At 66.5% G+C, this 56,278-nt stretch carries 54 protein-coding genes and 1 pseudogene (1 of these 55 cut by a window edge); 25 read left to right on the top strand and 30 right to left on the bottom strand.

All coding sequences use genetic code 11. The features are described from left to right. From QM685_RS32175 to QM685_RS32160, 4 genes are all read right to left on the bottom strand, one after another. On the bottom strand, positions 1-905 hold the 5' portion of the coding sequence (locus QM685_RS32175) for an NAD(P)/FAD-dependent oxidoreductase (RefSeq protein WP_415123115.1). 370 nt of this gene lie to the left of the window's left edge; the window shows 905 of its 1,275 coding nt (coding positions 1-905); it begins with the start codon at positions 903-905; its stop codon lies off the left edge, out of view. Between the two features lie 86 nt (positions 906-991). Beyond that, a complete protein-coding gene (locus QM685_RS32170) occupies positions 992-1,561 on the bottom strand; it encodes a GAF domain-containing protein (RefSeq protein ID WP_415123113.1) in 570 nt (189 codons plus the stop codon). A gap of 10 nt (positions 1,562-1,571) precedes the next feature. Next, positions 1,572-2,981, bottom strand: a complete 1,410-nt coding sequence (locus tag QM685_RS32165; RefSeq protein ID WP_415123111.1) for an MFS transporter — start codon at positions 2,979-2,981, stop codon at positions 1,572-1,574. A 155-nt stretch (positions 2,982-3,136) separates the two neighbouring features. After that, positions 3,137-3,454: a hypothetical protein gene (locus QM685_RS32160; RefSeq protein ID WP_415123109.1), complete on the bottom strand. Its 318-nt coding sequence runs from the start codon at positions 3,452-3,454 to the stop codon at positions 3,137-3,139. 281 nt (positions 3,455-3,735) lie between these two features. Here QM685_RS32160 and QM685_RS32155 point away from each other — a divergent pair, with 281 nt between their 5' ends. Continuing rightward, positions 3,736-4,071 (top strand): hypothetical protein, encoded by a 336-nt coding sequence (locus QM685_RS32155; RefSeq protein ID WP_415123107.1) that lies wholly within the window; start codon positions 3,736-3,738, stop codon positions 4,069-4,071. 96 nt (positions 4,072-4,167) lie between these two features. Here QM685_RS32155 and QM685_RS32150 read toward each other — a convergent pair whose 3' ends face one another. Next, positions 4,168-4,857, bottom strand: coding sequence for a CBS domain-containing protein (locus tag QM685_RS32150; protein ID WP_415123105.1), 690 nt, complete (start codon positions 4,855-4,857; stop codon positions 4,168-4,170). Positions 4,858-4,972: 115 nt separating this feature from the next. Next, entirely contained in the window at positions 4,973-5,623 is a 651-nt protein-coding gene (locus tag QM685_RS32145; protein ID WP_415123103.1) for a BON domain-containing protein, read from the bottom strand. A 142-nt stretch (positions 5,624-5,765) separates the two neighbouring features. Between QM685_RS32145 and QM685_RS32140 the strand changes: the two genes are divergently transcribed. Beyond that, the gene (locus QM685_RS32140) at positions 5,766-7,130 is read left to right on the top strand and encodes an MBL fold metallo-hydrolase RNA specificity domain-containing protein (protein WP_415123101.1); all 1,365 of its coding nucleotides are present in this window, start codon (positions 5,766-5,768) and stop codon (positions 7,128-7,130) included. A gap of 63 nt (positions 7,131-7,193) precedes the next feature. Here QM685_RS32140 and QM685_RS32135 read toward each other — a convergent pair whose 3' ends face one another. The 3 genes from QM685_RS32135 to QM685_RS32125 all read right to left on the bottom strand — a co-directional run bounded on the left by QM685_RS32135 (position 7,194) and on the right by QM685_RS32125 (position 8,612). Next, the gene (locus tag QM685_RS32135; RefSeq protein ID WP_415123099.1) at positions 7,194-7,433 is read right to left on the bottom strand and encodes a hypothetical protein; all 240 of its coding nucleotides are present in this window, start codon (positions 7,431-7,433) and stop codon (positions 7,194-7,196) included. 41 nt (positions 7,434-7,474) lie between these two features. Next, a complete protein-coding gene (locus tag QM685_RS32130) occupies positions 7,475-8,125 on the bottom strand; it encodes a BON domain-containing protein (RefSeq protein ID WP_415123097.1) in 651 nt (216 codons plus the stop codon). Between the two features lie 172 nt (positions 8,126-8,297). Continuing rightward, on the bottom strand, positions 8,298-8,612 hold the full coding sequence (locus tag QM685_RS32125) for a hypothetical protein (protein WP_415123171.1): 315 nt from the start codon (positions 8,610-8,612) through the stop codon (positions 8,298-8,300). A gap of 304 nt (positions 8,613-8,916) precedes the next feature. On the opposite strand from QM685_RS32125, the gene acs reads away from it, so the two are divergent. Next, positions 8,917-10,893, top strand: coding sequence for an acetate--CoA ligase (gene acs, locus QM685_RS32120; protein ID WP_415123095.1), 1,977 nt, complete (start codon positions 8,917-8,919; stop codon positions 10,891-10,893). 162 nt (positions 10,894-11,055) lie between these two features. Next, positions 11,056-11,667 (top strand): acetate uptake transporter, encoded by a 612-nt coding sequence (locus QM685_RS32115; protein WP_415123093.1) that lies wholly within the window; start codon positions 11,056-11,058, stop codon positions 11,665-11,667. Positions 11,668-11,727: 60 nt separating this feature from the next. Here QM685_RS32115 and QM685_RS32110 read toward each other — a convergent pair whose 3' ends face one another. From QM685_RS32110 to phbB, 4 genes are all read right to left on the bottom strand, one after another. Further along, entirely contained in the window at positions 11,728-12,180 is a 453-nt protein-coding gene (locus QM685_RS32110) for a hypothetical protein (RefSeq protein WP_415123091.1), read from the bottom strand. 132 nt (positions 12,181-12,312) lie between these two features. Next, complete coding sequence (locus QM685_RS32105; protein ID WP_415123089.1) at positions 12,313-12,840, bottom strand: flavodoxin family protein; 528 nt, start codon at positions 12,838-12,840, stop codon at positions 12,313-12,315. Positions 12,841-12,946: 106 nt separating this feature from the next. After that, positions 12,947-13,987 carry a zinc-dependent alcohol dehydrogenase family protein gene (locus QM685_RS32100; RefSeq protein WP_415123087.1) on the bottom strand — a complete coding sequence of 347 codons (1,041 nt, stop codon included), beginning with the start codon at positions 13,985-13,987 and terminating at the stop codon, positions 12,947-12,949. 53 nt (positions 13,988-14,040) lie between these two features. Beyond that, positions 14,041-14,790: an acetoacetyl-CoA reductase gene (phbB, locus tag QM685_RS32095; RefSeq protein ID WP_415123085.1), complete on the bottom strand. Its 750-nt coding sequence runs from the start codon at positions 14,788-14,790 to the stop codon at positions 14,041-14,043. Between the two features lie 360 nt (positions 14,791-15,150). Between phbB and QM685_RS32090 the strand changes: the two genes are divergently transcribed. Genes QM685_RS32090 through QM685_RS32080 form a run of 3 tightly spaced genes read left to right on the top strand, consistent with a single transcriptional unit; the run spans position 15,151 to position 17,370 of the window. Continuing rightward, positions 15,151-15,990 carry a universal stress protein gene (locus QM685_RS32090; RefSeq protein WP_415123083.1) on the top strand — a complete coding sequence of 280 codons (840 nt, stop codon included), beginning with the start codon at positions 15,151-15,153 and terminating at the stop codon, positions 15,988-15,990. 52 nt (positions 15,991-16,042) lie between these two features. Further along, entirely contained in the window at positions 16,043-16,546 is a 504-nt protein-coding gene (locus tag QM685_RS32085) for a universal stress protein (RefSeq protein WP_415123081.1), read from the top strand. Further along, positions 16,543-17,370 carry a universal stress protein gene (locus QM685_RS32080; RefSeq protein WP_415123079.1) on the top strand — a complete coding sequence of 276 codons (828 nt, stop codon included), beginning with the start codon at positions 16,543-16,545 and terminating at the stop codon, positions 17,368-17,370. Before QM685_RS32085 ends, QM685_RS32080 begins: the two co-directional genes overlap by 4 nt. 163 nt (positions 17,371-17,533) lie before the next feature. On the opposite strand, the gene QM685_RS32075 is transcribed toward QM685_RS32080, so the two are convergent. Beyond that, positions 17,534-18,001 carry a universal stress protein gene (locus QM685_RS32075; RefSeq protein ID WP_415123077.1) on the bottom strand — a complete coding sequence of 156 codons (468 nt, stop codon included), beginning with the start codon at positions 17,999-18,001 and terminating at the stop codon, positions 17,534-17,536. Positions 18,002-18,371: 370 nt separating this feature from the next. Between QM685_RS32075 and QM685_RS32070 the strand changes: the two are divergent. The 5 genes and pseudogenes from QM685_RS32070 to QM685_RS32050 all read left to right on the top strand — a co-directional run. Beyond that, a pseudogene (locus tag QM685_RS32070) lies at positions 18,372-19,619 on the top strand (PAS domain S-box protein); the annotation flags it as partial. Continuing rightward, complete coding sequence (locus QM685_RS32065; protein WP_415123075.1) at positions 19,616-20,263, top strand: response regulator; 648 nt, start codon at positions 19,616-19,618, stop codon at positions 20,261-20,263. The pseudogene QM685_RS32070 and the gene QM685_RS32065, both read left to right, overlap by 4 nt. A 139-nt stretch (positions 20,264-20,402) precedes the next feature. Beyond that, the gene (locus QM685_RS32060; RefSeq protein ID WP_415123073.1) at positions 20,403-20,810 is read left to right on the top strand and encodes a response regulator; all 408 of its coding nucleotides are present in this window, start codon (positions 20,403-20,405) and stop codon (positions 20,808-20,810) included. Positions 20,811-20,828: 18 nt separating this feature from the next. After that, positions 20,829-21,611 carry a fumarate/nitrate reduction transcriptional regulator Fnr gene (fnr, locus tag QM685_RS32055; RefSeq protein WP_415123071.1) on the top strand — a complete coding sequence of 261 codons (783 nt, stop codon included), beginning with the start codon at positions 20,829-20,831 and terminating at the stop codon, positions 21,609-21,611. A 166-nt stretch (positions 21,612-21,777) separates the two neighbouring features. Continuing rightward, complete coding sequence (locus QM685_RS32050) at positions 21,778-22,878, top strand: PAS domain S-box protein (protein ID WP_415123069.1); 1,101 nt, start codon at positions 21,778-21,780, stop codon at positions 22,876-22,878. 7 nt (positions 22,879-22,885) lie between these two features. Here the strand turns inward: QM685_RS32050 and QM685_RS32045 are convergent, their stop codons facing one another. The 3 genes from QM685_RS32045 to QM685_RS32035 all read right to left on the bottom strand — a co-directional run bounded on the left by QM685_RS32045 (position 22,886) and on the right by QM685_RS32035 (position 25,554). Beyond that, the gene (locus tag QM685_RS32045; RefSeq protein WP_415123169.1) at positions 22,886-23,356 is read right to left on the bottom strand and encodes a universal stress protein; all 471 of its coding nucleotides are present in this window, start codon (positions 23,354-23,356) and stop codon (positions 22,886-22,888) included. Positions 23,357-23,425: 69 nt separating this feature from the next. Beyond that, entirely contained in the window at positions 23,426-24,418 is a 993-nt protein-coding gene (locus QM685_RS32040; protein ID WP_415123067.1) for a universal stress protein, read from the bottom strand. Positions 24,419-24,567: 149 nt separating this feature from the next. Continuing rightward, the gene (locus QM685_RS32035; protein ID WP_415123065.1) at positions 24,568-25,554 is read right to left on the bottom strand and encodes a zinc-dependent alcohol dehydrogenase family protein; all 987 of its coding nucleotides are present in this window, start codon (positions 25,552-25,554) and stop codon (positions 24,568-24,570) included. A gap of 171 nt (positions 25,555-25,725) precedes the next feature. Here QM685_RS32035 and QM685_RS32030 point away from each other — a divergent pair, with 171 nt between their 5' ends. From QM685_RS32030 to QM685_RS32020, 3 genes are all read left to right on the top strand, one after another. After that, entirely contained in the window at positions 25,726-26,061 is a 336-nt protein-coding gene (locus QM685_RS32030; RefSeq protein WP_415123063.1) for a c-type cytochrome, read from the top strand. A gap of 123 nt (positions 26,062-26,184) precedes the next feature. Continuing rightward, positions 26,185-26,559 (top strand): DUF3564 domain-containing protein, encoded by a 375-nt coding sequence (locus QM685_RS32025; protein WP_415123061.1) that lies wholly within the window; start codon positions 26,185-26,187, stop codon positions 26,557-26,559. A gap of 51 nt (positions 26,560-26,610) precedes the next feature. Continuing rightward, the gene (locus QM685_RS32020) at positions 26,611-27,090 is read left to right on the top strand and encodes a hypothetical protein (protein WP_415123059.1); all 480 of its coding nucleotides are present in this window, start codon (positions 26,611-26,613) and stop codon (positions 27,088-27,090) included. 27 nt (positions 27,091-27,117) lie between these two features. Here the strand turns inward: QM685_RS32020 and QM685_RS32015 are convergent, their stop codons facing one another. The 3 genes from QM685_RS32015 to QM685_RS32005 form a co-directional block, all read right to left on the bottom strand. Continuing rightward, positions 27,118-29,352, bottom strand: a complete 2,235-nt coding sequence (locus QM685_RS32015) for a TonB-dependent siderophore receptor (RefSeq protein WP_415123057.1) — start codon at positions 29,350-29,352, stop codon at positions 27,118-27,120. Between the two features lie 254 nt (positions 29,353-29,606). Next, a complete protein-coding gene (gene katG / locus QM685_RS32010; RefSeq protein ID WP_415123055.1) occupies positions 29,607-31,871 on the bottom strand; it encodes a catalase/peroxidase HPI in 2,265 nt (754 codons plus the stop codon). A 126-nt stretch (positions 31,872-31,997) separates the two neighbouring features. After that, positions 31,998-32,297, bottom strand: a complete 300-nt coding sequence (locus QM685_RS32005) for a hypothetical protein (RefSeq protein ID WP_415123053.1) — start codon at positions 32,295-32,297, stop codon at positions 31,998-32,000. A 17-nt stretch (positions 32,298-32,314) separates the two neighbouring features. Between QM685_RS32005 and QM685_RS32000 the strand changes: the two genes are divergently transcribed. The 4 genes from QM685_RS32000 to QM685_RS31985 all read left to right on the top strand — a co-directional run bounded on the left by QM685_RS32000 (position 32,315) and on the right by QM685_RS31985 (position 39,231). Then, complete coding sequence (locus QM685_RS32000) at positions 32,315-33,559, top strand: tyrosine-type recombinase/integrase (RefSeq protein WP_415123051.1); 1,245 nt, start codon at positions 32,315-32,317, stop codon at positions 33,557-33,559. A gap of 349 nt (positions 33,560-33,908) precedes the next feature. Then, the gene (locus tag QM685_RS31995; protein WP_415123049.1) at positions 33,909-34,508 is read left to right on the top strand and encodes a DUF2760 domain-containing protein; all 600 of its coding nucleotides are present in this window, start codon (positions 33,909-33,911) and stop codon (positions 34,506-34,508) included. Then, positions 34,505-36,352, top strand: coding sequence for an Hsp70 family protein (locus QM685_RS31990; RefSeq protein WP_415123047.1), 1,848 nt, complete (start codon positions 34,505-34,507; stop codon positions 36,350-36,352). The genes QM685_RS31995 and QM685_RS31990 overlap by 4 nt, the downstream gene beginning before the upstream one ends. Beyond that, the gene (locus QM685_RS31985) at positions 36,349-39,231 is read left to right on the top strand and encodes an Hsp70 family protein (protein ID WP_415123045.1); all 2,883 of its coding nucleotides are present in this window, start codon (positions 36,349-36,351) and stop codon (positions 39,229-39,231) included. Before QM685_RS31990 ends, QM685_RS31985 begins: the two co-directional genes overlap by 4 nt. A gap of 52 nt (positions 39,232-39,283) precedes the next feature. Here the strand turns inward: QM685_RS31985 and QM685_RS31980 are convergent, their stop codons facing one another. Together QM685_RS31980 and argG are read right to left on the bottom strand one after the other, a co-directional pair. Continuing rightward, positions 39,284-40,315, bottom strand: coding sequence for a diguanylate cyclase (locus QM685_RS31980; RefSeq protein ID WP_415123043.1), 1,032 nt, complete (start codon positions 40,313-40,315; stop codon positions 39,284-39,286). A gap of 248 nt (positions 40,316-40,563) precedes the next feature. After that, positions 40,564-41,898: an argininosuccinate synthase gene (gene argG, locus QM685_RS31975; RefSeq protein WP_415123041.1), complete on the bottom strand. Its 1,335-nt coding sequence runs from the start codon at positions 41,896-41,898 to the stop codon at positions 40,564-40,566. A 442-nt stretch (positions 41,899-42,340) separates the two neighbouring features. Here argG and QM685_RS31970 point away from each other — a divergent pair, with 442 nt between their 5' ends. After that, the gene (locus QM685_RS31970; protein ID WP_415123039.1) at positions 42,341-43,297 is read left to right on the top strand and encodes a LysR family transcriptional regulator; all 957 of its coding nucleotides are present in this window, start codon (positions 42,341-42,343) and stop codon (positions 43,295-43,297) included. Between the two features lie 66 nt (positions 43,298-43,363). Here the strand turns inward: QM685_RS31970 and phnX are convergent, their stop codons facing one another. Together phnX and QM685_RS31960 are read right to left on the bottom strand one after the other, a co-directional pair. Beyond that, a complete protein-coding gene (gene phnX / locus QM685_RS31965; protein ID WP_415123037.1) occupies positions 43,364-44,167 on the bottom strand; it encodes a phosphonoacetaldehyde hydrolase in 804 nt (267 codons plus the stop codon). A gap of 99 nt (positions 44,168-44,266) precedes the next feature. Beyond that, on the bottom strand, positions 44,267-45,496 hold the full coding sequence (locus QM685_RS31960) for a 2-aminoethylphosphonate--pyruvate transaminase (protein WP_415123035.1): 1,230 nt from the start codon (positions 45,494-45,496) through the stop codon (positions 44,267-44,269). Between the two features lie 118 nt (positions 45,497-45,614). On the opposite strand from QM685_RS31960, the gene QM685_RS31955 reads away from it, so the two are divergent. Beyond that, complete coding sequence (locus QM685_RS31955; protein WP_415123033.1) at positions 45,615-46,493, top strand: LysR substrate-binding domain-containing protein; 879 nt, start codon at positions 45,615-45,617, stop codon at positions 46,491-46,493. A gap of 63 nt (positions 46,494-46,556) precedes the next feature. Here the strand turns inward: QM685_RS31955 and QM685_RS31950 are convergent, their stop codons facing one another. After that, positions 46,557-47,303 (bottom strand): glucose 1-dehydrogenase, encoded by a 747-nt coding sequence (locus QM685_RS31950; RefSeq protein WP_415123031.1) that lies wholly within the window; start codon positions 47,301-47,303, stop codon positions 46,557-46,559. 355 nt (positions 47,304-47,658) lie between these two features. On the opposite strand from QM685_RS31950, the gene QM685_RS31945 reads away from it, so the two are divergent. Next, positions 47,659-49,032: an MFS transporter gene (locus QM685_RS31945; RefSeq protein ID WP_415123029.1), complete on the top strand. Its 1,374-nt coding sequence runs from the start codon at positions 47,659-47,661 to the stop codon at positions 49,030-49,032. 219 nt (positions 49,033-49,251) lie between these two features. On the opposite strand, the gene QM685_RS31940 is transcribed toward QM685_RS31945, so the two are convergent. Beyond that, positions 49,252-50,025 carry a sulfite exporter TauE/SafE family protein gene (locus QM685_RS31940; RefSeq protein WP_415123027.1) on the bottom strand — a complete coding sequence of 258 codons (774 nt, stop codon included), beginning with the start codon at positions 50,023-50,025 and terminating at the stop codon, positions 49,252-49,254. Positions 50,026-50,163: 138 nt separating this feature from the next. On the opposite strand from QM685_RS31940, the gene QM685_RS31935 reads away from it, so the two are divergent. Together QM685_RS31935 and QM685_RS31930 are read left to right on the top strand one after the other, a co-directional pair. Continuing rightward, positions 50,164-51,048, top strand: a complete 885-nt coding sequence (locus QM685_RS31935) for a LysR family transcriptional regulator (protein ID WP_415123026.1) — start codon at positions 50,164-50,166, stop codon at positions 51,046-51,048. A 140-nt stretch (positions 51,049-51,188) separates the two neighbouring features. Beyond that, the gene (locus tag QM685_RS31930) at positions 51,189-52,076 is read left to right on the top strand and encodes a LysR family transcriptional regulator (protein ID WP_415123025.1); all 888 of its coding nucleotides are present in this window, start codon (positions 51,189-51,191) and stop codon (positions 52,074-52,076) included. Between the two features lie 88 nt (positions 52,077-52,164). On the opposite strand, the gene QM685_RS31925 is transcribed toward QM685_RS31930, so the two are convergent. From QM685_RS31925 to QM685_RS31915, 3 genes are all read right to left on the bottom strand, one after another. After that, complete coding sequence (locus QM685_RS31925) at positions 52,165-52,536, bottom strand: copper resistance CopC family protein (RefSeq protein WP_415123023.1); 372 nt, start codon at positions 52,534-52,536, stop codon at positions 52,165-52,167. A 36-nt stretch (positions 52,537-52,572) separates the two neighbouring features. Further along, complete coding sequence (locus QM685_RS31920) at positions 52,573-53,538, bottom strand: hypothetical protein (protein WP_415123022.1); 966 nt, start codon at positions 53,536-53,538, stop codon at positions 52,573-52,575. A gap of 106 nt (positions 53,539-53,644) precedes the next feature. After that, positions 53,645-54,079 carry a DUF2946 domain-containing protein gene (locus QM685_RS31915; protein ID WP_415123020.1) on the bottom strand — a complete coding sequence of 145 codons (435 nt, stop codon included), beginning with the start codon at positions 54,077-54,079 and terminating at the stop codon, positions 53,645-53,647. Positions 54,080-54,266: 187 nt separating this feature from the next. Between QM685_RS31915 and QM685_RS31910 the strand changes: the two genes are divergently transcribed. After that, positions 54,267-55,616: a TAXI family TRAP transporter solute-binding subunit gene (locus QM685_RS31910; protein ID WP_415123018.1), complete on the top strand. Its 1,350-nt coding sequence runs from the start codon at positions 54,267-54,269 to the stop codon at positions 55,614-55,616. Positions 55,617-55,632: 16 nt separating this feature from the next. Here QM685_RS31910 and QM685_RS31905 read toward each other — a convergent pair. Continuing rightward, positions 55,633-56,278 (bottom strand): ProQ/FINO family protein (locus QM685_RS31905; RefSeq protein WP_415123016.1); only part of this gene is annotated, 646 nt, incomplete at its 5' end.

The following is a 56,278-nucleotide window of genomic DNA, read 5'->3' as shown; positions in this document are numbered from 1 at the left end:
GCGAAGATCACTTCGCGCGACAGGCCGATGCCGTGCGAAGGAAGCGTCGTGTTGTAACCGCGCTCGCTGTCGAGCAGCACGCGATCGCCGATCGACGCGGCAAGCGACGCGGACCACGCGCCCGTCGCCACGACGACGCGGCGGCCCTTGACCCGCTCGCCGGTCCCGGTCACCGCCGCGGGCGCGAGCGCGTCGGCCAGATCGAGCGCCTTCACCGTGCCCGCGACAAGCGTGGCGCCAAGCTGTTTGATCCGTTCGCGCAGTTGCGTGACGAGCCGCTTCGGGTCGCCGATGTGCGACCAGTCGTCGAGAAACACGCCGTGCCGGAACACCGGCGCGAGCGACGGTTCGCATTCGCGAATCCCGGCGGCGGACATCGCGTGCCAGCGCACGCCCAGCTCGCGCTTGAATGCCCACTCGTGCTGGTCGGCGGCGAACGCTTCGTCGGTTTCGTAGACGGTCAGCGCGCCGCGGCGGTAGAAGCTGTCCATCGCGCCGATGTCCTCGAGCATCGGCACGAGGTCGCCGTACACGCGGTTGTTCAGGCTGGCGAGCGCCAGGGAGATTTCCCGGAAGCGCGCCCTGGTTGCCGCGCGCCGGAACGCCATGAACCAGGGCAACGCGGCCGGCAGATGTTTCCAGTCGAGCGACAGCGGCCCCAGCGGATCGCACAGCCATTTCAACGCCTTCGTGTACAAGCCGCTCACCGCAATGGGCGTGCTCTCCGTCACCGCGATGCCGCCCGCGTTGCCGTGCGACGCGCGGTCGCCTTCGAAATCGCGGTCGATGACGGTGACGCTCGCGCCGTCGCGCAGCGCGGACCATGCGCAGGCGAGGCCGACTATGCCGCCGCCGATCACGACGACGTCGGAGGTGGGGCGGGCGTTCTGGGCGTGCTGGGTCATGGGTTTGAATGGAGAAAGCGCGGGGCCTGTGTCGGATACTTTTGAAAAACCGGCGGAGTACGACGCTCTGCCCTCCGCCTCGAGCCCTACACCTGTTCCATAAAATCCGGGTCTTCGAGCCCACGGATTCTTTGCACCTGGTCTTCGAGCGGCGCGACCGCCAGTTGCGCGAAGATGTACGCCAGCTCGACGTCGGCGTGGTCGTACAGACCGGCTTCGCCGAGCAGATTCAGCGTGCCGAGCGTGATGCCGTTCCGGCGCACCGGAATGTTCAGCACGCTCTCGCATCCGATCGACCACAGCACCTCGTACTCCGAGAACACGGCCTCGATGTCTTCACGGGTCGAGCCGATGAAGATCTCGCCACGACGAAGAACCTGGTCCGACCAGCGGCTTTGCGTCACCCGCTTGAGACCGCCCACCGGATTGATATCGAGGCGGTTGCTGTGCAGGCGGCCGAGGCGGCTTGAAGTCTCGTCGTACGCGAGCACGGTGAAGAGCCGTTGCCCGAATACTTCGGTCAGCGAGCGCTCAAACGCTTGCCAGACCGGATCAGCGCTGTTCCCGGCGCCGGCGCCGGCCGTACCGGCGTCCTGCTGCAAGCGGGCGACACGTCCGATTGCGCGCAGGATCAGTGTGGAGTTTGCGTCTTTCACGAAAGCCTCCTCACTTCGCCGCTCGAAGCGCGCCACGCTGCGCTTCGGTATGCATCGAGCCGTATTCGGTTTCCGCGATTTCTTCGAGGGTCCTGCCGTGCGTCGATACACCGAGGAAAATCACCGCGAGCGCGCCGATCAGCAGGATCACGGTGGTCATTCCAAACACGCCGGCGAAACCCCATAGCGGATAGATATAACCGACCAGCATCGGCGAACAGATCGCGCCGATGCGGCCGAACGCGGAGGCCGCGCCCATGCCCGTTGCGCGCAGATGGGTCGGAAACACTTCGGGCGTATACGCATATTCGCCAGCGTTCACGCCGTTCATCGCGAAAGACATGAACGTCGAGGCGAGCACGATCGACGTGTCGCTGCCCGCGTTGGCCAGCCAGATCCCCGCGACGCAGGCCATCGCCATGTAGGAGACGATCGTCGTCTTGCGCCCCAGCTTCTCGCAGAAGTACGCGGCCGAGTAGTAGCCGGGGATCTGCGCGAGGTAGATCACGATGGAAACGGAAAAGCTCTTCGTGATGGTCATTCCATGCTGAACCAGCAGACCGGGAATCCAGACGAAGAACGCATACGAGCAGAACGTGACGGACAGCCACAGGCACCAGCTCATCAGCGTCGTTCTGGCGAGCGGCGGCTTCCACAGCAGCTTCAGGTTGCCGAAGAACGAACCGGCCTGCTCGAAGCTCAGCGTGCCGCCCGCCACCGGCGTCACCGGAGGCAGCGTGACGCCGGCGCGCTCGACCTGCCGCTCGATGTCCGCGACCACGGCTTCGGCTTCGTCGTGGCGGCCTTGCAGTTCCAGCCAGCGCGGCGACTCGTGCAGCGAGCGCCGCCACCACAGCAGCACGACGACCGGCACCGAGACGATGATCAGCGCAATGCGCCAGCCTTCCGGATTCAGCGGAATCACGAAATAGCCGATCAGCGCGGCGGCCACGAAGCCGAACGAGAAAAATCCGGCCAGCGCGCCGGTGAAGGCGCCGCGATAGCGGTTGCTGACGAACTCGACCAGGAACGGCGCGATGATCGCGCCCTCTGCGCCCATCCCGATACCGGCGATGGCCCGCAGCAGCGCGAAGGTGTGCCAGTCGTTCACGAACGCGTTGACGAACGTCAGCACGCAGAAAAACGTCAGTGCCCACATCATCACGACGCGCCGGCCGAAGCGGTCTCCCAGCAGGCCGGCGACCAGCGCGCCGACCAGAAAACCGACGTAGGTACTGCTGCCGAGCAGCCCGGTTTCGAAGCTGGTCAGATGCCACCGGGTGCGAACGACGGGCAGGATGAACGCGATGATGGCCGCGTCGATCGCTTCGAACATGAAGCCCAGACCGCCCATGACGAGCAGCTTGAAATGAAAGCGGCTGAACGGAAGACGCTCGAGCCGGGCTGCAATCGGTGACATGTGGAGCTCCCAGGAAAAGGAACTGAAAAGGAACCGGCCAGTCCGGAAAATTCCGGAGCAGGATCGTGGTATCAATATCCTGGATCCAAAATACAATGTCAAGCGCGGGTTAACCTTGCCGCAGGCACGGCCTCGACTCACTCAATTTCACTCACTCAACTCAATACGCGCGCGCTCGCGGCCGTCGTTTCGAGTGCCTTTTCCGCCATATCGAAGGCACGGCGAATCGCCGCTTCGGCGTTCGCCCCGGCGCAACGCGCGACCGGCCGGAGTTCGTGCGCGGCGGTGATCAGATCGAGCCGCACGTCATAGAGAGGGCTCGCGGAGCCCGCGCGCAGCGCCTCGATCGCAAGATGGCAGTTCGAGACCAGCTCGCCGAACCGCGCGAGACGCACCAGTTGCGCGCCGGCCTCCGCTTCGAGCGGCGCCGTGCCCGCAAAGCCGAGATAGATAATCTGCATGCCGACGCCCATCGCCGTCTCCCGTTGCTGGCGGAAAGAGACCGGCGAATACCGCCCAGGCCTTTCCGTTCTTTCCGTTTTCCCGTCGCCCCGCCGGCTCCCATCATTGACCCAGATCAATGCGCGCGCCGTGGGGCAGTTCATCGTGTATTCATGCACCAGTCCGATCGTGAAACGTGGTGCGCCTATTTCTGATCCACGCGCCGCGCGACGTGACGGCGGCTGTTTCGGTCCCAGCCCGATACCGGCAGCGCGTCGCGCGATGTCACAACAGGGATCGACAGGAGGTACGCATGCTGACGCAAACAATTTTTTCGGAGACGAATCCCGCGCCGCGCGACGGTCACCATTTCACCGCATCGGCTGTTCCGGATCTCTGGACGGCGTACGCCAACGCGCAGGCGCAAGCCTGCGCCGATTACGTGGCGCTGTGTCAGGAGACGTGGGCGCGCTGCGCGCTCACGCGTAGTCCGCTCGAATGTCTGTCGATCGCCGGCCTGATGCTGCCCGCTTGCGTGTCGAGCGCGATGCGTTATTGCAAAAACGTGTCGGAAATCACCGGGGCCTGGCGCGACCTTGCCGGTCACACGGAAGCGGCACCGTCGCCTCCGGCCGCGGCGCCCCGATAGAACGCGGAACGGCGGCGAGGTTCATGCCACCACGCCCTCGCCGCATCTTCGCCGTGTCTTTGTTGCCCCGCTCCGCGCTTATAACCGCCGCGTCCGTCACATCGGCGTGAAGACGACCGGATATTCCAGATGATCCTTCACGGCCTTGACGCCGGGCACGCGCGCGGCGGCGGCGAGGATCGCCTTGCGCTCTTCCTCGGAGCGCGCGGTGCCCCAGCAATGAACCACGCCGTCCGTGACGATCAGGCCGTCGGCGGCCATGGCCCAGCGATGGCCGTCCAGTTCTTTCGTAATCGCGCGGCGGATCTGGTCGTCCGATGGTTGCGCATCGATCTGCGCGGGCGCGCAACTCGCGAGCGCGCGCACCAGATTGGCCCGGCTGACGATGCCGGCGAGCTTGCCGTTGCGCAGCACGGGCAGCCGCTTGATGTGCTTGCGCCCGAGCAGTTCGGCGACCTCGGTAAGCGGCGCGGCCGCGTCGACGGTGATCGCGGGCGTGCTCATCACGTCGCGCACCTGAATCGAGTGTTCTTTCAGATATTCGACCGCGAGCTGCCGCGTGGGCGCGAGGAATTCCGCGAGCCACGAGCGGCGCGGGTTTTCCGTGCCGGTTTCGACACGTCTGAGCAGATCGCCCTCGCTGACGATGCCGATCACGTCCCCCGTTTCGTCGACGACGGGCACGCCGCTGATCCTGTTGTCGGCAAGCAGTTTTGCGGCGTCGTAGACCGAGCTGTCCGGCGCGATTGAAACGACCTGGGTCGTCATGATGTCCGAGGCTTGCATGGTGAATCTCCGTAGCGAGGAATCGTCCCTGTTGCACATGAGTCTAGGCAGGCGCGAGGCAGGGCATTTGATAAGAGTCAAAGTTCGTGACAAAGGGTGGCCGCCGGCGCGAATTTCAGCCAACCACCAGGCGATCGACGATAGCCTTGACGCCCGGCGTCGACCGCGCCGCGCCCCACACGACCGACCGCTCGGCCGCGGAGCCAACCCGGCCCGACAGCGTGACCTTGCCGTCGTCGACCTGCACGCCCAGGTGCTTCAATTCGCGCTCGGTATGGCGCTGGATCGCCCGGCGGATGTTGTACTCGATATCGGTGGGCGATGCGCGGCCGGTGATCCGGATGCTGTTCGTCACGCCGGTCACGCCGCGCATGTGGCGGATATTCTTCTCGGCGATGTGGCTGCGATAGCCGTCCCGCACTTCGCCGCTCAATGTCACCCAGCCCTTCTCCACCTTGATCCTGACTGTGCTTTCCTCGAGACCGGCAATCCAGTCGAGCACCGCCCGGGCGCTCAGCGCGATGTCCTCGTCGGTTCGCCGGTCGGCTTCGTGAAGCGCGACGTCGATATGCATGACCACGGCGACGACCCCGGCAATGCCGAGTGTCGACTTTTCGGCGGCGACTTTCTGCGCGTAGTCCGGCACCTGACCGCTCAGCGTGACGATGCCGTCGGCGACCGCCACGCCGATGCGGTTCGCGTCGATCGCAACATTGTTCGCGAGTTCGTCCTCGACTTCCTCTTTCAATTGACTATCCGACTTCATGGCCGGTGGCCCTCCAGGCGTTGGCGACGCTTTCACTGTAGCGCCGGCCGGTACGCGACTCATGATCCACGTCAATTCCGCGGCGCCCGCCTGCGATGAAATGACGTCATGCGGCGACACATCGCGGCTCAACGGAGGAACCATGAAACTGACCTTTCTCGGTGCGAGCGAGACCGTCACGGGTTCGAAGTACCTGCTCGAAGAATCCGGTTTGCGCATCCTCGTCGATTGCGGGCTGTTTCAGGGCGTGAAGAACCTGCGTCTGCGCAACTGGGCTGCGCTGCCGGTGCCCGCCGATTCGATCGACGCGGTGATCCTGACTCATGCCCACATCGATCACAGCGGCTATCTGCCGTTGCTGGCAAGAAACGGCTTTCATGGTCCGGTCTATTGCACGCCGGGCACCGCCGCGCTCTGCGAGATCATGCTGCCCGACAGCGCGAAGCTTCAGGAAGAAGAAGCGGATTTCGCGAACCGGCACGGGTTCTCGAAGCATCGTCCGGCGCTGCCGCTCTATACGCAGGACGACGCGCGGCGCGCGCTGCGTCTGATCGAGCCGCGGCGCTTCGACCGTCCCGTCGATCTGCCGCATGGGTTGTGCTTCCGCTTCCTGCCGTCCGGGCACATCCTCGGCGCGGCGAGCGTCGTGATGTGCCGCAATCACAAGGTGCTGGCGTTTTCCGGCGACGTGGGCCGCCCCGAGGATCCGCTCATGCGCGCGCCCACGCCGCTTGCGCACGCGGATTACCTCGTCGTCGAATCGACCTATGGCGACCGTCTGCATCCGGACTCGAATCCGCGCGACGAACTCGAGCGCATCTTCAGCCGGACCTTTGCCAAAGGCGGGGTGGTGGTGATGCCGTGCTTCGCGGTCGGGCGCACGCAGGAAATTCTCTATTACATCGCGAAGCTGAAGGAGACCGGGCACATGGCGCATGTTCCGGTCTATCTGGACAGTCCGATGGCGACCAGCGTGACGGACGTGTATCGCAAACATCTCGACGAGCATCGGCTGACGATGTCCGAGGCGAGCGCGCTCGACAAGGCCGCGATCATGGTCAGAAGCGTCGACGAATCGAAGGCGATTGCGGCGCGCCACGGCCCGATGGTAATCATCGCCGGCAGCGGGATGGCGACCGGCGGGCGCGTGCTGCACCATCTGCGCCTGTATGCGTCCGACCCGCGCAACACGATCGCGCTCGTCGGCTACCAGGCGGCGGGCACGCGTGGCGCGGCGCTGGCCGCCCACGAGCCGTCGATCAAACTGTTCGGCGAATATGTGCGCGTGCGCGCGAACGTCGAATCGATCTCGTCGCTGTCCGCGCATGCCGACTACCGGGAGCTGCTGCAATGGCTGTCGAGCCTGACCGACGCGCCAGCCCGTACGTTTGTCACGCATGGCGAGCCCGCGGCGGCGGACGCGATGCGCCGGCGCATCGCGGAGACGCTCGGCTGGTCCTGCGAAGTCCCTACCTACCTGCAAACCGTCGAGCTCGGGCAACTGTAATTCGCACGGCCGGACAGCCGGCCGTCACACCTTCATGCGCACCTTCATGCAAACCTTCACGCACTAAACCGCGATGGTCTTGGTGGACTTCAGCGCGATCCATGTCATGCCTTCGCGCAAGCCTTCGAGCACCGCGTCCCGCTCCGTGGCGAACACCCTCTCATGACGGAAGCCATGTTCGAAGTCGCCGTTCGGCGACGTATGCCTGACATGAATCGTCGCCTGGTATCCGCCGTCTTGCGCCGCGTCTGTCTGCACGCTCACGGACCAGGTTCCCTGCTGCACGTTCGCGGATAAAGTCATCCGATGCTCCCTGTCTTTTCGCGGCCGCCATCGGCCGCCTGTCATTCCACGACGAGATCGTCGACCACCGCGCACACGCCGGGCGCGCTCCACGCGACGCCTCGCGCGAGCGCGCGTTCCGCGTAGGAACCTACCTTGCCGGTCAACGTCACCGTGCCGTCCTTCACGTCGACGCCGATGTGCCTGACCTCGCGCTCGGCGTGACGCTGCATTGCCTCGCCGATCCTTTTGCCGATCTCGTCCGACGCGACCTTGCGGCGCACCTCGATCCCGTTGGTCACGCCGCGCACGCCTCGCATATGGCCCACGGCACGCGTGACGATATGGCGCTGGTAGGCCCAATCCACCGCGCCCGTCAGCGTGACCCAGCCTTTTTCCACCTGGACCTTCACCGCATCGTCGGGCACCGCGACGGTCCAGTGCAGGATCGCGCGAACCGCGCTGGCCACGTCCTCGTCGCTGTGTTCGTCCTTTTTCGGCAAGCGGACCTGCATGTCCACCACCACGGCCTTCACGCCGGCCACGCGCTGCGCGGCTTTTTCCGCGGCGAGCTTTTCCGCGAAGCTCGGCGGATGACCGGCAAGCGTCACGACGCCGCTCGTCACCTCGACACCGATATCCGTCGCCGTGACGGCCGGATCCCATTCGAGCTCCTCCTCGATGTCCTTTTTCAACTGCCAGTCGGTTTTCATCACGCCACTCCTTGCAGTGCATCCTTTTGACGAATCATGGCTCGCGCCATCACGGGAAAGATTCGTCCCGCAACGGCGCGGCGACTCTGATGCAGATCAACCGCGCGTGTATTCCCGGCTGCAACGATCGCGCACTGCGCGGGGCAAGCGTCGACGACAACCGCTCCGCGTCTCAATGCGCATGCCCTCTGGCGGCCACGGTTTCGAGTTCTTTTTCCGCCAGATCGAACGCGGATCGAATGGCCGCTTCGGCGCTCGCTCCGGCGCAACGGGCGACGGGCTTCAGTTCGTGCGCGGGCGTGATCAGATCGAGCCTGACGTCATAGAGCGGGCTGCTGGCTCCCGGATGCAGCGCCTCGATCGCGAGATGCCAATTCGCGACGAGGGCATCGAACCGCGCGAGGCGCACCAGTTGCGCGCCGGCCTCCGCTTCGAGCGGCGCCGCGCCCGGAAAGCCGAGATAGACGATCTGCATGCCGACGCCCATCATCGCCCCCGTCCTGAACATTGATCGAGTGTTTCCCACGCGCACCGTGGTTGGTCCGTTCACATCGTGTTCCGACCCGCAGCGGGCGCATTGACGTGCGTCAAGCAAGATGAACGGCGGTGGCCACTGTCATCTGTTCGCCCCGCTGATCGAATGCGTATCCGCGTCGCCGCGATTCGAACGGGCGTCGCCAACCCGCGCTTGATCTGAATCAATCGTGCCCCGTCTCGCCGGCAACACACTGGTTGCGCATTCAGAGCATCTATCGCGCAACGCGCGCATCCATCCCAGCGAGGAGACGACTATGCCCACGATCGCCGCCAACCATTGCGAGCCGGAAACGGCTCTTCCGCCGCTGCTCAAAGGCACGTCCATCGACGGGATGGCCGCCTACGACGCACTCGTCAACGAAGCTCGAACCGACCGCTCCGGATTCTGGGCGCGGCTCGCGCGCGAGCATCTGAGCTGGCGCCGCCCTTTCACGCGGGTGCTCGACGAATCGAACGCGCCGTTTTTCAGGTGGTTCGACGACGGCCTGCTGAACGCGTCGTACAACTGTCTCGATCGCCATCTGGAGAACGGCAATGCCGACAAGACCGCGATCATTTTCGAGGCCGACGACGGCAGCGTGACGACCGTCACCTACCGGCAACTGCATGCGCGCGTATGCCGCGTCGCGAATGGGTTGCGCGCGCGCGGCATCGCAGCCGGCGAGCGCGTGATGATCTATCTGCCGATGTCGATCGAAGGCGTCGTCGCGATGCAGGCCTGCGCGCGCATCGGCGCGCTGCATTCGGTCGTGTTCGGCGGCTTCTCGGCGAAGTCGCTGCACGAACGGATGGTCGACGTCGGCGCGGTCGCCGTGATCACCGCCGACGAGCAGATGCGCGGCGGCAAAAACCTGCCGCTGAAATCCATCGTCGACGAAGCGCTCGCGATGGGCGGCACCGACGCCATCCATACGGTGATCGTCTACCGGCGCACCGGCGGCTCGATCCTGTGGGACGAACCGCGCGACTGCTGGCTGCACGAACTGGAAGAAGCGCAGCCCGACACCTGCGAACCGGAATGGGTCGAGGCCGAGCATCCGCTTTTCGTGCTGTACACGTCCGGGTCGACCGGCACGCCGAAGGGCGTGCAGCACAGCACGGCGGGTTATCTGTTGTGGGCGGCGCTGACGATGCAATGGACCTTCGACCTGCGCGCCGACGACGTCTACTGGTGCACCGCCGACATCGGCTGGATCACCGGTCACAGCTACATCTGCTACGGCCCGACCGCCGCCGGCGCGACCCAGGTGATTTTCGAGGGCGTGCCGACGTGGCCGAACGCCGGACGCTTCTGGGAAATGATCGCGCGCCACAAGGTCAGCATCTTCTATACGGCGCCCACCGCGATCCGCTCGCTGATCAAGGCCGCGGAAGCGGACAGCGGCGTGCATCCGCGCCGCTTCGATCTGAGCTCGCTGCGCCTGCTCGGCACGGTCGGCGAGCCGATCAATCCGGCCGCGTGGGAATGGTATGCGCGCGAAGTCGGCGGCGGCCGCTGCCCGGTGCTCGATACGTTCTGGCAAACGGAAACGGGCGGCCACATGATCACGCCGCTGCCGGGCGCGACACCGCTCGTCGCCGGCTCGTGCACGCTGCCGCTGCCGGGCATCGAGGCCGCGATCGTCGACGAGACCGGCTGCGAGCTGCCGAACGGCCAGGGCGGACTGCTCGTCATCAAGCAGCCGTGGCCGTCGATGCTGCGCACCATCTGGGGCAATCCGCAGCGCTTTCGCAACGGCTACTACCCGGAGGAACTGGGCGGCCGTCTCTATCTGGCGGGCGACGGCGCGATCCGCGATCCGCAGACCGGCTACTTCACGATCACCGGGCGCATCGACGACGTGCTGAACGTGTCCGGCCACCGGATGGGCACGATGGAAATCGAGTCCGCGCTCGCCGCGCATCCGCTGGTGGCGGAAGCGGCGGTGGTCGGCCGGCCGGACGAGACGATCGGCGAAGCGATCGTGGCTTTCGTCGTGCTCAAGGGCCCGCGCCCGGAGAACGACGACGCGCGCAAGATCGCCGATCAGCTGCGCGCGTGGGTCGCGAAGGAAATCGGGCCGATCGCCAAGCCGAAGGAAATCCGTTTCGGCGACAGCATGCCGAAGACACGCTCCGGCAAGGTCGTACGGCGTCTGCTGCGCTCCGTCGCGAAGGGCGAGGCGCTCGCGCAGGACATGTCCACCGTCGAGAACCCGGCGGTGCTGCGGCAGTTCGGCGAACACGCGTAGGCGCCCCCGCCTGCTTCGACGGTGCACCGGCCGGGTCGATTCCCGGCCGGTTACCGCCCGATTCTCGCCCGATTCCCGTCCGGTCCGCGGCCACGCTTCCGTCATGTTTCGTTCTCGCTTCATTCAGGATTCAACCCGGCATTCACTCAGGAGACTTCCGTCATGAAATCCACCGCACCCAACCCCGCCTCGCTCGGCCTCGCCGCCTTCGCGCTGACCACCTGGCTGCTCAGCATGATCAACGCGGGCTGGTTCGCCGGCGCGTCGCTCGGGCTCGTGCTCGCCGTCGCCTTCGCGTTCGGCGGCAGCACGCAGATCGTCGCCGGGCTCATGGAGATTCCGCGCGGCAACACGTTCGGCGCGACCGCGTTTCTCGGCTACGGCGCGTTCTGGTGGTCGTTCGCGCTGTTCGCGCTGTTCCTGCACGACCAGGTGCCGGCGGCTTTCGTCGGCTGGTATCTGCTGCTGTGGGGCGTGTTCACGTTCTACCTGTGGATTGCGACGTTCCGCTCGTCGCGCGCGCTGCAGTGCGTGTTCGTCGCGCTGTGGGTGACGTTCTTTCTGCTGGCCGCGAGCGAATGGCTCGGTTCGGCTGGATTGCGCCACGCGGGAGGCTACGGCGGTCTGCTGACCGCGCTGTTCGCGTTCTATCTGTCGGCGGCCGAGATCATCAACGAGTCGTTCGGCCGCACCGTGCTGCCGATCGGCGCGAAACCAGTCGCCGTCGAAACCCGGACCGTCACGGCGGCGGTGCTGACGCGCTTCGCGGACTGATACGACCCGGTTGCGCACTGGCACAGCCCGCCGCGCCGCTCACGCGGGCGGCGGGCTTCGTCATTGGGTCGCGGTCATCCATGCATGAAATTCGGCCTCGATGGCGACGATCGAATCCGCGCAGGTCGAATACAGCAGACCGGCGTTGCCGTCGGTGTCGTACATGCCGCGGCACATCGCCTTCAGCCATATCAACGTGTGACCTTCGTCCGTCTGCCCCTTCGACGCCGCGAGGTACACGAACCCGAACGAATGCGGCAACGCGGTTTCGATGAGCGCATCGTTTTCACGCACGATACGGCTTGCGGAACGAGCCTCGATGAACGCCCGCGCGCGTGCCCATGCCGCTTCGCAGTCGATCCGCGGCTCGCAACGCACGGCGGCCTGCTGCCGCGCGTCGAATAGCGCGCCTTCCTCGTGGCGGAAGGCGGCGTCGCGCGCCGGGTTCGCGCAGCCGGCAACGAGTGCCGCGCAGACGAGGGACAGGCAGGTTCGGAGCAGTGTGCGATTCACGGTTGCACCTACGGGAGCGAGGAGTCTGAACTCCTTCACGGTAGCGGCACACCGCGCAAAGCCACTGATCCCGATCAAGCAACGTAGAATCGATTTCAGTGCGCCGGCTTCACCGCATTGCGCGGGTCGGCGCTACGCCATCCACTCGATCTCCTGAAGCGTCGCCATCCTGTGGCGGATCTTCCGCGCGAACGCCTCGCGTTTCGCGCGGTCGGCGCGTCCGTACAGATCGCGGGCGCTGATCGCGCAGGTCGCGAACGGTGCCTTTTGCGCCGCTTGCGCCATCTGTTCGAGCGCCCGTTCGCCGCCGCGCAGGTCCGGGCAGCAGAACAGCGCAAGGTGCCGGATCCGCGCGCCGTGCCGCTCGAGCCACGCGCGCGCCGGTGCGCTTACGCTGCCGGCGCGGACCGGCGCGCCGACGATTACCGCGTCATAGGCGCAGACGTCGAGCAACGCCGGCATGACCTCGACGCGCCGCCGGCACAGCACATCGATCAGCGACCCGAGATAGCCGCGCGCGCCCGTGCGCGCATTGGCGGCAGCCCGTTCGCGGACCGGTTCGATGTCGGCGTCCAGCTCGGACGCGAGCATCCCGGCAACACGTCGCGTCGTGCTGCTGCACGTGTCGTAGACGACGAGAATCCTGCCACGCTCGGACATACTCTCTTCCTTGCCGGCGGGCGTCCGGAAAGAACGCCCCGTCGATCCGCTGCAAAGCTGCCCGGCGACAGCGATAGCGATAGCGAGCGCGCCGGGCAGGCCGCCCCTATTCCGCCTCGATCAGCACCTTGAGCGCATGCGTACTGGCGGCGCCGGCGAACGTTTCGTACGCCGCCAGCATGTCGGTCAGCCGGAAACGATGCGTGATCAGGCGCGCGGGATCGAGCCGCCCCGCCTTTACCGTCTTCAGCAGCATCGGCGTGCTGACGGTATCGACGAGACGCGTGGTGATCGCGATATTGCGGTCCCACAGCTTTTCCAGATGCAGATCGCACTTCACGCCATGCACGCCGACATTGGCGATCGTGCCGCCCGGTGCGACCAGCGCCTGGCAGAGCTCGAACGTCGCGGGAATGCCGACCGCTTCGATCACACAGTCGGCCCCCGTCGATTCCGTCAGCTTCATCACTTCCGCAACGGCATCGGCGTGCGCGTTGTCGATGCACGCGGTCGCGCCGAAGCGGCGCGCGACTTCGAGCCGGTTCGCGTCCGGATCGATCATGATGATTTCCGCCGGCGAATAGAACTGCGCGGTCAGCAGCGACGCGAGCCCGATCGGCCCCGCGCCGACGATCGCCACCGTGGAGCCCGGCTGCACCTTGCCGTTGAGCACGCCGCATTCGAAGCCCGTCGGCAGGATATCGGACAGCATCACGAGCGCTTCTTCGTCGAGGCCGGCCGGAATCCGGTAGAGACTGCTCTGCGCATGCGGAATCCGCACATATTCGGCCTGCGTGCCGTCGATCCGGTGGCCGAGAATCCAGCCGCCCGTCGTGCAATGCGAATACATGCCGCGCCGGCAATAGTCGCAGCGGCCGCACGACGAGATGCACGAGATCAGCACGTGATCGCCGACCGACAGCCCGTTCACCGCGTCGCCGAGACGATGCACGATGCCGACGCCTTCGTGGCCGAGAATGCGCCCCGGCTCGCAGGTCGGCACGTCGCCTTTGAGAATGTGCAGATCGGTTCCGCAGATCGTCGTGCGCGTGACCTTGACGATGGCATCGGTGGAGGCCGCGAGTTCGGGCATCGGCCGCTCGTCGAGCGACTTCTTGCCGGGACCGTGATAAACGAGTGCTTTCATGCTGGGTATCTCCTGTAACGGGAGCCACGCGTGCCGCGTGGCGCGGTGACGGCTCAATGCATATGCATGCCGCCGTTGATCGCGAGGTCGGCGCCGGTGATGAAGGCGGCGGCATCGGAGCAGAGAAAGGCGATCAGTGCGGCCACTTCTTCCGGGCGGCCCAGCCGGCCGACCGGAATCTGCGGCAGGATCTTCGTTTCGAGGATTTCGCGCGGCACCGCTTCGACCATCGCGGTCGCCAGGTAGCCGGGCGAGACCGTGTTGACCGTCACGCCGTGCTTCGCGGTTTCGAGCGCGAGTGCCTTCGTGAAGCCATGCACACCCGCTTTGGCGGCCGAATAGTTGGTCTGTCCGTACGCGCCGCGCGAGCCGTTGACCGAGCCGATATTGACGATGCGGCCGTGGCGGCGCTCGAGCATGCCGGGCAGCAGCGGTTTGGTCATGTTGAACAGGCCGTCGAGGTCGGTGCGCAGCACCGCGTCCCAATCCTGCTTGCTCATGCGCGCGAACGTCGTGTCGTGCGTGATGCCCGCGTTGTTGATCAGCACGTCGATCGCGCCGAGTTCGGCGAGCGCCCGTTGCGCGCAGTGCGCGCACGAATCGAAATCGCTCACGTCGGCTTCGTACGCGTGAAAATCGCGCCCCGAGTCGCGCTCGCCCTGCAGCCATGTCGCGACGCGCTGGTTGTGCGTCGAATACGACACCGCGACCGTCATCCCCGCATCGTGAAGCGCGCGGCTGACCGCCGTGCCCAATCCGCCCATCCCGCCCGTGACGAATGCCACGCGACCTGTCGTTCCCATGTCTGCCTCTCCTTGCAGTGTCTGAAATCGCCGCTTCGCGAACCGGCGTTGCAATGCGCGCCGCTACACGACGCCCGCGAACGCGTGGGGCTCGACTCTTCGAACCCTTCCGTCACAGCATAGGATGCAAGGACGGCTCAGATATGACTGTCTGGTGGTCTCACTGTATTCGCGCGCGGCTTGCCGCGATTGATCTGCGTCAGGCGCCACGCAAATTCACGGCGCTTGATCTGCGTCAAGAGCCGCGCCCACCCGGCCCATAGACTCGATGTCACGACGGGTCGCCGCCCGCGCTTTGCCGCCCGTTTTGCTGCCCGCTTTGTCCCGTTCCCCCACGTTTTCGTCACGGAGCCCCCGGCGATGAGCTACAAAAGCATCCTCGTTCACCTCGATACGGGCGTGCGCGCGCATCCGCGCCTGGAGATCGCGTTACAACTGGCGCACCGGTTTCATGCAAAGCTGACCGGCCTGTTTTCGACTTATGTGCCGCCGCGCCACGCATTCGTCGTGATGGCCGGCAGCGCCGAGTACTACGCGGAGCACGAGCGCCTGCGTCACGAGCGGGCCGGCGCGCTGGAGCGCCTGTTTCATGCGGAACTCGCGCGCGCGAAGGTCGACGGTCAGTGGATCGCCGCGGAGGGCTACGCCAACGACGTCGTGCCCCCGTATGCGCGTCTCGCCGATCTGACCGTGCTCGGGCAGAGCGACCCGACCGACCCCGAAGCCTTCGTCGCCGAGCAGTTCGTCGAGCACGTCGTGCTGTCGGCGGGACGGCCGGTTCTGCTGGTGCCGTGCGCCGGCACCGTGGCTGCGCCGGGCAGGCATGTACTGATCGCGTGGGATGGCAGCCGCGAGGCCACCCGCGCGATCCACGACGCGCTGCCGTTCCTCGCCCATGCCGCGCAGGTGACACTGCTGACGGTTCACGCAAGCAGCGATCAACCGCCGCGCGACCGGATTCCTGGCGCCGACATCGCGCTGACGGTCGCCCGTCACGGCGTGAAAATCGACGTGCGCGAACTCAACATCGAAAACGACACGCCGGTCGGCGACGCGCTGCTGTCGCAGGCGGCCGGGCTGGGCTGCGACATGATCGTGATGGGCGCGTACGCGCATTCGCGTCTGCACGAAGTCGTGCTGGGCGGCGCCACGCGCACGATATTGCAGTCGATGACCGTGCCGGTTCTGCTGTCGCACTGAAATCGCACTGAATGCACTGAATGCCCCGTTTGAGGAATTTGAGGAGACCGCCATGTTCCACCGCCTACTCGTCGCGCTCGACGGCAGCGACACCGCCTCCCGCGCCTTCGATGCCGCGTTGACGCTCGCCGCCGAGCACGGCGCAGAGCTGATGCCGCTGTACGTGATCGACGTGCCGGTCATCGCCTACGACGCGCCCGGCTTCGATCCTTGCGTGATCCAGGATGCCTTCGCGGAGGAAGGCAAGCGCATCACGGCCGACGCGCAAAGCCGGATGGACGCGCGCGGCGTGAAGGGCACAGCCCGCACCGTCGAAGCCGCGATAAGCGGCGAAGACGTCGCGCATCGGATCATCGGGACGGCCCGCGAATGGCGCGCCGATGCCATCGTGATGGGCACGCACGGCCGCCGCGGCTTCCGGCGGATGGTGCTCGGCAGCGTTGCCGAGCGCGTGCTGCGCGGCGCCTGCTGCCCGGTTCTGTTGATTCCCGCCGCCACGCGCGATCAGGCCGGACATCCGGCTGCGCGGGCCGCCAACGAAAAGGCACTGACATGAACTACCGGACTCTACTCGTTCACCTCGACGACAGCCGTCGCTGCGAAACACGCGTTGAACTGGCGCTCGATCTCGCGGGGCGTTGGGATGCGCATCTGATCGGCCTGTATGTCGTGAGCGAGGATTTCGCGCAACCGTTGTTCGGCGTGGACGAAGACCTGATCGCCCGGCTCGCCGCCCAGGCGGCCGGGCGGCGCCAGCAGGCCCAGGAGACGTTTCTCGCGATGGCCGGACGCGCCGGGCGCGCGGTGGAGTGGCGCGCGCCGGTGGGCCCCGCCGTCGAGGTGGCGACGCTGCATGCGCGGCACGCCGATCTGCTGATACTCGGCCAGCCCGATCCGCACGATCCCGCCACGTACGTCGACAGGCATTTCGTCGGCGAACTCGTGCTCGGCGCGGGCCGCCCCGCGCTCGTGATCCCGCACGCGGGCGCCGTGCCGACGCTCGGCGAGAACGTGCTGATCGCATGGGACGGCAGCCGCGAAGCCTCGCGCGCGATCGCCGACGCGCTGCCGCTGCTGCGACGGGCGCGCTTCATCGGTGTCGATATCGTGAAGCGCGCGGACGGCTACGACACCGTGCCTGGTGCGATCGACGTCGCCGCGTGGCTCGACGCGCACGGCATCCGCGCATCGTTTTCGACGACGCCGCGGCGCGGCATCGCCAGTACGGGCGCCACGCTGTTGAACCGGGTGTCGGATCTGCACGCCGATCTGCTCGTGATGGGCGCGTATGGGCATTCGCGGGCGCGCGAGCGCGTGTGGGGCGGCGTGACGCGGACCCTGCTGGAATCGATGACCGTCCCCGTGTTGATGGCGCACTGACGGCCGCCGACTAGAACAACAGCCGCGGACAGCGGCACGCACCGAGACAGGCTGGCGCGCGGACGGACGGTACAGGTGCGCTAGGTGCGCTTACCGGCGCAAAATGCAACCGTCGCCGGCCGCGCGGCGGGCATGACGCCTGACAAGGGCGCCCGCCGCAAGTTCAGGCCGGTGCCGGCCCGGAGGAATCATGCCGCACGATCAGCACAGGCTTATCGGTCGATCGCACGAGCGACTCCGCGACGCTGCCGACCAGAAACCGCCCGACACCGTGCCGGCCGTGCGTGCCCATCACGATCAGATCCGCGTCGATTTCATCGGCGACGCGCGTCAGCACAGCCTGAACGCTTTCGGCATACGCATCGATCGTGCGCACGTCGCCGCGCACCTGGGCTTCGCGCAACAGTTCCCGCGCCGCCGCGAGCGCGGTATCGGCGGCGGCCCGCTTCGCGTCGGCCGGCTCCGGCTCGGCGTCGAAGCCCGGACTGGCAGCCGCCGGCCATTTGCCGCGCTCGACCACATAGCACGCCTCGAGCGTCGCGCCGGTGAGCTTCGCGAGCTTGAGCGCCTCGGCCAGTGCGCGCTGCGCGCTCGGACTGCCGTCGAGTGCAACCAGAATTCGTCTGTACATGATGGACTCCCGCTCGATGCGCGCGCGTCGGCCGGACAGGCGACTTCGCACGCGTGCAACAATAGTGTGAAGGGTGCGCGGGCGCGCGGGTTGACTCAGGTCAACGGGGCGTCGGCCGGCGTCGATGTGGTGGCGGGCGCGTGGATGCGCTGCCGGACCCGTCACGGGGTTTGCCACCCGATCTGACACCCCGGCCGTTTCCGGCCCGGACGTCTGAATACCGCAACTCAGGACAAAAATGAACCTCATGCCGACACGCAGCCGGGCCGCGGGAACGTCCCAACCGGATCGGAAGCGGAATCGAATGCGCTCGCTGGCCGGCCCGGCGGTGGCCTGCATCCTGACGTACGCGGTGCTGGCCGTCCTCGTACTGGCACTGGCGCGGCTCGCGTTGCGCCGGCCGGCGAACGAACACCTCGCCACGCTGGTTCTCGCCGCCGGCATGGCGCTGGCAGCGTTTCTCGCCGTCGTCGTCTGGCTCGTCGCGGCCTCGCGCGCGCCGGTCGCGGCCCCGCGTAACGACGCGCGCATGCTGGGCATCATCCGCTCGTCGATGGAGGCGATCATCACGATCGACGACGCCCAGAACATCGTGTTCTTCAACCCGGCGGCGGAACGGATCTTCGGTGTGACGGCGGCCGATGCGATCGGCACGCCGCTGTCGCGTTTCGTTCCGCCGCGCTTCAGAGCCGCGCATGCGGCGCACGTCGTACGATTCGGCGTCACCGGCACTTCCGAAACCAGAATGGGCGGCCAGCGCGTGTTGCCGGGCCTGCGCGCGAACGGCGAGGAATTCCCGCTGGAAGCGTCGATTTCGCAGATCCAGGAAGAAGCCGGCAAGCTCTACACGGTGATGCTGCGCGACGTCACCGAACGGGTCAAGGCGGAAAACGCGCTGAAGCAGTCGCGCGAGGAACTGCGCCAGTTGTCGGCCAATCTGCAGAACGTGCGGGAAGAGGAAAAGCACCGCATCGCGCGCGAGCTGCACGACGATCTCGGCCAGCAACTGGCGGCGTTGAAGATGGATCTGTCGACGCTCGAACAGACGCTGTTCGACAGCCACCGCGAAGCCGTCGGCATCGACAGCGAGATCCCGGACCAGCTACGCGGGATGCGCCGGGTCATCGACTCGGCGGTGGCCTCGCTGCGCCGGATCGCCGCCGACCTGCGCCCGGTGATGCTCGACGACCTCGGCCTCGCCGCCGCGATCGAATGGCTCGCCAACGATTTCACGAACCGCTACGGCATCGAAGTCGTGCGCCGCATCGAGCCGCTCAACGCCGTTTACTCGAGGCAAGGCGCGACCGCGCTATTTCGCATCGTTCAGGAAGCGCTGAACAACGTCGCGCGCCACGCGCAGGCGAGCGCCGTCGAACTGACGCTCGACACGCGCGGCGCGCACTGTCTGCTGCGCATAGCGGATAATGGGCGCGGCGCCGGTCCGCAGCCCGCCGACACGAGTCAGGACAAACCGTTCGGCCTGATCGGCGTGCGCGAACGCGCGCACATGCTCGGCGGCTCGGTCCGGATCGATACCGCGCAGAACGCGGGCTTCGCGATGACGGTGACGTTTCCCCTGCAATCGATGCAACAGGAAGAGGAAGAGCTCGACCCATGATCAAGGTGTTGCTGGCCGACGACCACACGCTCGTACGCGACGGGCTGCGCCATATCCTGCAGAAAGCGAGCGGCTTCGAAGTGGCGGGCGAAGCCTGCGACAGCGTCACGACGATCGCGCTGATCCGCTCGACCGACGCGCACGTGTTGGTGCTCGATCTGTCGATGCCCGGGCGCAACGGCATCGAACTCATCAGACAGATCAAGGACGAGAAACCCGCGCTGCGCATTCTCGTGCTGACGATGCACGCCGAGCAGCAATACGCGGTGCGCGCGTTCAAGGCCGGCGCATCCGGCTACCTGACCAAGGAGAGCGCGAGCGCCGAACTGGTCGGCGCGGTGACGAAAATCGCCGCGGGCGGCGTCTACGTCAGCCTCGCGATGGCAGAGCGCTTCGCGCAGAACCTGAACGAGCCCGTCGAGGCGCTGCCGCACCAGCGTCTGTCCGATCGCGAATTCGACGTGTTCCGGCGCATCGTCGCCGGACAGAGCATCACCGAAATCGCCAACGAACTGTGTGTCAGCGTGAAGACGATCAGCACCCACAAAACGCGAATTCTCGAAAAAATGCAGATGCCGCACGAGAACGGGCTCGTGCGCTACGCGATCCGCCACAAGCTGTTCGACGACGAAAACGATATCTAGCCCCCTCATCCTCCCTCTCCCACTCCCCTCGTTCTTCATCCTTCGCTAGGAATATTCCTACAACCCCTACCTGAACTCCTGGCGTCGCTTAAAGCACGGCCGATATTTTTTTGAGATGCGGCCGCCGATACTGGTGAACATGGATACCGCCATGTCAGCCCCCGTATCGAAAGTCTTCCTCGTCGACGACGCGGCCGAGGTCAGACGCCGGCTCGCGCGGCTGCTCGCGCTGATTCCCGGCGTCGTCATCGCCGGCGAGTCCGGTGGCGGCGAACGCGCGTTCGAGATCATCGTCGCGAGTCAGGCCGATGTCGCCGTGCTGGACCCGTGCTTTGGCGGCCGGACGAATCTCGTGCTGATCCAGGCGCTCTCCCGCGCGCGGCCGTCCATCGTCAGCATCGTGCTGACGAACCATTGCGCGAGCGCCTGTCGCCGTGCGTGCGAAGCGGCGGGCGCGGACTTCTTCTTCGACAAGACGGCGGAGTTCACGCTGGCCTGCCGCGCCGTCGAAACCATTGTGAATGCGCGTCGTGCGCGTTCCGCGTAGCCAACCGGAGAGACGATCATGCAAGTCGCAACCGCCTGCGAAGCCCGCCCGCCGATACGGCAAGCGATGCCGATTCACGTTGTCCAGTCCGGCTCCGCGGCGACCCGAGGAACGCGTGGCACGCCGCGCTGCTCCGCCTGCTCGATGCGCGCGGTCTGCATGCCCGCCGGCCTGAGCGCGAGCGAACTCGCCAGACTCGACGCGGTGATCTGCTCGACGCGTCCGGTCAAGCGCGGCGACGCGCTGTATCGGGCCGGCGACACGTTCCAGAGCATCTATGCGGTGCGCGCCGGGTCGTTCAAGACCGTGGTCATGCATCGCGACGGTCGCGAGCACGTGACCGGCTTCCAGATCGCCGGCGACGCGCTCGGCCTCGACGGCGTGGGCGCGGGCAAGCAGAACTGCGACGCGATCGCGCTCGAGGACAGCGTCGTGTGCATCATCCCGTTCGCGCAGCTCGAGGCGATCTGCCAGGAGATGAAGCCGATGCAGCATCACATCTATCAGATGATGAGCAGCGAGATCGTCCGCGAATCGGGCCAGATGCTGCTGCTCGGCACGATGACGGCCGAACAGCGCGTCGCGACGTTCCTGCTGAATCTGTCGAAGCGCTTCAAGGCGCGCGGCTTCTCGGCGGCCGAATTCCATCTGCGCATGACGCGCGAGGAAATCGGCTGCTACCTCGGGATGAAGCTCGAAACGGTGAGCCGGATGTTCTCGAAGTTCCAGCGCGAGCGCCTGGTCGACACGAACGGCAAGACGATCCGCATCGTCGACGCGGCGGCGTTGGCCCAGGTCTGAGCGCCGGGCGGCCGCCTTCGATATCCGCCGCAGGCGGCCCGGCGCGCGCGGCCCGGCGGGTGCATACGGAGTGCATGCGAGCCATGCGAAGTGGAACAAGCCCTCCTGACCTGATATAACTCACTGACGTGCGGTGGGCGAGCTTGCCGGACCGCGTGGAGGAACGATGGGTCTGTCGAGTGGCGAGTCTTCCGGCGTGGTCGGTGCGGCGTCGATTTCGGACGTTCCGGTCGAGGATCGCTATTTCCTGCTGGTCGAGGCCGTCCGGGACTACGCGATCTTCATGCTGGACTCCGCCGGTCACGTGACCAGCTGGAATCCCGGCGCGCAGCGCATCAAGGGCTACGCGCCCGGCGAAATCATCGGGCGGCACTTCTCCACGTTCTATACCCCGGAAGACATCGCGGCCGGCAAGCCCGCCCGCGAACTCGAAATCGCCACGGCCGTCGGCCGCGTCGAGGACGAAGGCTGGCGCGTGCGCCGCGACGGCTCGCGTTTCTGGGCCAACGTCGTGATTTCCGCCGTGCGCGACGCGTCGGGCACGCTGCTCGGCTTCGCCAAGATCACGCGCGATCTGACCGAACGCATGCGTCTCGCGGAACTCGAGCGCGCGGATGCGGTGTCCACCCAGGTGCAGCTCGCCAGCGAAAACGAACAGAAGCGCATGGCGCGCGAGCTCCACGACGATCTCGGGCAGCGGCTGACCGCGCTGAAGATGAGCGTCGCGCTGCTCGAAGCGAACCTGAATGCGCAGGCCGCCACCGCCGGGCTGGTCTCGCAGACGCACGAACTGCAAATGCAGATCGACTGGATGGCGGAAGCGCTTCGGCGTATCGCAGCCGATTTGCGGCCCCCGCTGCTCGACGACCTCGGACTTGCCGCCGCGCTCGACTGGCTGGCCGAGGACTTCACGAAACGCTACGGCGTGCACGCGAGCGTTCATCTCGAACCGGCCGAGCCCGAATTCGGCGAATTTGCCGCGACGGCGCTGTTCCGGATCGTTCAGGAAGCGTTGACCAATGTCGCGCGGCACGCGAACGCAAGCCACGTGCGCGTCGAGATGACGCTCGCGGATCCCGCGCTTCTGCTCGATATCGAGGACGACGGCAACGGCACCGAACTGGACCGGCCGCCCGGCAGGCAGTCGTTCGGCCTGCTCGGCATCCGCGAGCGCGTGAGGCAGTTGCGCGGCACCGTTTCGTTTTCGAGTTCGCCGGGCAACGGCTTCAGGATCTCGATACAGATTCCCGTCGATGCACTCGGGTAGCGGCTGGTTACACGGCGCCGGCTTCCTGCGCACCCTCTTCGCGAATCAGCAGCACCGGACACTGCGAGAAGCGCAACACCCGCTCCGCCACGCTGCCGATCACCAGACGCCGTACGCCGCGGCGTCCATGCGTGCCCATCACGAGCAGATCGGCATGGATCTGCGCGGCATGGCGCAGGATGACCTGAGCGACGTCGTCGGACGGATCGTTCGATTCGACCAGATCAGGGTGGCATGTCACGCCGGCGGCCGAGCACGCCTGTTGCGCCTCTTCCAGCAACGACTCGCCTTCCTTGCGCAGCGCGTCGACGAGCGTCAGCGGATCGTAGTGGCCGGCATAGGAAAAGATCGGCGTCTTGTCGAGCACATAGATCGGATGGACGACGCCCTTCGTCAATGCGGCGAGACCCACCGCCTGTTTCAGCGCGAGTTTCGAAGAACTGCTGCCGTCGAACGCGACGAGAATGGTCTGGTACAGGGGCATGGCGACTCTCCGCTCAGGTGAATGCATGGTGAATGCATGGTCGATGCGCGCACCGTGCCGGGACTACAGATAGAAAGGCACGGTTTCGTCGGCGCCCGCAGCCGGCGCCGCGTCCTGCCGGGAGCCGGCACGCGACGGCGGCATCGCACGCGGACACACAAGCACCGCACAGCTTGCGTCGCGCAGCGTCCGGGCGGTCACGTGTCCCGGCAGCGGATGCGGCGCGCCGCGCATGCCGTGCGAACCCATGACGATCAGGTCCGCCTGCCATCGCTGTGCTTCGGCGAGAATCGCGGTGGACGCATCGCCCGAGTCGTCGTCGAAATCGAGCAGCGCGGCCTCGGCCGGGCGCCGGCTTTGTTCGAGCATGGCCGCGCCGCGGCACAGCACGCGGGCGCGATGCTGCGAGACCACGTCGAACGGCAGCCATTCGCGCCACGCAAAGCAGTCGTCCGCCGCATAGACCACCTTGACGCGCGCGTCTTGCGGCGCGATGCCCAGCGCGGCGCGCAATGCGTCGAGTGCCGTGTCGCTGCCGTCTATCGCGACGAGCACGCGGCGCACCACCGCATCGTTCGGCTCGCTCGATACCGACGGCATGTAGAGAATCGGACAGTGTGCCGAAGCCACCAGCTCCTCGGGATCGACGCGGCCGGCCCGTCGATGCTCACACGGATGCGCGGCCACCGCGATCAGATCCGCGTGCCATTGCGCGGCGGCATGCGCGAGCGCTTCGGCCGCGCCCTGACGCAAGGCGGTGAGATCGATCAGTTCGGTGTCGGGCGCGGTGACGACGTCGCGCACCGCATCCGCCGTCTCGCGCAGCGAGGCCTGCGCGCCGTGCACCATCGCGCGATGCGCCTCGCACCAGTCCGGGTAGCTCAGTATCAGTGCCGGATAGAGCGTCGCGGGATTGCAGACGATATCGACGAGCCTGAACCGCGCATCCGCATCGGTGAATTGCCGGGCGAAGCGCGTCAGCGGCGCGAGGCCAATGCCGCCCGCGGATGCAACCATCACGCGGCTGAAGGGGTGGCGATCAGTGGACGTGTTCATCGCTTTTCCTCGGACGGTCTCGTCGCGGTGGCGCGCTCGCCATTGCCGTCAGCGGGACGGACGAACGCCAAGGTGTGGCGTGAGCGCACCGCACCGCGCGTCTACATCATGGGCCGCGATGCGGCCGGCGGCTTGATCTGCATCAAGCGTCACCGGATCGCGAGCACCGCCGCGCCGGTCAGCCTGCCGTTGCGCAGATCGTCGAGCGCGCGGTTCGCGTCGCTCAGAGCATAGGTCGTCGTTTCTATCGCGAGGCGGGTTTGCTCCGCGACGCGCATGAAGGACAGCCCGTCGTCGCGCGTCAGATTCGCGACCGATACGACGCGCCGCTCGCCCCACAGAAACGCATACGGAAACGACGGAATGTCGCTCATATGGATGCCGCCGCAGACCACCACGCCGCCTTTCGCGACCGCGCGCAACGCCTGCGGCACGAGCGCGCCGACCGGCGCGAACAGCAGCGCCGCGTCGAGTTCGGCGGGCGGCGTCTCGTCACTGCCGCCGGCCCATGCGGCGCCGAGCCGCAGCGCGAGCTGCCGGGCCGCGTGATCGCCGGGCCGCGTGAACGCATACACGCTGCGCTGCTGATGGCGCGCGACCTGCGCGACGATATGCGCGGCGGCGCCGAAGCCGTAGATGCCGATCCGTTGCGCGTCGCCCGCCATGCTCAGCGTGCGATAGCCGATCAGGCCGGCGCACAGCAGCGGCGCGGCGTCGATGTCGGTGTAGTGCGACGGCAGATGAAAGCAGTAGCGGCTGTCGGCGACGGTGCGCTCCGCGTACCCGCCGTCGATCGTGTAGCCGGTGAAGTCCGCGTCGTCGCACAGATTCTCGCGCGCGGACAGGCAGTAGCGGCAATGGCCGCAGGTGCGGCCGACCCACGGCACGCCGACCCGCTCGCCCACCGCGAATCCCGTGACGCCCTCGCCCAGCGCGGCCACCACGCCGACGATTTCGTGGCCCGGAATCACCGGCTGCTTCGGATGCTCGAGCTCGCGATCGACCAGATGAAGATCCGTGCGGCACACGCCGCACGCATGAACGTCGATCAGGATCTGCCCGGCGCCGGGCCGCGGGTCCGGCACATCCCGCTCGTGCAGCGTCGCTGAACCGCCGTCGAACACCATCGCTCGCATCGTGCTCTCCTTCGTCCGCGTTGGCGGCGACCGGTGAGGCCGTCCCGCATCAGCATAGGCGCGGCGCATTGCCGCTCCAACCGATGCACCGTGCACGGGTTGATCGAGGTCAACAAGCCGCGTTTCGCCGCTCCCTACACTGATCTTATTCCTTACGCCGGAGCATGGCTCGTGACTGCGTCATTCCGAAACTGTCTACTCGTGTGCGGCGTGTTGGCGCTGGGCGCGAGCGTCGCGCATGCCGAGCCGGAGCCGACCGCGCTGATCGATCAGCAGCACTGCATGTTTTGCCATATGCGCGACGCGCCGTTTCTCGCGCCGTCGTTCCAGCAGATCGCCGAGCACTATCGCAACGTGCCGAACGCGCAGTCGATGCTCGAGCACAAGCTGCGGCGCGGCGGCAAGGCGCACTGGGGCGACACGCCGATGCCGGGCGCGGTCGAGCGCGGCGGGCCGCTGTCGGCGGCGGACGCGCACACGCTCGTGCAATGGGTGCTGAGTCAATGACGAGTCAATGAGGAGCCAATGAACAACCACGATGAAGAACCCATGAGGAGTCGATGAGGTTGGCCGCGCACGCCTGCTTGCGGCGGTTCGGCTTGGGAGTGCTTTACGTTCCGGAGAGTTTCCATGCGTCTCACTGTTCACCTCGACACGTTCGACCGTGTCCATCCGATGGCCTTCGCGATTCTCTGGCTCGACAAGGACACGCGGCAATGGTCCCGCGAAGGCCACTTTGGGCTCGATCTGCCTGAATGGGGCGCGTTGCACGTGGATTGCGGCAATACGCTCGTGTGCGATGCGCACAGCGCGGTGCCCGTGTGCGTGCTCGAAGGGCTCGATCTGAACGATGTCGACGGGCCGTTCGAAGGCGAGATCGGCCGCGTGCAGTGGTGCGCGGAGCGCGGCCGCATTCTGATGACGGGCCACTGGCGGGTGCAATGCATCGACACCGACCAGACCGAGCCCGAAAACGGCGTGTTCGCGACCGGCGATCACGTCTGAATCCACGGAACCCGCGGATCAGCGCGGGAGGGTAATCGGGAGACGATTGCAATGAGTCTCGCAACCAGTCTGGACGGCGTACGGCACGTGTACGGGCTGTGCTTCGTGCGCGCGCCGTGGGCCTATTTCACGCGGCTGCCGCTCGATCAGCAATGGGGCGACGGCTGGGAGCGCGCGCCCTACGAACGCTATGCCGGGCCGCCCTACGACGATGCCGCCCAGCAGATTCTGACCGTCGCGTACGACGGTCCGCTGCTGACACCCGACGCCGGGTACGACGGCCTCGCGCTGAGCGCCAACGAGATCAATCGCGGCACCGCGCCGTGGTTGCGCACGCAGGATTTCATCGGCAACGCGCCGGTGCGGATTACCGCCGGCGTATCGCTCGAACAGTTCGTGGAGCAGGTCGAACTGGCGGGCGGCCGGGTGTTCGCGCCGCTCGGCTGGGGCGCGCTACGGCTGGAACCGGCCGGCCATGCGGAAAACACCGGCGATGCGCAAAGCACTGAAGACGCCGGAAGGCGCCCATGAGATCCGCGCTTTCGCCCACGTTGCCGGTCAGAAATCGATCTTCGCGTTCAGGCTGACCGTGCGCGGATCGCCCGGCGCAATGTAGTCCGAATACTGGAACATCCAGTAGCGGCGATTCGTGATGTTGTCGATCGCCGCCCTGAGCGTCACGTCGTGCCCGCCGATGCGGGTCATGTAACTCGCGCCTGCGTTGACGATCATGTAGCCGCCCGTTTCCAGGTCGCCCGCCGGCCGCACCTTCGTGCTGCCGGTGAACTTCGCGTCGGCACCGACCTGCAGGCCCGGCACGGCCGGCACGTCGTAGGTGACACGGCCGGCGGCAACGAATTGCGGCGCGCCGGCGACGCGATTGCCGCTGTAGGCCTGCCCCTTCGCGTACCACGTGTCGAGCAGCATCAGATTGCCCGCCACCTGCCAGCCGCGGCCGAGGCGCACGCTGCCGCCCGCTTCGATACCTTCGTAGATCGACGTGCCGTCCTGCACGTAGACGTTCTGGTCGTTCGCGTAAGCGGCACCCCGTTCGATGCGGAACACCGCGGCCGTCGCGCTCCAGCTCGCCTGCTGGCTCTTGATGCCGATTTCGTACTGACGCGAGCGCAGCGGACGCAGCAGTGCCCCGCCGTTCGCGTAGATGTCGTTGACGATCGCCCCCTGCTCCAGCGACTCCACGTAGCTCGCGTAAAGCATCGTGTTCGGCTCGAGCCGGTACATCAGCGCGGCGGTCGGCGTGAGCACGCCGTTCTGGCCGTACGACGACGCGAGCGAGCCGTCGAGGTTATAGCTCTGCTGGTCGTAGTTGGTGTAGCGCAGGCCCGCGAGCAGCGACCAGCGGTCCGTCAACTGGATCGTATCGCTCGCGAACAGCGCCCTCTGCGTGATCTCGCTCGCGCGGTATTTGTCGAGGCCGGCGCCCGAGTAGTAGCGCCACGGATTCGGCTGGAAGAGGTTGCCGTCGCCGAGGGTGAAGTAGTACGAAACCGCGCTGTAGTCGTTCGTCTGATGCTGCCACGACGCGCCGAGCGCCAGTTGATGCGTGAAGATGCCGGTCTTCACCTTGCCTTCGAACACGCCCTGCCAGTAGATGTCCTGGTGGCCTTCGTCGCCGTTCCAGCGGTTGTCGGTGTAGTCGCCCGCCTGGTTGAGCAGGGTCAGCGTGCTCTCGTTGCGGTCGCGCGTCGACTTGCTGTAGCTCGCCGAGGTCTTGAACGACCAGTCCGGCGTGATCTGATAGTCGACGCCCGCCGTGTAGAGCTGCAGGTTCGTATTCAGATGCTGATCGGTGCCGCCCAGCAGATTGGTGCCGCCGCTGATCGTCGCGGGCAGGCCCGTGCCCACGTAGCTGCCCGTATAGATCGCGGGCGTCTGGCCGCTCGAGCGGCTTTGCTGGTAGATCGCGTTGAAGTAGACGCCGAGATCGCGCGTGAGCTGACCGTCGAGCGCGACCGCCAGCGAATTGCGGTTGATATCGCCCGCGTTGTAGGTCTTGCCCGCCTCGTGCGTGTAGTTGATGCGCGCGCCGAACATGCCGTCCGGGCCGAAGCGTCGGCTCAGGTCGGCGTGCTGGCTGAACACGCTATCCATCCGGTAGCCGAACGACAGGCTCGTCACGGGCTGCTCCGCCGGCTTCTTCGTCACGTAGTTGACGACCCCGCCCGGCTGCACGAAGCCGTACATGAAACCGCCGAGCCCCTTGAGCAGTTCGACCCGTTCGAGGTTTTCATAAGGCATCGTGATGCCGTATGAAATGAACGGATTGCCGTCGATGCGAAAACCGTTCTGCCAGTCGATCGGCAGACCGCGGATCGAGATGTACGTCGCCCACGCGTTGTACGGATTGCTGCTGTCGGTCACCGAAGCGTCGCCGGCGAATACGTCGCCAAGCTTGTTCGCCTGACGGTCGGCGATATCTTCGCCGCTCACGACGGTGGTCGAGAACGGCGTCTCGAGCTGGGAGCGCGCCCCGAGCGCGCCAACCGAGACGGGGGTCCGCAGATGCAGCGGCGCATCGGCCTCGGCGGTCGCGCTCACCTTGACGACCGGCAGAGCCTGTTCGCCGCCGCTGGCCGCGGGCGATGCATCCGGCGCCACCGCGCCCGCGCTGGCTGCACTGGCCGTGCTGGCCGCGGGCGGCGCGGCTTCCCCGCTGGCGGCGCTTTGCGCGAACGCGGATTGCGCCGCGACGGCAAAAGCCAGCCAGACCGCAATCTGCAAAGGACGATGGAATGTGATTTCTGGTCGTGTCGTTGCCTGATTCTTCTTCATGTCTGCTAGCGAGCGCCCCCGTCAACGCGTAAATGAGAGTGATTCTCATTGCAAAAGGGGGCGATGTTAGCAAAGCTTTTTGCCTTTTGAAAGCATTACCATGATGATTCAAATGGCTTACGGCAATGCACTCGCTGCTCGGGGGAATACGCGAGAAAAAATCCGCGCGCGCGAAAAAAAAGCGCTTGCCGGTCTCCCGGCAAGCGCCTCATACGCTGAAAAACACCCTTGAAAACTATGCGTTACGCCGCAGCTCAAGCGAGATCGAACCGGTCGAGGTTCATCACCTTGACCCACGCGTCGACGAAGTCACGCACGAATTTCTCCTTCGCATCGTCGCTTGCATAGACCTCGCACAGCGCGCGCAACTGCGAATTCGAGCCGAACACGAGATCGACGCGCGTGCCCGTCCACCTCGGTTGGCCGGTTTTCGCGTCACGCCCTTCGAACACGTCCGCGGCGGCCGACAGCGGCTTCCATTCCGTGCCCATGTCGAGCAGGTTGCGGAAGAAGTCGTTGGTCAGCGTTTCCGGCCGGTCCGTGAAGACGCCGTGCTTCTCGGTACCCGTGTGCACGTTCAGCACGCGCAGGCCGCCGATCAGCACCGTCATCTCGGGCACCGTGAGGGTCAGCAGTTGTGCCTTGTCGATCAGCAGCTCTTCCGCCGACACCTTGAACTTGCCCTTCAGATAGTTGCGGAAACCGTCGGCAACCGGTTCGAGCATGCCGATCGATTCCACGTCGGTCTGTTCCTGCGACGCATCCGTGCGACCCGGCGCAAACGGCACCGTCACCTGCTGGCCGGCCGCCTTCGCGGCCTGCTCGATACCGGCGCCGCCCGCCAGCACGATCAGGTCGGCCAGCGAGATCTTCTTGCCGCCGGACTGCGCGCCGTTGAACTCGCTCTGGATGCCTTCGAGAACCTTCAGCACCTTCGCGAGCTCCGCGGGCTGGTTGGCGTCCCAGTCCTTCTGCGGCGCCAGACGGATGCGCGCGCCATTGGCACCCCCGCGCTTGTCGGAGCCGCGAAACGTCGAGGCCGACGCCCATGCGGTCGTCACGAGCTGCGACACGGACAGGCCCGACGCGAGGATCTTCTGCTTGAGCGCGGCCACGTCCTTGTCGTCGACCAGAGGATGATCGACGGCCGGGACCGGATCCTGCCACACCAGTTCCTCGGCCGGCACTTCCGGGCCGAGATAGCGGGAGCGCGGACCCATGTCGCGGTGCGTCAGCTTGAACCAGGCGCGCGCGAACGCGTCGGCGAACTCGTCCGGGTTCTCCATGAAGCGGCGCGAAATCTTTTCGTAGATCGGGTCGAGGCGCAGCGACAGGTCCGTGGTGAGCATCGTCGGCAGCAGTTTCTTCGACGGATCGTGCGCGTGCGGGATGGTCGGCTGCGCATCCTTCGCGACCCACTGGTTCGCGCCCGCGGGGCTCTTCGTCAGTTCCCATTCGTGGCCGAACAGGTTCTGGAAGAAACCCATGCCCCATTGCGTCGGCGTGGCGCTCCACGTGACTTCGAGACCGCTCGTGATCGTGTCCGCACCCTTGCCGGTGCCGAAACTGTTCTTCCAGCCGAGGCCCTGGCTCTCGAGCCCGGCGCTCTCGGGTTCGGGACCGACATTGTCAGCCGGGCCCGCGCCGTGCGTCTTGCCGAACGTGTGGCCACCGGCGATCAGCGCGACGGTTTCCTCGTCGTTCATCGCCATGCGGCCGAAGGTTTCGCGGATGTCGATCGCCGCGGCGAGCGGATCGGGATTGCCGTCCGGCCCTTCCGGGTTCACGTAGATCAGGCCCATCTGCACCGCGCCGAGCGGATTTTCGAGGTTGCGGTCCGGCGGGTCGGTGCGGCTCGCTTCGCTGCCGTGCAGTTCCTCGTCGGCGACGATCACGCCTTCGTCGTCCTGCTTGCCGGCCGCGCCCTTGCCATAGCGGACGTCACCGCCGAGCCAGGTTTTTTCGTTGCCCCAGTAGACGTCCTGATCCGGTTCCCACGTGTCCTCACGGCCACCGCCGAAACCGAAAGTCCTGAAGCCCATCGTTTCGAGCGCGACGTTGCCGGTCAGGACCAGCAGGTCGGCCCACGAAATCTTCTGGCCGTACTTCTGCTTGATCGGCCATAGCAGACGGCGCGCCTTGTCGAGGCTCACGTTGTCCGGCCAGCTATTGAGCGGCGCGAAACGCTGCTGGCCGCGCCCTGCGCCGCCACGGCCGTCGCCGATGCGATACGTGCCGGCGCTGTGCCACGCCATGCGGATGAACAGCGGACCGTAGTGGCCGAAGTCCGCGGGCCACCACGGCTGCGAATCGGTCATCAGCGCGGCGAGGTCTTTCTTGACCGCAGCCAGGTCGAGGCTCCTGAATGCCTCGGCATAGTTGAAGTCCTTGTCCAGCGGATTGGAACGGTTCGAATGCTGGCTGAGCAGGTCGAGGCGCAATGCTTTCGGCCACCAGTCACGATTGGTTGTCCCGCCACCGGCGGAATGAATGAACGGGCACTTTGCTTCGTTTGACATGCGTTCTCTCCTTGGAGAATGTCTCCGTTGTGCGTTCGCCATGGTGTCAGGCTTGCATGGCAATCTGACGACCTGAAAACCTGCCAGCCCGCCGAAAAAAATCGGCAGTGCGCTCATCTAGGGTTATTACCGTGGCATTAATTCATCGTGCATGGAGATCCTGGGTTGTGGGGAAATATTGTCGGTGTAGCCGGCCGCGTGATGCGCTGATGGCTCCGGTCGGCGCGCATAGGCTATTCGAATATAGGCCAGTGCAAAGTTCAATAGAATTCGATTACGGCAATGCCGATCATAGGTCGCGACTATAGCGTTGCGTGCGCGGTTGCGACGGAGTTGCGGCTCGACGGCTTTATCGCCGACTATTGCGCTGACGATGGTTTTACGCCAGACGAAGTCGACTGTGTGATAGTGTTCCGCGCCAGTCATCAGGAGTTTCCCGAACCGTGTCCAAAGCCGTGCCGAACGCCGCTTCCCGCTCCGAGCTCGCCGCCGTCCAGCCCGTCGAATCGCTCGTCGTGCCGGACAGGCTCGACGGCCGCGACGGCACCAATCGCGGCGCGCTTGAAAACTCGCAGCTATCGGCGCGCAACGATCTCGATGCCGTGCGCGCGTGGCTGTCGAATTACGCGGACACGAAAACCACCTTCGACAATTACCGCAAGGAAGCCGAGCGGCTCCTGCTGTGGGCCGTCGTGCAGCTCGGCAAGCCGTTGTCGTCGCTCACGCATGAGGATCTGCTGCTGTTCAAGGCGTTCATCGCCGATCCGCAGCCGGCCGCGCGCTGGGTATCGGCCAACGGCGGCAAATTTGCGCGCGGCGACGAACGCTGGCGTCCGTTCAATGGACCGCTGTCGCCGGCGAGTCAACGACAGGCGCTGATCATCCTGAACGCGATGTTCACGTGGCTCGTCAACGCCGGTTATCTGCGCGGCAATCCGATGGCACTGCTGCGGCAACGGGCGAAACGCTCGGCGCCGCGGGTCACGCGTTATCTGTCGACGTCGCTCTGGGACGAAGTGAAGCTGTTCGTCGAGCAACTGCCGCGCGACACCGACGCGCAACGCGCGTATTACGCGCGCTGCCGCTGGTTGACCACGCTGTTCTATCTGCAGGGCATGCGCATTTCGGAAGTCGCCGGCGGCCAGATGGGGCAGTTCTTCAGAAGACTCGGCGCCGATGGCCAGGACCAGTGGTGGCTGGAGACGCTCGGCAAGGGCGACAAGGAACGGATCGTGCCAGTCTCCGCCGAACTGGTCCAGGAGCTGCGCGGCTATCGCACGCTCAATGGCCTCGCCGCGCTGCCGACCCGCGCCGAGGACACGCCGCTCGTATTACCGTTCAAGGGCCGCAACCGCTGCCTGTCGCGCTCGGCGATCCACGATGCGATCAAGGGCATCTTTGCCGGCGCGGCGGCGTGGCTGCGCGCGCGCGGCCCTGAATTCGCCGATCGCGCCGACGAGCTCGAACGCGCGTCGGCGCACTGGCTGCGGCACACCGCCGGCTCGCACCAGGCCGACGGCGGCGTCGATCTGCGCACGATCCGCGACAATCTCGGCCATGTCTCGCTGAATACGACCAGTCTTTATCTGCACACCGAAGACGATGCGCGGCATACGGAGACCGTTAACCGGCATCGGATGAACTGGGGCGGGGCGAAACCGGAAAGCGGCGACGCGGACGGTAATTGATCGCGGTTCCGGCGTGTGAATCCGCCAGGGCCTGTGCACGCTAATAGCGCCGGTCTTTTTTCACGTAAATTTCTCTGAGCGGCATCGATCATCGCTCACTCCAGATTCAAATCCACACAAGCCCTTCCCCACACTCCGCGCCAATCCCGCCGCATTGCCCGCTAGAATTGCCGGCTTTGCCCGCGTCGGGCGCGCCGCAAGGCAAAATACAGGTTTTGCGCGCACCGCATGCTGGCGGCGCGCCGCCCCACGACACCACGCCCCGCCCGGCCCGTCGCGGCTTCAGAGCCCGGCGTCCGCGGCGCGGCAAGGACAGCTCGTCCTTTAACAGAGCAGATCAGGAGCCTTTATGAGCGATTCGAACCCATCCTTCCTCGGCCGGATTTCACTGGCCGTCGGCACGTTTTTCAGCATCCTCGGCAATGGCGAGTTCGCCGCCGACGTGCTGCGTCTGCGTAACGGAGAAACAGCCGGCGAAACAGCCGGCGCGGCCCCGGCGCCCACGCCCGCCGCAACACCGGCACCAGCCCCGCAACCCAAACCCCAGCCCGCTCCGGTGCTGAAAGAAGCCACCCCCGACGCCGCGCTGCAACTGCTCGGCCTGCTGCAACGTGACGCGCGTTTCATCGATTTCGTCGAGGAAGACATCAAGGGCTATAGCGACGCCGACATCGGCGCCGCCGCGCGCCTCGTCCATGAAGGCTGCCGCGCGACGCTGCGCGAGCACTTCACGATCCGCCCGGTGCGCGACGAAGCCGAAGGCAGCCGCGTCACGCTCGCCGAGGGCTTCGACGCGAGCGCGATCCGCCTGACCGGCAACGTCGTCGGCAGCGCGCCGTTCAACGGCAGCATCAGCCATCGCGGCTGGCGCGTCGACGACGTGCGTCTGCCGAAGCTCGCGGACGGCCATAACGCGAAGGTCATCGCACCGGCGGAGGTGGAGCTATGAGCGACGCACGCTACTCGATCGGCATCGACCTCGGCACTACGCACTGCGCGCTGTCCTATGTGGACACGCACGCGAGCGACGGCGAGAAAACCGCGCAGGACGTGCTGCCGATCGCGCAACTGACCGGCCCCGGCGCGATCGACAATCTGTCCTTGCTGCCGTCGTTCCTGTACCTGCCGCATCCCGACGAACTCGCGTCGGGCGACCTGTACCTGCCGTGGACCGGCCAACGCGAATTCGCGGTCGGTGAATTCGCGCGCAGCCGCGGCGCCGGCACGCCGATCCGGCTCGTGTCGAGCGCGAAGAGCTGGCTGTGCCATCCGGGCGTGGACCGCCGCGCGGCGATCCTGCCGAACGACGCGCCGCCCGAAGTCGCGCGCGTGTCGCCGCTCGACAGCTCGGTGCGCTATCTGACGCATCTGCGCGAGGCATGGGATCACGCGCACCCGGACGCGCCGTTCGCTGACCAGGATGTCACGGTGACGATCCCCGCGTCGTTCGATCCGGCCGCGCGCGAGCTGACCGCCGAGGCGGCCGAGGCCGCGGGCTATACGCGCATGACGCTGCTGGAGGAGCCGCAGGCCGCCCTTTATAGCTGGATCCAGAAAAGCGGCGGCCAGTGGCGCAAGCAGGTGCGGGTCGGCGACATCATCCTCGTGGTCGACGTCGGCGGCGGCACGACCGACCTGTCGCTGATCGCGGTGATCGAGCGCGACGGCAATCTCGAGCTGCATCGCGTCGCGGTCGGCGATCACATCCTGCTCGGCGGCGACAACATGGATCTCGCGCTCGCGCACGTGGTCGCGCGCAAGCTCGCGGCGCAGGGCACCCAGGCGGATGCGTGGCAGTTGCGCGCCCTCACCTACGCGTGCCGCTCGGCAAAGGAAACGCTGCTCAGCGACCCCGCCACCGATACCGTGCCGCTCGTCGTGCCGAGCCGCGGCTCGAAGCTGATCGGCGGCTCGATCCGCACCGAACTCACGCGCGCCGAACTCACGCAGACGATCCTCGACGGCTTCTTCCCGCAAGTGGACAGCGCCGCGCGTCCGGTGAGCCGCGCGCGTGTCGGTCTCACGCAGCTCGGCCTGCCGTATGCGCAGGACGCGGGCATCACGCGGCACCTCGCCGCGTTCCTCGGCCGCCAGGTCGGCGCGCTGGCCGAACTCGAAGGCCTTCGCGACCACGTAAAGGAAGGCGCGACCTTCCTGCACCCGACCGCGGTGCTGTTCAACGGCGGCGTGTTCAAATCGGAACTGCTCGTCGAGCGGATCATGGGCACGCTGAACACCTGGCTCGCGGCCGAAGGCGCGGCGAGCGCGCGCCTGCTCGAAGGCGCGGACCTCGATCTGGCGGTTGCGCGCGGCGCGGCCTATTACGGTTACGTGCGACGCGGCCGCGGCGTGCGGATTCGCGGCGGCACCGCGCGCGCGTACTACATCGCGATCGAATCGGCGATGCCGGCCGTGCCCGGGCTCGAACCGCCGGTGCAGGCGCTGTGCGTCGCGCCGTTCGGCATGGAGGAAGGCACCGAGGCCGAATTGCCCGCGCAGGAGTTCGGGCTCGTGGTCGGCGAGCCGGTGCATTTCCGTTTCTTCGGCTCATCGGTGCGTCGTCAGGATCAGGTGGGCACGCTGCTCGACTACTGGGGCCCCGAGGAATTGCAGGAACTCGAGGAAATCGAGGCGACGCTGCCCGCGGCCGGCCGCACCGCCGGCGAAGTCGTGCCGGTGAAGCTGCATGCGCGCGTGACCGAAGCGGGCACGCTCGAACTCGAAGCGATCCCGCGCGGCTCGGAAGAACGCTGGAAAGTCGAGTTCGACGTGCGCGGCAGCGCGCATGGATGAGTGAGATGAAGCGGTACAGCGTCGGCATCGATCTCGGCACCAGCAACACGGTGCTCGCCTATGCGCAAAGCGGATCGCAAACGATCCGCGTCTTCGAGATCGAGCAGCTCGTGAGCCCCGGCGAGGTCGCCGCGCGACCGCTGTTGCCATCGGTGCGCTATCACGCGGCCGACGGCGAACTGAGCGCGGCCGATCTGCAATTGCCGTGGTCGTCCACCACGGCGCGGGCAAGCGTCGATGCACCGCCGGTCGTGGTCGGCCGGCTCGCGCGCCTGCTCGGCGCGCAGGTGCCGGGGCGGCTCGTCGCGAGTGCTAAGAGCTGGCTGTCGCATGCGTCGGTCGATCGCGTCGCGCCGATCCTGCCGTGGGGCGCGCCCGACGAAGTCCGCAAGGTGTCGCCGGTCGACGCGAGCGCGAGCTATCTCGCGCACGTGCGCGCCGCGTGGAACCAGCGTTTTCCGGATGCGCCGCTCGAACAGCAGGACGTCGTGCTCACCGTGCCCGCGTCGTTCGACGAAGGCGCGCGCGCGTTGACCGTCGAAGCGGCGCGGCGCGCGGGCCTCGCGTCGCTGCGGCTGCTCGAGGAACCGCAGGCGGCGTTCTACGACTGGCTGTTTCAGCATCGCGAACGGCTCGCCGGCGAGCTCGCGAATACCCGCCTCGTGCTGATCTGCGACGTCGGCGGCGGCACGACCGATCTCACGCTGATCGAAGTTGCGCTGCGCGACGACGGCGAGCCGCGATTGACGCGCGTCGGCGTCGGCAATCACCTGATGCTCGGCGGCGACAACATGGATCTCGCGCTCGCGCATCTGGTCGAGGCGCGGCTGCCGGGCGCCCCCGGTAATGACGGGCAAGCGCCGCAGCGGCTGTCGGCGGCGAGTCTGTCGCAACTGGTCGAGCGTTGCCGCGCCGTGAAGGAACAACTGCTCGGCGAGAACGCGCCGGAGTCGGCGTCGGTCACGCTGCTCGGCGCGGGCTCGAAGCTGATCGGCGGCGCGCGCACCGCCCAGGTCACGCGCGACGAGGTCGAGAAGATCATCGTCGACGGTTTCTTTCCGAAGGTTGCCGCGCACGAACGACCCGGACGGCCGCGCGGCGCGATCGTCGAATTCGGGCTGCCCTATGCGACCGACGCGGCGGTCACGCGGCATATCGCGGCGTTTCTAGACCGGTTTGCCGCGCAGTCGCACAAGGCGTTGGGTCTGGCGCCCTCCACCGATGACAACGCGACCAGCGGCAGCTCCGAAGCGGCCCTGCCCGTGCCCGACACGCTGCTGCTCAACGGCGGCGTGTTCCGCGCCGACACGCTGTCGCGGCGTCTCGCCGACACGCTCGGCGGCTGGCGCGGCGCATCGCTCGACGTCCTGCACAACGACAATCCCGACGTCGCGGTCGCGCGCGGCGCGGTCGCCTATACGCTCGCACGCGCGGGCTTCGCGCCGAAGATCGGCGGCGGTTCGCCGCGCAGCTACTTCCTCGTGCTCGACGACCCCCCCGATGCCGGACAGCACGCGCGGGACGCGCAGCACGAGCCGTCGCCGCGCGGCATCTGCCTGCTGCCGCGCGGCACCGAGGAAGGCCACGAGATCCTGATCGCCGATCGCACGTTCGCGCTCAGGCTCGGGCATCCGGTACGGTTTCATCTCATGTCGTCGAGCGCGGACAGTGCTTATCAGCCGGGCGAGCTGGTCAACCTGTCGGGCGGCGACTTCGTGCGCCTGCCGCCGCTCGCCACCGTCGTGCAGCCACGCGACGGCCATAGCGCGCGCGAAACCGCGGTGCGCATCGCGACGTCGCTGACCGAGGTCGGTACGCTCGACGTCCATTGCATCGAGCTCGACAACCCGTCGCAGCGCTGGCTGCTCGAATTCCAGTTGCGCCGCGAAGACGCGCAGGTGAACCTCGCCGCCGGTCGCGCATCGGAACGCCACCCGGCGCTCGATCGCGCGATCGAGCTGATCGACCGCTCGTTCGGCGCGCGCGCGCAAAACGTCGACCCGAAGGAAATCAAACGGCTGCGCGCGCAGCTCGAACATCTGCTCGGGCCGCGTGACAGCTGGAACAGCGCATTGCTGCGCGAACTGTTCGGCGCGCTGTGGGAACGCGCGCGCCGCAGACGCCGCTCGGCGGATCATGAACGGCTGTGGCTGAATCTCGCCGGCTATTGCGTGCGGCCCGGCTTCGGTTATCCGCTCGACGAATGGCGCGTCGAACAGTTGTGGTCGCTGTTCGACGACGGCATCCAGTACGTGAACGACAGCCAGGTGTGGTCCGAGTGGTGGACGCTATGGCGCCGCGCGGCGGGCGGCCTCGGCGAAGACGCGCAACTGCGCGTGCTCGACGCGATGGACTATCTGCAGAAGGCCGCGCAATCGCGTCACAAGCTGCCGTTCGACGTCGCGAAGACCGGCGTCGCCGATAGGGTTCGTCTCGCCGCGTCGCTCGAACGGATTCCGGCCGAACGCAAGATCGAACTCGGCGAGGCGGTGCTCGCGCGCCTGAAAAAGCCCGCGGAAAATCATCAAGGCTGGTGGGCGGTCGGGCGCATCGGCGCGCGGCAGCCGTTTTACGGCAGCGCGCATGGCGTCGTGCCGCCACAGGTCGCCGCGCAATGGCTCGACGCGATCCTGAAGCTCGACTGGAAGAAGGTCGACCCGGCGGCGTTCGCGGCCGTGCAGATCGCGCGCATGACCGGCGACCGTTCGCGCGACCTTGCCGACGATCTGCGCGCGACGGTCGTGCGGCGCCTCGACGCAGCGAATGCGCCGCGCGCGTGGATCACGATGGTCAGCGAAACGGTCGCGCTCGATAACGCCGATGAGGGCCGCGTGTTCGGCGAGTCGCTGCCGGCAGGGTTGAAGCTGATCGGCGGATGATGCACCTGCTTGCGGGCCGCGCGCGTGTGGCAGCGCCCCACGAAACCGCGGCCTACGCCATCGTCACGCGGTTGCGGCCGCCGTGCTTCGAGCGATACAACGCGCGGTCCGCGCTGGCGAAGCCGTCGCGATGCGCGGGCCGCGACAGGTCGCTGATACGCGTGAGCGATGCGCCGACGCTGACCGTCACGATGCCGAGCGGCGACGCGCGATGCTCGATGCCGAGATTCACGACGTCCTGCCGCAACGTTTCGAGCGTGTCTTCGAGTACCGACGGCCGCGCTTCGAGCACCAGCAAGCCGAACTCCTCGCCGCCCATGCGGCCGGCGATGATGTGCTCGCTGTCGGCGGCGGCCTGCATCACCGACGCGACGAGGCGCAGGCAATAATCTCCAGCCTGATGGCCATAGGTGTCGTTGTACTGCTTGAACCAGTCGACGTCGACGACCACCGAGCCCATCACGTCGCCGTCGCGCGCTTCCTTCCAGCGGCGCGCGACGCTCTCCAGCAGGAAGCGGCGGTTGTACAACTGCGTGAGCGGATCGATCGCGGTGGCGGTGCGCATCTTCAGATCGTTTTCGATCATCGCGCGCAGGTGATGGAACACGCCGCGCTGTCCGGCATCGAGCCGCCCCGGCGACGGATCCATCGCGCAGAGCGCGCCGACGATCTCGCCGTTCGGCGCGCGCAGTGCAATTGCCGCGTAAAACCGCACGAACGGATGACGCTTGACGAGCATGCATTCGCCGAAACGGCTGTCATGATGCGTGTCCTCGATCATGAACAGCTCCGCGTCGCGCACCGCATAGTCGGCGAGCGAACGCGCGCGCGTGACGAGCGGCATCGTCATGCCGACTTCCGCGCGATAGTGCTGATGCTCTTCGTCGAGCAGCACGATCGCGGTGATCGCCGCGCCGGTCACGCTCTTCAGAATTTCCGCCGCGTGCGTGAAGCATTCGCGCATCACCTGATCGTCGTGCAACAGCCATTCGATGACCGAGGACTCCACCTCGGCATCGCCGCTGGCGAGCGGCTCGACTGGCATCCGGCTGGCAAGGCGGTCGTTACTGTAGGCGAATGGCACGGGGCGTTCCAGAATGGGATCTGGCCATGTCAACGGCATAGGCGCGCGAAACTTGAGCGCAAAATGTGGGATCGCGTGAAAACGAACGGGCGGCATTCCGCAGATGATTACGGTGTGCCGACAGCCGGATAAAGCTCTCCATTCAGCCAAATGAAAATGGGCCGACTCGCGAGAGTGGGCCCATTTTGCCGAGGCGGCGTTCGAGGAGTCGAAGGCTCCACCGGAGCCCTGCTCACGACAACCCAGCCTTACTCCTTGTCGCCCTTCACCTGCGGCAGCGCCGACGTCTCGTTCGACGACAGCAGACCCACCTGCGAGTAGATGCGCAGCTTGTCGCGCGTATCGGTGATGTCGAGGTTGCGCATCGTCAACTGGCCGATGCGGTCGCGCGGCGAGAACGTCGAGGCGACCTTCTCCATCGACAGACGCTCCGGCTGATACGTGAGGTTCGGCGACTTCGTGCTGAGGATCGAATAGTCGTTGCCGCGGCGCAGTTCGACGGTGACTTCGCCGCTGACCGCGCGCGCGACCCAGCGCTGGGCGGTTTCGCGCAGCATGATCGCCTGCGGATCGAACCAGCGGCCCTGGTACAGCAGACGGCCGAGGCGGCGGCCGTTTTCGCGGTACTGCTCGATCGTGTCTTCGTTGTGGATGCCGGTGACGAGACGCTCGTACGCGATATACAGCAGCGCGAGACCCGGGGCTTCATAGATGCCGCGGCTCTTCGCCTCGATGATGCGGTTCTCGATCTGGTCGCTCATGCCGAGGCCGTGACGGCCGCCGATACGATTCGCTTCCAGCAGCAGTTCGACCTGATTCGCGAAGGTCTTGCCGTTCAGCGCGACCGGCTGGCCTTCCTCGAAGCGGATCGTCACTTCTTCCTTCGCGATCTGCACGTCGTCGCGCCAGAACGCAACGCCCATGATCGGGTTGACGATCCTGATGCCGGACTCCAGGCTTTCGAGGTCTTTCGCTTCGTGCGTCGCGCCGAGCAGGTTCGAGTCGGTCGAATACGCTTTTTCCGCCGACATCTTGTAGTCGAAGCCCGACTGGCGCATGAATTCGGACATTTCCGCGCGGCCGCCGAGTTCGTCGATGAACAGCTGGTCGAGCCACGGCTTGTAGATCTTCAGGTCCGGGTTCACGAGCAGACCGTAGCGGTAGAAGCGCTCGATGTCGTTGCCCTTGTACGTGCTGCCGTCGCCCCAGATGTTGACGCCGTCTTCCTTCATCGCGGCGACGAGCATCGTGCCGGTCACGGCGCGGCCGATCGGCGTCGTGTTGAAGTAGGTGACGCCCGCCGTCGAGATATGGAACGCGCCGCACTGGAGCGCCGCGATGCCTTCCGCGACCAGTTGCGCGCGGCAGTCGATCAGGCGCGCGCCTTCTGCGCCATATTGCGTCGCGCGACGCGGGATCGAATCGTAGTCGTCTTCGTCGGGTTGACCGAGGTTGGCCGTGTAGGCGTACGGCACGGCGCCCTTCTTCCGCATCCAGTGCAGCGCGGCGCTGGTGTCGAGGCCGCCGGAAAAGGCGATGCCGACTTTCTGGTCAACCGGAACATTTTCAAGAATTGTACTCATATGCAGTAGCGTTAAACTCGACGTACGGGGAGATCTGGAGAGAACAGCAGCGTATCGGGCAAGCCTCGTCATCAGGCAAGTTACGCGGGAGTATAGCGTGAACCGCCGTGCGGCCCCCGATTTTGCCCGCTTGCCGGGGCTCGCGCGTTTGCGCTCCCGCGCGCCGCCTCGAATTCAACGATTAATTCCCGCATTAATAAATGGGTTTATTGCCATACCGCGGGCAGATTCATTATCGTCCCGCGTACCATTGCGCGTTTGCATGCCGCTTTTATCCGTCTTCAGTTCGTTTCCTCATCGCCGTGCGCGGGTCCCGCAACGAGTCAGGCGTGATTCAGCGTGGGTTCGGCCGCGCCGTGGGCATCGCCAGGGCTGAACGACGGCGTGCCTGCCGCTTGCAAGCCTCGCCGTTCACCACGACAAAAACGTTTCTTGCATTCAGATGATCAATCTTTTCCAGGCCATGCAGGCCTTCGTCAAGGTCGCCGACGTCGGCAGCTTCGCGCAGGCCGCCGCGCAGCTCGGTGTGTCGACGTCGGTCGTGACGCGCCATGTGTCGAGTCTCGAACAGCATCTCGGCATCCGCCTGTTCCAGCGCACCACGCGCAAGGTCGTGCTGACCGAGGCCGGCGCGCAATACGCGGACGGCTGCCGCGTGCTGCTCGCCGAACTTGAGGAGGTGGAGTCGCGCGCGACCACGGCTTCTCGCGAGGTGGCCGGCGATCTGCGCATCGTCGCGCTCGGCAGCTTTTCGCTGTTTCGCCTGACGCCGCTCTTCGCCGAATATCAGGCGCGCTTCCCGCGGGTGAATCTGCGCGTCACGCTGACGGAAAAGCGCGTCGATCTGCTCGAAGGCGGTTTCGACGTCGGCATCGTGACCGAGCATATGATCCGCTCGGAGTCGCTGGTGGTGCGGCGTCTGATCGATTCGCACGCGGTGCCGGTGGCCGCGGCCGCGTATCTCGCTCGGGCCGGCCATCCGCGAAAGCCCGCCGATCTCGCGCAACACCGGCTGATTGCCGCGCAGTTCGACACGGCCGGACCGATGTGGATCTTCCGCGACGGCGACGGCGACGGTGACAGTGACAGTGACGGTGAAGCCGGCGGTAACGGTGACAATCGAGGCGATAAAGACAGTGAAAGCATCGCGATCGACGCGTCGTTCACGGTCAACAGCATGATCATGCAGAAGCAGGCCGCGCTCGGCGCGATGGGCATCGCGTTGCTGCCGCTCGAAATGGTCGCCGACGAATTGCGCGCGGGCACGCTCGTGCGCGTGCTCGACGGCTATACGGTGCTCAATGGCGACGTCGCCGTTTCGCTGGTCTATCCGAGCCGCGAGTTCGTGCCGCGCAAGGTGCGCGAATTCATCGATCTCGCGGTCGGCTTTTTCGAATGAGCCGGCGCGGGCCGCGCGTCATCGCATCGCCCGCACCGTTGCCTGTCCTTGATCGCCCTTGCCGCATCAGGGCCGCTCGCCGCGCGCGAGCCTTGCATCGATGTCGTACACGACCGGCATCAGATCGGCGACGCTGTCGATCACGTAATGCGCGCCCGCGGCCTTGAGTTTGTCGATCGCGTCGTGGCGGCGCGCGGCGAATTCGTCGGCCGGCAACGCCTTCACCTCGGCCTCGCTCATGCCGAACGCGTTGCCGCTCACCGCGACACCGACCGCCCATGTGCCGCCGTTGATGCCCTCCTCGATGCCGACCCCGGTATCGTCGACCTTGATCGCCTCCTTCGCGCGCCACACGCCCAGTTGCGGCAGCGTCCGGTAGATCATGTACGGCGACGGCCGGCCTTCCGGCGTGTCGCCGGTGCACACGATGCTGTCCGGCGCAAAGCCCTGCGCGGCCGCGCCCGGCACGATTTCGTCGATGATCTCGCGCGTGTAGCCGGTGGTCGTGCCGATGCGGATGTCGTCGCCGCGCAATGCGCTCGCCACTTCCGCGACACCGGGAATCACCGCGCTGTAGCGCGCGGCGACCGCGATGTTCTTCGGCACGAACACGTCGTACACCGCGTCGATATCCGCGTCGGCCGGCGCGTGGCCGTACCGCTCGGCCCATGCGCGCGCGACGCGCGGCAACGCCATCAGCGCCGCGATATGCGGACGCTTGGCCATGCCCATCGGGCCGCGCGCTTCGTCGATCGTGATCGGCACGCCGAACTGCTCGAAGGTCTCGACGAACGCGCCCATCGGCGCGCGCGAACCGTAATCGACCACCGTGCCGGCCCAATCGAAAATCACTGCTTTTACGTGTTTCATCTGCTTCGATCCTTGAGAATGTGTCGCGCCCGTAGTGCGCCCCGTAGTGCGCGGATAGTGTGCTGATGGTGCGTTGACTATGCGTCGAGGTCCCGCGTCTCACGCCGCCTGCGCGAGCGCCTCGCGTTCCTCGAGCGCGGCCGGCGGCGGCGCCGCGTGCGTGACGCCCATCGCCCGCAGCGAATACGCGCAGGCCTCCACGACGCGGCGCATCACCTGCGCGTCGACCTGACCGATGCAGCCGATGCGGAAACTGTCCACCCGCGTCAGCTTGCCCGGATAGATGATGAAGCCCCGTTGTTTCATCAGTTCGTAGAAGCGCGCGAATTCGAACGACGGATGCGCGGGCGAGAAAAACGTCACGATGACCGGCGAGCGCCAATGCGCGTTCAGCAGCGGCTCGAAGCCGAGTTCCCGCATGCCTGCCACCAGCACGTCGCGATTGTTCGCGTAGCGCGCGAGACGCGCGGGCTGCCCGCCTTCGAGCTCGTAGAGGCGCAGCGCCTCGACGAACGCGGCCACCGTGTGCGTGGGCGGCGTGAAGCGCCACTGTCCGGTGCGGTTCATCACGTCCCATTGATCGTGGATGTCGAGCGCGAGCGAATGGCTGCGGCCCTTCGCTTCGGCGAGCGCGCGCTTGCGCGCGATCACGAAGCCGAAGCCGGGCACGCCCTCGATACACTTGTTCGCCGACGACACGAACGCGTCGCAGGCGATCTTCCGCACGTCGAGCGGCAGCGCGCCGAACGCGCTCATCGAATCGATCAGCAGCTTGCGGCCCTGCTTCGCGACGACGGCCGCGATCTCCTCGAGCGGATTCAGAATGCCAGAGCTCGTTTCGCAATGGATGGCGACCACGTGCGTGATGCCGGGATCCGCGTCGAGCATGCGCTCCACCTCGACGCCGCGCGGCGGCAGATAGTCGCCCTTGTCGAGCACCGTGCACGCGCGGCCGAGATAGCCGAGCGTCGTGGCCGCGCGCTTGCCGTACGCGCCGTTCGCGAGCACGAGCGCATGGCCGTCGCGCGGAATCAGGCTGCCGAGCATCGCTTCGACGCAGTAGCTGCCGCTGCCTTGCAGCGGCACGCAGTCGTAGTTGCCCGCGGTGTCGCCGGCGATCTCGAGCAGGCTCGCGCGCAGTCGCGCGGTCATCGCGCGGAAGTCGCCGTCCCACGAGCCCCAGTCGCGCAGCATCGCTTCTTTCGTCGAGCGCGCCGTGGTCAGCGGGCCGGGTGTCAGCAGGTAAGGCTCGCCGCCGGCCGGCGCGGCGCACCGTGTGATGCCGTGGGAGGCCGAGGGCGCGGCTGAATCGCCGATCGCGCTTTCCATGTCCGGTACTCCGAATTCGCTATGTCGAGGGCTCACACGGTACAGAAAGGCTGTCCATAGGTAAAATCGATATAATCGATGGCAGTATCGTAAAAACTTATCCCTCGGCGAGGCACACGTGCAATACGCGCAATTGCGGGCGTTTCATGCGGTCGCGGAACACGGCGGTTTTTCGAAGGCGGCGCAGGCGCTGTCGTTGACGCAGCCGGCGGTGTCGGATCACGTGCGGCGGCTCGAGCAGGATTACGGCGTCAAGCTGTTCGAGCGCGGACCGCGCGGCGTCGAGACGACGGAACTGGGTCTGCGGCTTTTCAGCGTCACGCGGCACATGCTCGGTTGCGAGCGCGACGCGCGCCAGTTGCTCGAATCGGCGGGCGGGCTCGAATCGGGTTCGCTGTCGCTCGCGGCCGACGCGCCCGATCTCGCGGTCGCGCTGCTCGGCGCGTTTCGCCGGCGGCATCCGGGCATCGTCGTGACACTGTCGATCGCGAACGCCGCCGAGTGCATGCAGCGCGTGCTGTCGAGCGCGGTGGACGCGGCGATCACCGCCGCGCCGCAGGTGCATAGCCGCGTGCAATCGCGCGTGCTGCGGCGCGATCCGCTCGTCGCGATGGTGCCCGCAAGCTACCCGGCCGCGAAGAAACGCCGGCTCAGCTACGCGGAACTCGTCAAACAGCCGATGATTTTTCGCGAGCCGCAATCGGTCACGCAGCAGTTGCTCGAAACCGAGCTGGTGCGCGAATCGTTGCAGGTGGAGCCGGTGCTATACGTGGATGGGCGCGAGGCGCTGGAGGAAGCGGTTGCGCAAGGCATGGGCATCGGTGTGATCGCGCGCGCGGAGTTCAAGGAATCGCGGCGCGTCAGGATGGTCCCGTTGCGGGATTGTCAGGTGCGGATGATCGAATCGCTGACGCGGCTGGCCGAGCGGCCGGGGTCGAATCTGCTCGACGCGCTGTTTGCGGTGGAGTTGACGGACGGCGAAGCCAGCGGCGTATAGAACGCCCGCCCTCGCCGCCCGCTTGCCACACTCACTGCCCGTCACGCCGGCAGAACCTTGGATTCAACGCGACCCACCGCTCGCGATCAGGCTTTCGCCCGTCAGCCAGCGCGAATCGTTCGACGCGAGGAACGTCACCACATCGGCGATATCGTCAGGCTGGCCGATGCGTCCGAGCGGCGTCGTGCTGACCGCCCACGCTTCGAAGTCCGAGCCGATCACCCCGGCGCTGTGCGTACCCTCGGTTTCGATCATGCCCGGGTTCACCGAATTGACGCGGATCTTGCGCGGGCCGAGTTCCTTCGCGAGCGAACCGGTGATCGCGTCGACCGCGCCCTTGGTGGCCGTATAAACCGTGGTGTTCGGCGGCGTGATGCGGCTCGCCACCGAGCTCACGTTGACGATGCTGCCGCCTTCGCCGAGATGCTTGACGGCCGCCTGGGTCACGAGCAGAAGCCCCAGCACGTTGATATCGAAATGCCTGTGGAAATGCGTTTCGGAGATTTCTTCGATCGGCGCGAATTCATAGACGCCCGAGTTGTTGACGAGGACGTCGAGCCGGCCATACGTTTCGACCGCCGTATCGATGATGCCCTGCGCGTCCGCGGCCTTCGAGACGTCGCCGCCCACCGCGATCGCCTTGCCGCCCGCCGCGGTGATGTCGGCGACCACCTTGTCGGCGCCCGCGCGGCTCGACGCATAGTTCACCACCACCGACGCGCCCTGCGCCGCGAGTGCTTTCGCAATCGCCGCGCCGATGCCCTTCGATGCACCCGTTACAACCGCTACCTTGCCCGTGAGTCTGCTCATGATCGTGTCCTTTCGATGTTTCGCGCCGGCGCGCCTCGCGAGGAGCCGCGAGGTCCGCGCCGATAAAGCTGGAGATGCAGTGGCGCTGTCACTGGACATGAATGTAGGTGTCGGCATCGATCGGATAAAGCGGCTCGAAACGAATTGATACGCCGGTTGCGATGAACAATCGGGACGGATCAGGCCCCGATTGCGCTCTTTACATCGTGCTTACGGAGCCGGATTTCCGCTTTGAGCCTGCGCGCGATGCTCCTATAATCGTCCCACTAATAAATCGTCGTTTCATATATAGAACAAAAGACGGTTATCCCTCGAGCGACAGCTCACTGTCCGCCTTACTGAACGAGAACCGCCCATGCCTGTCTTGCGCCCCACCCGCGTGCGTTACTGGATGCTGTTGCTGGTGTTCGTCGGCACCGTCGTCAACTATCTCGATCGCGCGAATCTCGCGGTCGCCGCGCCGTTGATGAAAAACGAATTCGGGCTTGGCCCGGTCGAACTCGGCTTCATCTTCTCCGCGTATGCGTGGACCTACGTGATCGCGAATATCCCGGGCGGCTGGGTCGTCGACCGTTTCGGCTCGCGCGCGATGTATGCGTGCGCGATTTTCATCTGGTCCGCGTTCACGTTCGCGCAGGGTTTCGCTGGACGCTTCGCGACGCTGTTCGGTTTGCGCCTCGGCGTCGGCGTCGCGGAAGCGCCGACCTTCCCGGTCAACAACCGCGTGGTGTCGGTCTGGTTCGCGCAGCGCGAGCGCGGCTTCGCGACGAGCGTTTATCTGGTCGGGCAGTACGTCGGCATGGCGGCGTTGACGCCACTGCTGTTCTGGATCGCGCATCGCTTCGGCTGGCGCGAGATTTTCTTCTTCACCGGCGCGCTCGGCATTGTCTGGGCGGTGATCTGGTATGCGATGTATCGCGACCCGGAGCACAGCACATGGGTCAATGCCGCCGAGCTCGACCATATCCGCGGCGGCGGCGCGCTGATCGACCACAAGAACGACACGCGGCGGCATCACGCGTTTCCATGGCGCAAGCTCGGCGTGCTGTTTTGCAACCGGCAGATCATCGCGATCTGCGCCGGCAAGTTCGCGTCGCTGTCGTCGCTGTATTTCTTTCTGACCTGGTTTCCGACCTATCTGATCTCCGAGCGTCACATGACGATCCTGAAGGCCGGCAGCGCGAGCGCGGTGCCGTTCGTCGCGGCGTCGATCGGCGTGGTGGCGGGCGGGCTGCTATCCGACTGGCTGCTGCGGCGCGGCGCGTCGGTCGCCACCGCGCGCAAGACGCCGATCATGACGGGCCTGCTGCTCGTGCCGACGATGACGCTCGCGGTACTGACCGACACCAACTGGATCGTGATCGCGATCATGTCGTTCGCGTTCTTCGCGCAGGGCGTCGCGTCGGCGTCGTGGTCGCTCGTCGCGGACATCGCGCCGGAAGGCATGGTCGGCATCACCGGCGGCGCGGTCAATTTCGCGGGCAATCTGTCGGGGATCGTGACGCCGATCGCGATCGGCTTCATCGTGCGCGCCACCGGTTCGTTCGGCTGGGCGCTCGGGCTCATCAGCCTGTTCGCGATCGTCGCGGTGCTGTGCTACACGTTCCTGCTCGGCGACGTGAAGCGCATCGAAATCGACGATGCGGGACGTGATGCGGAAAATGCCGCTGGGGTCGACGGCGCGGAGCGTGCCGCCGCGCGGGATGCGGAGAACGAGACGCGCATCTGAGTTCAAGGCATCGCGCTGCCGCGAGGCACGCGAGCTTTGCACGGGAATCGGGGGAAGCGCGGAAAGCGCGGAAAGCGCGCATCACTCACTGCTTACGCAGCAGCGCAATCTGCGCAGCCACGCTCGCGAGCACCGCAAGCGCGCCGAGCGTATCCAGAACAACGGGCCACACGATCTCCCTCCTCCAATCCTCCAATATGCGCCGCCATCACGTCTTCGTTAAACGAATGCGCGCGCGAGCAACTGAACGCCGAGCCCCAGCAGGCAGATAAAGAACCAGCGGCGAAAGCTCGCGGCGCTGATACGTCCGCGCACACGCTGGCCGAGCCACATGCCGGCGAGCGCGGGCAGCACCGCGGCGAGCGAATCGCCGAGATCGTCGACGGCGAATGCATGCGCGTTCGCGAGTCCGATGGCCAGCGCGATCGTGGATACCGTAAACGACAGTCCGAGCGCCTGAACCAGGTCCTCCTTGCTCAGATCGAGCCCCTGCAGGTAGGGTACCGCGGGCACGACGAACACGCCGGTGCCGCCCGTGACGACGCCGGTCACTGCGCCGATCGCCGGCGACAGCCAGCGCTCGTGCCGCGCCGGCACCGGGAAACGCCACGCGAGCAGGCCCGCCGCCGCATACAGCGTGAGCGCCGCGCCAAGCCCCGCGACCGCCCACTCGCCGCCGCCCCCCGCAATGAACGGAGCCGCGACGAGCGTGCCGCACACGATGCCCGCCATCATCGGCCACAGCCGTTCGACGAGCGCGCGCACGCCCGGCCCCGCGAACAGTTGCCACACGTTCGTGACGAACGACGGCAATAGCAGCAGCGCGGCCGCCTGCGCCGGCAGCATCAGCGTGCCGAGCACGCCCATCGCGACGGTCGGCAGCCCCATGCCGGTCACGCCCTTGACGAAGCCCGCGACGACGAAGGTCGCGGCGACCACGCCGATACGGGCAAGCAACGGCGCGGCAATCGGCAGCGCAAACGAAGAGATCATCGGGACAGGTCCGTTGCAGCGATGCCGGCGATTTTCAGCCGCCGCGACACGCTTCACAATGCGTAAGATACGTAGCGTGACTTAGGTTCAGCCTAAGGCAGAATATCCGTTGCCCCCGATTTGCATCCGACCGATCCCATGCGCTTCGACCTCACCGATCTCAGGCTCTTTCTGCATATTCTCGACACCGGCAGCATCACGCACGGCGCCGCGCGCGCGAACATGTCGCTGCCGTCGGCGAGCGCGCGGCTGCGCGGCATGGAAGACGCATTGGGCATGCCGCTGCTCGAACGCGGCCGGCGCGGCATCGAGTCGACGCCGACCGGCGACACGCTCGCGCATCATGCGCGGCTCGTGCTCGGGCAAATAGAACGGATGCAGGGCGAACTCGGCGAGCATCAGCAGGGCCGCAAGGCCTGCATTCGCCTGTGGACCAACACCGCGGCGATCACCGAGTTCCTGCCTGCCGCGATCGGTGTCTTTCTGCGCGAGCATCCGAACGTGCAGGTCGATCTGAAGGAGCGGCAAAGCAGCGAGACCGTCAAGGCGCTGCTGACCGGCGCGGCGGAAATCGGCATCGTCTCCGATGCGGTCGAGCATGGCGCGTTGCAGACGCTGCCGTTCGCGATCGACAAGCTGGTGCTGGTCACGAGCCGCGACGACGCGCTGGCCGCGCGCCGGCGCGTCGCGCTCGCGGAGGTGACCGAGCGCGAATTCATCGGCCTGAGCGCGGACAGCGCGCTGCAAACCTATCTCGGCGAGCGCGCGCTGCTGGCCGGTCAGGCGCTCAGCTTCCGCGCGAACGTGCGCACCTTCGACGGCGTCTGCCGCATGGTCGAACAGGGTGCGGGCATCGGCATCGTGCCGGCCACCGCGGCGAAGCGCTATCGCGGCACGCCGGGCATCCGCACGATCGGGCTGACCGACCCGTGGGCGACGCGCCGGCTGCTGATCTGCATGCGCGACCTGAATGCGATGCCGCGCGCGGAGAAGGCGCTGGTGCGGCATCTGGCGGGGATCTAGCGACCGTGCTGCTATCCGGGTTGCTATCATTCGGTGCCTTCCTGAGCCGCCGGACCGGGAGCATCGAACCGGAAACGAACAAACAAGCGTGAAGCCGTCCGGCACTCAGTCCCGACTACTTCCATACCTTCGAGGTATGCATGGAATTCCGCCAACTCCGCTACTTCATCGCCGTCGCCGAAGAAATGAACATCACGCGGGCGGCCAACCGTCTGCATATGACACAGCCGCCGCTGTCACGGCAGATCCAGCAGATCGAGGAAAGCGTCGGTCTGCCGCTGTTCGAGCGCGGCTCGCGGCCGTTGCGGCTCACCGAGGCCGGCCGCATTTTCTATACGCAGGCGAAGCGTCTGATCGGTGAAGCCGACGAACTCGCGCCGCTCACGCGCCGGCTCGCGCAACTGGCCGAGCGCATCGTGATCGGCTTCGTGCCGTCGACGCTCTATGGCGCGCTGCCCGCCGTGATCCGTTCGTTTCGCGAGGCCGCGCCGCATATCGAGCTGTCGCTGATCGAAATGTTCACGATCGAGCAACTGGCCGCGCTCAAGGGCGGCCGTATCGACGTGGGCTTCGGCCGTCTGCGTTTCGACGATGCGCAGCTCGCCCGCGAAGTGCTCGTCGAGGAACGGATGATCGCCGCGCTGCCGCAGGATCATCCGCTCGCGCGGCAAAAGAAGCCGTTGACGCTCGCCGCGCTCGCGCAGGAAACGCTGATCGTCTATCCGAGCACGCCGCGGCCGAGCTATGCCGACCAGCAGCTCTCGGCGATGCACGATCAGGCGCTCGAGCCGAAGGCAGTGCATGAAGTGCGGGAATTGCAAACCGCGCTGGGTCTGGTCGCGGCCCAGGTAGGCGTGTGCCTCGTGCCGGAGAGCGTCGAAGGTTTGCGCGCGCATGGCGTCGTCTACCGGCCGATTCCATCGGCCAGTGCCGCGTCGCCGATCATCATGAGCCGCCGTTTGCAGGACGAATCGCCCGCGACGATGCTGATGTGTTCGCTCGCGCGGCAGTCGTTCAGGCGGGCGTGATCGATGCGTCGAGGCGTCAAGGAAGCGGGAGAAAACCGGCACGGTGGTGCGTGCCGGTATCGAGAGCTTTTTTGCGCCGGGCCACTCCCTATTTCACGTCGAACCCATAGTCGCCATGCGTGCGATGCCCATCCGACGCCACCGCGACCCAATGCACGGTGTAGTGACCCGCGGCGAGCGCCGGCAGCGGCAGCGTCATCACCGCGGGCTGTTGCGCATCGACCGCGGACTTCTGCGTGGTGACCGGCCTGCCGCCCGCATCGGTGACGCTCAGCGAGCTGAACGCCGGCTCGAGCGGTCCGTCGAACGTCACCTTCACCTGCGCGGGCGCCGCGACCGTCGCACCCGCGCCGGGCTCCTGCTTCTGTGGAAACACATGCGCGACAGCGGCGCCCGCCAGCGTGATACCGGCCAGCAAGCCCACGGCGCGCATCGCGCGATACTTCAACGTTCTGTTCATCGTCTTACTCCGGTTCCATGAAAGAGGGTTGCTGTGTTAGCGCAATAGCGGTTTGCCGATCGTCGTCGGCGCGATGTCGTCGAAGAACAGATGCGCCTGCACCAGAATGCCGACGTGCGAACCGCTCGCGCGGTTGACCGGAATCTGTGCCTCGACGCCGAACTGTCCATAGCGATTCATCCAGATAAAGCCCGGATTGACCGTGCCGGTCGTCTGTCCCTGACTGCGCGACAGCGGAATCTCGACGAGCGGGATCAGGCTCGCGAACGGCTGCGGCAGCCCGGCGTCGTGCACGTGCTGCTGCAGATACGGCAGGCTGTACTGCACCGTGAAGCCGTAGTTGAACGCGTTCGGCTGGCCCGCGCCGGTGGTCAGCGCCGGACCCGCTTCGGCCGTGAGCGCGACCGGGCGCAGATACGCGAGCGCATCGGGCAGATCGCCCATGCCCTTGCCGGCGTAGACGGTCGGCGAGATCGTCGAGAAGTTGTCGGCGATCGCGCGGCTGCCGGTGCCGCCGAGTTCGGCATCGACGCCGATCGACGTCATGAACTCGTGCGCATCGTTCACGTACAGCAGGTACTTGAGGCCGACGCCGAAGTTGTCGAAGCCGCGCGCGCGGGGGTTGCCCTGCATCACGTAGCCGCCGTCGACCGATACCGCGAGGCGCGGCGTGATCAGCTTGTCGTATTCGAAGCTGAAGGTGTTGATGCTCTGATCGCCGTCGTCGCCCGGCACGCGCTGATGGCCGTATTCGAAGTTGGCTTCGTCGCCGACACCGGGGTCGTCGACGGCCAGCGTCGACGGAAACACGCGATTGCCCGCGATCGCATGTGCCTGCGCGACGGACGGCGCGGCTAACAGGCCCAATGCGAGGCTGGCTGCGAGGCCCGACGTGCCGCGCGCGACGCGGGCCGCGCCGGTGACGTATCGGGCATAGGCGGCGGCCACGACGCGCGGCGCCGCGCGCGGGCTCTGGCCGCCGCGCGTTGCTGGAGTATGCATGTCTGATCCTGTCTGAGCGGTTGTGACGATGCCGGCGCGGACGGCCGGACGAACGTGCGCGGGCATTCGCGATGCGGGTCGGCGCATCGCGTCATGAGGACTCGAATCAGGAAACGGCAGGCGGTGCGCGTGGTTGCGCGAAGGTGAGCGGTTCGACGCGACGCACGCTTTCGAAGCGGGTCGCAACCCTCTGCTGGCGTGCGTGAACCGCGGTGACGAACAGCGTTTCGACGCCCGGCATCACGGGCAGATGCGCGAGCAGGCTGCAATAGCCGCAGGCGTCGCCGGCGGACATCCGCGCGTGCTTGCCGGCGGAGTCGTCAGGTGCGTTGGCCGCGGCTCGCGCGGCGTTCCGCATCGACATGCCGGGCATCGACGCCATCTCGCTCATCGACGCCATCTGGCAATGGCCGCCTGCCATCGCACCGTCACCGCCATCGCGGGCGGCGAGCGTTCGCGAGATCGTCGGCGCGAGCGTCGTCATCAGGATCGCGAGCAATCCCAGCCAACTGCCGATCTTCCGATGCCAACGATTCAACATGCGCCCGGCAGCTACGCTGCAAAGTAGTGGCCTACGATTGCCAGACCGCGCCTTGCGGAAAATTATGCCACGCCCCCGCTCATCGGGGCGACCGGCCACCGGCCCGGTCAATAGAGCAAACTGCCGACGGCAAAGCCGCCGCGTACGGGCGACAATGCATGATCCCGGCTTCCGGCACGGAGTGTTGATGAAAGCGCAGCGTCCGCGTCCCCCGCACTTTCACGGCGAGCATACGCGTGCCGAATGGCGCGACCATGTGCTGCCCTGGTTCGTGACGGCCCTGCTGGCCGCGCTCGTGATCGTGCTGATCGTCTGGGTCGCCAACCCGGCGCCGCCGCGCACGATCACGATCAGCGCGGGTCCGCGCGACAGCTCGTTTATCGTCACCGCGAACCAGTACAGGAAAATTCTCGCGCGCAACGGCATCCGTCTGAACGTGCTCGAATCGGACGGCTCGGTGCAGAACCTCAAGCGGCTGCTGGACCCGCGCCAGCACGTCGACCTCGCACTGGTGCAAGGCGGCGTCGCGCAGGGGATCGACACGTCGTCGCTGATTTCGCTCGGCAGCATGTTCTATGTGCCGGTCATCGTGTTCTATCGCGGCGCGGGGCTCACGCAGCTCTCCGATCTGGAGGGCAAACGGATCGCGATCGGCCGCGAAGGCAGCGGCACGCGCCTGCTCGCGCTGCAACTGCTCGCGGCCAACGGCATCGAGCCGGGCGGCAGCACGACGCTGGTGCCGAGCGACGGGCTGCAGGCGGCCACGCAACTGGTGTCGGGCGAAGTCGACGCGGCGATCCTGAGCGGCGACTCCGCGACACGCGGCCTGATGGTGCGGCTGCTCAGGGTGCCCGGCGTTTCGGTGATGAGCTTCGACGAAGCGAGCGCCTATACGCGCCTCTTTCCGTTTCTCGACGAGATCGACCTGCCGTCCGGCGTGCTCGATCTGAAACGGCGGATTCCGCGCGAGACCGTGCATCTGGTCAGCCCGACCGTCGAGCTGATCGCGCGGCGCAATCTGCATCCGGCGATCTCCGACCTGCTGATCGAAGCGGCGCAGGAAGTGCACGGCAAGGCGGGCCTGCTGCAACACGCGGGACAGTTTCCGAACCCGGTCGCGCACGAATACCCGATCAGCGAGGACGCGCAGCGCTATTACCGGACCGGCAGGGGTTTTCTGTATCGCACGCTGCCGTTCTGGCTCGCGAGCATCGGCGATCGCACGCTCGTGCTGCTCCTGCCGGTCGCCGTGCTGCTGGTGCCGGCGATGCGCGTGATTCCGGCGCTCTATCGCTGGCGGGTGCGCTCGCGCATCTATCGCTATTACGGCTCGCTGATTGCGATCGAACGGCACGCGCTCGCCGGCGCGACCGACGACGAGCGCAAACAGCTCCTCGCGCGGCTCGACGAGATCGAAACGGCGCTGAACCGTCTGCGCATGCCGCTTGCGTATGCGGATGGGTTTTATGTGCTGCGCGAGCATGTGGGCTTCGTACGCAGCCGTCTGACGGCTGCGCGGCCCGACGAGACCTCGTGAACGAGGCGGCTGGGAATCAGGCCTGGGAAGGCGTGGGGGTGGGTGCGGCGGTGGCTTGCGGATCGTCCTGGAGATTGGGCTGCGCGCCGGTCTGTGCATTGTCCGCCGGCGCCGCTTGCTCTTCGGCCTGCTGGCCAGCCGGCCCGGCCGCCGTTTCGCCGCTCGCGGGCGCCGCGGCCGCATCGGCCTGCGGCTCGCTGGCGGACGTATCCGCCGAACCCGCGGGCGCGCTTGCCGTTACATTCGCAGCCGCTTCAGCCGGCCTCTGCGCACCCCTCGCCGCGCGATGCGCGAGCAGGCGCTGCGCGCCCGCCGCTTCCTGCGCGGTGACCTTGCCGGCTTCGACGCCCGACAGATCGATGCGCGCCGCGCCTTCGACCAGACTCTTCCAGTAACGGCCGCCACGACACCATGTCTTGATCGCGTCGCGCAACTCGGCCTCATTCAGCGACAGTTCCCCGGCATGCGCGACGAGGTCTTCGAAAATGCCGATCTTCAGCGGCAGTTTCGGCGCCGGATTCTTCGGGAAGGCATTCGGGAAACGTTTCTGCAGGCGTCCGATCGAGCGCACGACCGGGTCCACCGGTTTCGCATCCACTGCTGCCGGCCTCGCCTGAGCGGCGGGCGCCGCGCCGCGCGGCTGCGCGTGCTGGCGGCCGGGC

This window comes from Paraburkholderia sp. (assembly GCF_047605525.1).
Lineage (GTDB): Bacteria > Pseudomonadota > Gammaproteobacteria > Burkholderiales > Burkholderiaceae > Paraburkholderia.
This window is presented reverse-complemented; position numbering and strand designations above follow the sequence as displayed.

Coding starts and splice junctions, on each gene's coding strand:
- QM685_RS32040 (WP_415123067.1), bottom strand. CDS start 24,418: ATGAACACGTCCACTGATCGCCACCCCTTCAGCCGCGTGATGGTTGCA.
- QM685_RS32015 (WP_415123057.1), bottom strand. CDS start 29,352: ATGAAGAAGAATCAGGCAACGACACGACCAGAAATCACATTCCATCGT.
- phbB (WP_415123085.1), bottom strand. CDS start 14,790: ATGGGAACGACAGGTCGCGTGGCATTCGTCACGGGCGGGATGGGCGGA.
- QM685_RS32050 (WP_415123069.1), top strand. CDS start 21,778: ATGGGTCTGTCGAGTGGCGAGTCTTCCGGCGTGGTCGGTGCGGCGTCG.
- QM685_RS32020 (WP_415123059.1), top strand. CDS start 26,611: ATGAGTCTCGCAACCAGTCTGGACGGCGTACGGCACGTGTACGGGCTG.
- QM685_RS31960 (WP_415123035.1), bottom strand. CDS start 45,496: ATGGAAAGCGCGATCGGCGATTCAGCCGCGCCCTCGGCCTCCCACGGC.
- QM685_RS32140 (WP_415123101.1), top strand. CDS start 5,766: ATGAAACTGACCTTTCTCGGTGCGAGCGAGACCGTCACGGGTTCGAAG.
- QM685_RS32090 (WP_415123083.1), top strand. CDS start 15,151: ATGAGCTACAAAAGCATCCTCGTTCACCTCGATACGGGCGTGCGCGCG.
- QM685_RS31925 (WP_415123023.1), bottom strand. CDS start 52,536: ATGAACAGAACGTTGAAGTATCGCGCGATGCGCGCCGTGGGCTTGCTG.
- QM685_RS31915 (WP_415123020.1), bottom strand. CDS start 54,079: ATGTTGAATCGTTGGCATCGGAAGATCGGCAGTTGGCTGGGATTGCTC.
- QM685_RS32105 (WP_415123089.1), bottom strand. CDS start 12,840: ATGTCCGAGCGTGGCAGGATTCTCGTCGTCTACGACACGTGCAGCAGC.
- QM685_RS32060 (WP_415123073.1), top strand. CDS start 20,403: ATGGATACCGCCATGTCAGCCCCCGTATCGAAAGTCTTCCTCGTCGAC.
- QM685_RS31935 (WP_415123026.1), top strand. CDS start 50,164: ATGCGCTTCGACCTCACCGATCTCAGGCTCTTTCTGCATATTCTCGAC.
- QM685_RS31940 (WP_415123027.1), bottom strand. CDS start 50,025: ATGATCTCTTCGTTTGCGCTGCCGATTGCCGCGCCGTTGCTTGCCCGT.
- QM685_RS32035 (WP_415123065.1), bottom strand. CDS start 25,554: ATGCGAGCGATGGTGTTCGACGGCGGTTCAGCGACGCTGCACGAGCGG.
- argG (WP_415123041.1), bottom strand. CDS start 41,898: ATGAGTACAATTCTTGAAAATGTTCCGGTTGACCAGAAAGTCGGCATC.
- acs (WP_415123095.1), top strand. CDS start 8,917: ATGCCCACGATCGCCGCCAACCATTGCGAGCCGGAAACGGCTCTTCCG.
- QM685_RS31930 (WP_415123025.1), top strand. CDS start 51,189: ATGGAATTCCGCCAACTCCGCTACTTCATCGCCGTCGCCGAAGAAATG.
- phnX (WP_415123037.1), bottom strand. CDS start 44,167: ATGAAACACGTAAAAGCAGTGATTTTCGATTGGGCCGGCACGGTGGTC.
- QM685_RS32115 (WP_415123093.1), top strand. CDS start 11,056: ATGAAATCCACCGCACCCAACCCCGCCTCGCTCGGCCTCGCCGCCTTC.
- QM685_RS31950 (WP_415123031.1), bottom strand. CDS start 47,303: ATGAGCAGACTCACGGGCAAGGTAGCGGTTGTAACGGGTGCATCGAAG.
- QM685_RS32075 (WP_415123077.1), bottom strand. CDS start 18,001: ATGTACAGACGAATTCTGGTTGCACTCGACGGCAGTCCGAGCGCGCAG.
- QM685_RS32025 (WP_415123061.1), top strand. CDS start 26,185: ATGCGTCTCACTGTTCACCTCGACACGTTCGACCGTGTCCATCCGATG.
- QM685_RS32130 (WP_415123097.1), bottom strand. CDS start 8,125: ATGAAAACCGACTGGCAGTTGAAAAAGGACATCGAGGAGGAGCTCGAA.
- QM685_RS32100 (WP_415123087.1), bottom strand. CDS start 13,987: ATGAAAGCACTCGTTTATCACGGTCCCGGCAAGAAGTCGCTCGACGAG.
- QM685_RS32155 (WP_415123107.1), top strand. CDS start 3,736: ATGCTGACGCAAACAATTTTTTCGGAGACGAATCCCGCGCCGCGCGAC.
- QM685_RS32125 (WP_415123171.1), bottom strand. CDS start 8,612: ATGGGCGTCGGCATGCAGATCGTCTATCTCGGCTTTCCGGGCGCGGCG.
- QM685_RS32065 (WP_415123075.1), top strand. CDS start 19,616: ATGATCAAGGTGTTGCTGGCCGACGACCACACGCTCGTACGCGACGGG.
- QM685_RS31995 (WP_415123049.1), top strand. CDS start 33,909: ATGAGCGATTCGAACCCATCCTTCCTCGGCCGGATTTCACTGGCCGTC.
- QM685_RS32085 (WP_415123081.1), top strand. CDS start 16,043: ATGTTCCACCGCCTACTCGTCGCGCTCGACGGCAGCGACACCGCCTCC.
- fnr (WP_415123071.1), top strand. CDS start 20,829: ATGCAAGTCGCAACCGCCTGCGAAGCCCGCCCGCCGATACGGCAAGCG.
- QM685_RS31945 (WP_415123029.1), top strand. CDS start 47,659: ATGCCTGTCTTGCGCCCCACCCGCGTGCGTTACTGGATGCTGTTGCTG.
- QM685_RS32135 (WP_415123099.1), bottom strand. CDS start 7,433: ATGACTTTATCCGCGAACGTGCAGCAGGGAACCTGGTCCGTGAGCGTG.
- QM685_RS32150 (WP_415123105.1), bottom strand. CDS start 4,857: ATGCAAGCCTCGGACATCATGACGACCCAGGTCGTTTCAATCGCGCCG.
- QM685_RS31985 (WP_415123045.1), top strand. CDS start 36,349: ATGAGTGAGATGAAGCGGTACAGCGTCGGCATCGATCTCGGCACCAGC.
- katG (WP_415123055.1), bottom strand. CDS start 31,871: ATGTCAAACGAAGCAAAGTGCCCGTTCATTCATTCCGCCGGTGGCGGG.
- QM685_RS31910 (WP_415123018.1), top strand. CDS start 54,267: ATGAAAGCGCAGCGTCCGCGTCCCCCGCACTTTCACGGCGAGCATACG.
- QM685_RS31990 (WP_415123047.1), top strand. CDS start 34,505: ATGAGCGACGCACGCTACTCGATCGGCATCGACCTCGGCACTACGCAC.
- QM685_RS32160 (WP_415123109.1), bottom strand. CDS start 3,454: ATGGGCGTCGGCATGCAGATTATCTATCTCGGCTTTGCGGGCACGGCG.
- QM685_RS32165 (WP_415123111.1), bottom strand. CDS start 2,981: ATGTCACCGATTGCAGCCCGGCTCGAGCGTCTTCCGTTCAGCCGCTTT.
- QM685_RS31920 (WP_415123022.1), bottom strand. CDS start 53,538: ATGCATACTCCAGCAACGCGCGGCGGCCAGAGCCCGCGCGCGGCGCCG.
- QM685_RS32080 (WP_415123079.1), top strand. CDS start 16,543: ATGAACTACCGGACTCTACTCGTTCACCTCGACGACAGCCGTCGCTGC.
- QM685_RS32145 (WP_415123103.1), bottom strand. CDS start 5,623: ATGAAGTCGGATAGTCAATTGAAAGAGGAAGTCGAGGACGAACTCGCG.
- QM685_RS31970 (WP_415123039.1), top strand. CDS start 42,341: ATGATCAATCTTTTCCAGGCCATGCAGGCCTTCGTCAAGGTCGCCGAC.
- QM685_RS32005 (WP_415123053.1), bottom strand. CDS start 32,297: ATGACTGGCGCGGAACACTATCACACAGTCGACTTCGTCTGGCGTAAA.